Raw genomic sequence first — 55,972 nt, forward strand, 5'->3', positions numbered from 1 at the left:
CGGATCAAGGAGAACATCGAGGTCTTCGACTTCAGCCTGGACGACGAGGACCTCGCGGCGATCAGCGCGCTCAACGAGGACCGGCGCATCGGCCCCGACCCGGCCACCTTCGACTACGTGGGCTGAGCCGCTCTGCCCCGGACCGACGCCGGGTTCCGGGTCGCCGGCCACTGGCACCTCGCACATCACGGCCGCCCGTCCCGCCGCCCGGCGGGGCGGGCGGCCGTGCGCGGTCCGCGAGTGCCGGGCCCCTCCCACCGGCGGTCGTACCCCGTCCTCGGGCACGTGCGGCCCGTCGTTCAGCCGGCCCGCGCGCCCGTTCAGTCGGTCCGCACGTCCGCGTGGACGATCTCGAACTCCTCCAGGGCGACGACGTCGACGTGCGCCTTGATCACGCTCTCGTGCCGGATGAGTGCCTGGCCCGCCCGGGACCCGTCCAGTGCGGCCCGGTCGGCGAAGAGCACCCCGACCACGCCGCGGCCGCGCATGCGGTCCAGGAAGAGGGCGGCGCCGGCGAATCCGGGCAGCACCTCCAGGCGGGGCAGCACCCCGGAGTGGAAGGTGTCGAAGGCCAGGTCCGCGTCCGCCGGCGCGAACTCCAGCCGCGTCAGCCGCATGCCGCCGCCGGTGAGCGGCCGGTGCCCGACCGGGAAGACCGTGGCCTCGTAGTTCTCGACCGCGACGGTCCCGGCGAAGGGGTGCAGCAGTGCCGGGCGCCGCTCGCGCATGACCTGGTCGCTGTGGTCGCGCGCCTCGGCCGACTCCCACCAGCTGACCGCGAACAGGGTGCCGAGCCCCCGGTCGACGAACACGCCGGCACCCCGGAAACCCGGGCGTTCCTCGAGCAGATCGTGCCCCTGCGTGTTCAGGGTCCGGATGGCCGTGCCCAGCTGCGCCGGATTGCCGGTCGCGTACACCGTGCGGACGAACAACATGCGTCCCACCTCCCGGAGCCGTGACCATGCGGGGCCGACGGCGGCAGACATACGCGTATTAAACGGTCTTTTCAGTCTTACGGGGCGGGCAAATCACCGCAATACGCTCAGGTTTCGGGAGTTCGCAACTGGAGGGTTGACGGGGACATGTAGACGGGGCCACGGTGTACGGCACCCGGTAAGGAAACTTTCCTAACAGAAGGGTCCCCCACAGTGCGCTTTCGAACACTGACCCTCGCCGCGGCCTCCGGTGCCGCCCTGCTCGCCGCGGGCGTGCTCCCCGCACACGCGTCCGCCGTCCCGTCGGCGAGGTCCGCCCCGACGTCCGCCCAGGAGGGCTCGGTCAGCGCGGCCGACCTGCTCGCCAAGGTGAAGTCCTGTTCGCAGATATCGAACGGCAAGTACAAGACCGACGAGGAGACCGCGGCCACGGTCCCCGTGTGCGGCAAGAACGGCGCGGTGTTCTGGAAGGCCGACATGGACATCGACTGCGACGGCCAGACCACCACCAACTGCAACAAGAACCGCGACCCCTGGTACCAGGACGACACCGCCTTCCACCAGTCCGACGGCAAGCCCCTGAAGGCGGAGGCGCTGCCCTACATCGTGGTGCCCAGCTCCAGCAGCATCTGGAACTACTCCAGCGCCGGCATCAAGGGCGGCGGCGTGGTCGCAGTCGTCTACAACAACAAGGTGGAGTACGCCGTCGTCGGCGACACCGGCCCCACGAAGATCATCGGCGAGGCCTCGTACGCCACCGCCAAGGCACTCGGCATCGACCCCGACCCGAAGACCGGCGGGGCCGACTCCGGGGTGACCTACATCCTGTTCAAGAACTCCAAGGTCTCCCCCATCGAGAGCCACAGCGCGGCGGTCTCGCTCGGGGACCAGCTGGCCAAGCAGTTCCTCGCCAGCAACTGACCCTCCTGGGGCTCGACTTTGCAGCCTCAGGCTTCTCGCTGCACATACGCCTTCACCTGGGTTTTTGTGTCGGGACGGCATGCATGTGTGGGCACGTGTCGGCATGCGTGGGCGTGATTCCTTCCCGTTCGTTTCCCAGTGGCAGACTGTGCGCGAGGCGCCGTGCGCGAGGAGATGACGACCTCGGCGTGAGCTACCGGCGCCCGATGTTCGTCAGATAGAGCAAGGGCAGTAGCCAGCCCCGGTGCATCACGCCGGGGCTGGATCAGCGCCAGAGCATGGGCTGATGTTGCGACGAGCTTACGACCCGCCACTGACAATGCCGGCTCCGTCGTCGGGCCAGACAGCCAACGCCGCCCCCTCCTCCTTGTCCACAAGCACGATGTGCGCACCCACCGGGCTGCCGTACTCGTCGGCCCACGACCGGAACTTGCGGCGCGACGTCACTTCGTCGTCCCACCAACTGTGCATGCGCGGCTCGCCGTCGACGGTCAGAATCAGATGGAAGCGGCCGGGGTCAGCGACCGGGATGGGATACATGGAAGTGCTCCGAGGTCGCCCGCTCGACTCGAAGCCGAAGCTCTCCGTGCCTCCAGGATGGCAGACACTCGCGCCTCATCGGGCCACGCAGCCAGCTGCTCGCCGGTGTCCTCGTCGGTGAGGGTGATCCGGGCGCCGGGCACGCCGTACAGGCCGACACAGTCGCGGAACTTCCCGCGGGCGACGCGCTCGTCCCGCCACCAGCCGTGCTGTGCTGGCCGCCCGCCGATGGTGTGCAGGAGGTGGTAGCGGCCAGGATCAGGTACGTCGCTCATCCCGCCAGCCCTCTTCGTCCGTCCACGTTCGCACCCGTGCCGACGCGCCCGTCTCGCCCGCCAGCTCTGCGGCCACCTCACGCAGGTCGGCGAGGATCCCCTCCACTGTCGATGGGCCGCGCCACGGTTCCATGGTGGCGATCGCGTGCTCTCGGCACAGGTCCGCCCAGCGCGGACCCTCCTCAGGAAAGGTGACCACCTGCGCAGTGCGGTAGCCGTCGCCGCACACCGTGCAGGGACGCACGATCGGCTCGCGCAGCCGCGCACCGACCTGCCGGCGGGTCACCTCGGGTGGCGCCAGCTCCAGGTGGGACGGGTCCACGGCGTGGCGGCCGAGCAGCTCGTCGACGCTCATGCGGTCCACGATGCCTCCTCCCTGCCTGTCGCGACGCGTGCGCCACCCTAGCCCAGAATCGAACATGTGAACGACCCTGCGCCACCGTCCCGCCTCGACCTCCTCCGCTTCCTCGAACGCGTCCAGCCAGCCGACCTCGAACGCACCCGCCGCTGGATCGCCGACGAGGAACGTCGCGAGGCCGAGCGGCAGCAGGGCGAGCAGGCCCGGCCGGAGCCCCCGGATTGGTTGATCGAGTACGGGCTCAATCGGGACCCACTGCCGACGGCAGTCCACACCGGGGAGTGCACGATGGCGGGCAAGAGGTCGAAGGCCACAGACTCGGACACGATCCGGCGTGCCATCGCGGCCGGCGTGAAAGCCTGCACGTTCTGCCGGCCGGATTCGGAGTTGGGGATCCTCGACTGAATGCGAGTGGCTCCCCGCGTGGGGCGGAGCGACCACGATGACTATGCAAGCGGCGCGTCAATATCCGATTTGCGGGACTTCGCATTAATGTCTCGTACGCGAAAGAAGTCGATCTCTACCGGAGATCGCGCCCATTCACTTTCACGGAGAGCACATGCACAAGCTTCGCAACGCTGCCGTCCTCGTCGCTACCCTCGGCAGCGTCGGACTCATGACCGCCGGCACCGCCCACGCCGGCGGCGAGGGCGGCCACGGCGACGGATTCAACATCCAGCAGAGCTCCACATGCAGGTCGCACGACCTGAACCTCGACGTCCTCGGCGAGGTCGGAATCCTCAACGGATTGTTGGGCAACGCCCTCAACGGCGAGGGCAACCCGGGCGCACAGCAGAGCCACCTCGGCTCGACCATGGGCTGCAACAACAGCGCCCTCTAAAGGCAGGCGCGCCTCTCACGCGGAGCGGGAGGCGCGCCGGGCTTCACATCCGAGTGCCGCAAGCTTGAGATGCTGAACGCACGACCGCCCCGCCTCAACCGTGGAGGGCGGGGCGGAAGGCGTTGCGTCCGGCATCCTCAGCCCACGACCGAGGTGGAGATCGTGGAGACGAAGCCCGGCGCACTCCCCGAACCTCGGGGCTGACAGAGCAGGGGCCGCCAAGACGGGGGATGCGAGAAGCAGCCGCGCAGCCTCCCGTGGGGAGCCGGGAGGAGCGGCGGGCCCTGCCGCATAGTCGTAGCAGCAGGGCCCGGAGGGGGATCCCACCCGGGGGAAGGGGGATCCGGTGCGCCAACGATGCACCAAAACCAGCCACAGCGAAAGAGATCGGCCACGAAAATCTGCCGGGCACGACAGCACCCCGCCACGACGGGGGATGCGTGACGGGGTGCCGTGGCCAGTGTGGCACGGGGCGGGGCTGGGCGGCTTCTACGGATGCCGCGTCAACCCGCAGGGATGGTTCGCGTGCGTCGGTCAGATGACCGGGCATGGCGTCCAGCCAGTCCTGCGCGAACGCCACGATGACGGGCAGCACATCCGCTGGGAAGTATTCGTCGCCGCGTGTTCGCTTCCACCCGCCTTCGTTCAGGTGGGCAAGCAATGCGACTTCCAGGGTTCGCGCTACGCCCTTCGGCAGGCCTGTCCACACGCGGTGCCGCTGAGAGAGACCAACGCTCGCGTGCTGCTCCAGACGCTTGTGCCCGGTACCTGAGCTGATGCCCAGCTTCACCGTCGGAACACCCGTGTCGGTGCCGCTGACAACATAGAAGACGTCGTGAGGCGGAGCAGTCTGCCCTGTCCTGCACACCCGGCACATGACCTCGGCGTCGTACCCCTGGTTGATGTGGAACCCGGCCGAGGTCGCGTCCGCGCATGCGGTAGGAGTCGCCCTTGAGTGAGATGACCTCTGCGTGGTGGACGAGGCGGTCGATCATGGCCGCGGCGACCGTGTCGTCGCCGAAGACCTCTCCCCAACGTGCTGGCGTCGCACGACAACAAGTGGGTCTTCCCGGCTATCGCGGGCGGCTGCCTCGCCTCAGCGGCGTTCTCGGTCGACTACTGGCCCCACATCTCCAAGGGGGCCGATGAGCGCAAGAGGACTCCGGGGAGCAGGAATCCTCGGCCGGCGATCCCTGCCGTACCCGACTACGTCGGCAAGCGCATCTACCGGATCCGTCACGGGCACAAGGCGTGGCTGGACGAGGACGGGCACAGCAGGTTCGCCGTTGAGCGGCGGATGGGTCACGAGGTGCCTGGTGTCGAGGGGACGTACAGCAGCGTGACCGTGGCGATGGAGCGTGCCATCATGAAGGCGTTGCAGGACCGCTGGGAAACGTTCCAGGCGGGTCCGGGCCTCTCCGAGTAGCCCCGGTTTCCCACTCGTTTCCCACCCGCAGGTAGTGGCTGAGCTCCGCCGCAGGCCAGAGTCCCTTCCAGTCCCCCGCAGGGCTGCTTCTCACTTGTTCCTCGCCAACGACTGACCGGAAGACCATGGGTTCGCCGGGCAGCCACAGGGTGGCCCGGCGACGGCCGGTGTCGGCGGGCTGTGACGGGGACGGTCAGGCGGTCGCGGGAGTGAGGGTCACGTCACGCGCGGGGCGCGCCATGCCACTGTGCGTCCGCACTGTGTGCCTAGGGTGGCCTCACCGGAGGTGAGGAATGCGGGTAGGGCTGCACGCGCTCGGCATCGGTAACGGTGCCCGCCCCGAAGTGATCGCGGCCGTCGCCACCGCAGCGGAGGCGCATGGCTTCGCCAGACTGTGGTGCGGTGAGCATGTGGTACTCGTGGACGCGCCGGCGTCCCGCTACCCCTACTCCGCGGACGGCCGGATTGCCGTGCCCGCGGACGCGGACTGGCTGGACCCGCTGCTCGCGCTGAGCTTCGCCGCGGCAGTCACCAGCCGGATCGAGCTCGCCACCGGAGTGCTCCTGCTGCCCGAGCACAACCCGGTGGTGGTCGCCAAGCGGGCCGCCACCCTCGATGTGCTCTCCGCCGGACGGTTCACCCTCGGCATCGGAGCGGGCTGGTCAGCCGAGGAGTTCGCCGCACTCGGCGTCCCCTTCACCGGACGCGGACGCCGCACCGACGAGTACCTCGCCGCGATGCGCACCCTCTGGGCCAAGGACCCTGCCTCCTACACCGGGGAGTTCACCCGCTTCGACGCGATCCGGGTCAACCCCAAGCCGCTGCGCGGCGCCCGACTCCCGGTCGTGGTCGGCGGCAACAGCAACACCGCCCTGCGCCGCGCGGCCACACTCGCCGACGGCTGGTACGGCTTCAACATGCCGGTCACCGACGTTCCCGAACGCATCGCCTTCCTCACCGACGAGTGCGCCCGACACGGCCGCACCCGCGGTGAACTCACCGTCGCTGTCGCACTGAGTGACGGCCGCCCGGAGCATCTTCCGGAGCTCGCCACAGCCGGCGTCACCGAGGTTGTCGTCGTCGGCGCGCCCCCGCCGACCCCCGACGAGGCGGTGACCTGGGTCACGGAACTCGCCCGGACCTGGATCCCACCGGACGAATGACCAGGGCCCCATGCCAGGGCCAGCCACGTTGTTTTCACGCCGCACGGCGTCCCCGCCCGGGGCCGAGACGACTGACCTGTGCAATACGTCAGTTGGGCTGCCCCAGCGGGCGTACGACCACGGTGTTGACGTCGACCCCGGCCGGCTGCCGGATCGCCCAGACGACCGAGTCGGCGATCTGGTCGGCGGTCAGCAGGTTCCCCGGGGGCAGGCTGCCGAGGCCGTCCCAGAACGGGGTCTCCACCCGGCCGGGGGCGACCAGCGTCACCCCGACCCCGAACTCCGTGACCTGGCGCCGGGTGTTCTCGGCGAGCCCGGTGACCGCCCACTTGGTGGCGCCGTAGAGGTTGCCGGGGGTGTTCACGAACCCGGCGACACTGCCGATGAGGACGATCCGGCCACGGGTCTCCTTCAACGCCTCGCCGGAGGCACGGATGAGCAGGGCCGGGCCGAGGACGTTGGTGAGGACCATCTCGGTCCAGCCGGCCGGGTCGCCGTCGGCCACGGAGTCGTGGGTGGCGAAACCGGCGTTGGCGACGACGGTATCCAGTCGACCGTATGCCTTGAGCGTACGGTCGACAGCATTCTGTATATCGTCGAACGTCGACGCATCACCGGCGACTGTCCGCAGTTCCTCGGGGCGGCCGAGCTCGTCCGCGAAGTCCCGCAGCCGGGACTCCGTACGGCCGGTGACGGTGACGCGATGCCCGGCGGCCAGCAGTTGCCGGGCGACGGCGGCGCCGATGCCGGTGGCCCCGCCGGTGATGAGTGCGACCGGAGAGTCGTTCACGGGTTCCCCCTGTATGTCGGTGACGCCAGGGAGTCCATCACGTGGAGCGCGCTCGAAGTCAACTGCCTGCGCCCGAACAGCAATCACCCTCCTTCCGCCACACCCCCGCGCCTACGCCGGCCGTACCGCCCGGTGCACCGTGTGGGCCGCGAGGACGAACACGTCGGGGCGGCGGTGGACGCTGCCGGGGTCGGCGGGGTCGAGGAGCCGGTCGAGGGTTGCGCGGTCCCCGGCGTCCAGGGCCTCGGCATGGAGGTCCCGGGCGCGGGTCAGCATGGAGACCACGAACGCGCGAGCCGTCTCGGGGAGGGGGGCGGGCAGGTCGAGCAGGAAGGTGCGGGTGCCGGTGTGCTTCAGACCGGCGGCCGTCAGCAGGGCGGGCCAGTCCTCGGCCTCGGCGACCGCGCCGGGCAGCTCGGCGCGCATCTCGGCGAAGCGGTCCTCCTGGAGGGCGTCGAGGCGGGTCTGGAGTCCGGGGCGGCCGAAGCCGACGTCGCGGGGCAGATAGCGCGGAGCCAGACCGCCCTCCAAAATGGCCAGCGTGCCGCCGGGGGCGAGCCGGGCGCCGAACGCGGCGAGTGCGGCCTTCTGGTCGCCGAGGTGATGCAGGCTGCGGCTGGCCCACAGCAGGTCCGCCGGATACTCCAACTCACCGAGTGCGTCCGGGAGTTCACCGGCCAGGGTGTCGAAGCGGTCGGCGACCCCCGCGCGGGCCGCGCGGGCGCGGGCGTGCTCCAGCAACGGTGCCGAGCCGTCGGCGGCGACCACCCGTGCGCCGGGGAACTGGCGCGCGAAAAGGCAGGCGATCACCCCGGGGCCACTGCCCGCGTCCACGATCAGACCGGGCTCGGTCACCTCCGTGCCCAGCCAGGCCAGGGCGCTCTCGTACGCCGGGGCGGTCACCTCGGCCTCCGTCTCCAGGTGGGCCGCCATCGCGGCCCAGTCGATGTCGCCGCCGTGGGCGTGGCCCGCGTGGCCCCCATGGGCGTGCTGCTGATGCCCGCCGTGGTCGTGGTGCGCCTGCTGCTGCCCGTGGTGCTCGTGTGCCATGGTGTTCCGCCTCTCCTTCGGATGCGGCCAGCGTGCGACGCCGCTGCGCGAGGAGGCCAGTCCTGTTGCCGGTGCCGCAAAAAGTTTGCCGATGCGGCACAGCGGAGCCGAATGCGGCCCGGGCCGGTGGGCGCGAACGGCGCTCGCCTCGAAGCCGTATCTCGAAGCCGTATGACGAGGCCGGGGCCGTCCTGGAGCTCGGTCCCCTGCTGGAGCGGGCGGACGGGACGTACGCGCCGCCGGAGACGGCGATCCGCCGAGGCGCCGGCCGTGGTTGGTGACGGAGTACGCCACCGTGCACGCGGGTGTGACTCCCCGGGCGGACACCGCCGGGACGACTGCGCTCACGATGAGCGCCGTCGCGCCGACGGTGTCTCAAAGTACTGAACGCGGGGACGCATGAGCGACTCCTTGCATGAGGCGCGCCGTGACGGGCACGTCGACCGGCAGGAACCGCTCCCGCCGGTGCGACGGCAGGTAGCGCCGAGTGCCTTGTCGCCCAGGGGAGTTGCCGAGGTTCGCCGCACCGCCCGGCCGTCACGTCATGTCATGCCCCGGTTCCCTCCCCCGCCGACGCCGCCGGTTTGCGGTACGCCCGCACGGCGAACACCGGGTCCGGGCGGGGACGGTCCTGGTCCGGGAGGCGGGCGAGGCGCGCGGCGAACCGCTCGCTGCGCGGCTCGCCCGGCGGCAGCTGGGTGAACCAGCCGCGGCGCAGGTCGGCGATGGTGGTGCGCGGGCTGCGGCCCTGGCCGGCGCCGCGGAACACGCCCGCGCCGGCCGGTTCCAGCCCGTGCCGGACGGCGTGCGCGGTGACGGTGGCGGCGGCGTCCTGGGCGGCGCGGCGCGGGCGGTCGGCGAGGGCGGTGTCGATGTCGCTGCCGACGTCGTGCGCGTCGGCCTTGTCGACGGTGGTGACGTAGACCCCGCCGGGCCGCAGCACACGGGCGCACTCGGCGACGATCGCGCGGACGTCCCCGGCGTCGTCCAGCAGGTGCAGCAGCCAGACGCTGGTCACCGCGTCGAACGTGCCCGTGGGGAACGGCAGGCGGCGGCTGTCGGCACGGACGACCGCGCCCGGGAGTCTCGCCCCGGCCCTGCGGACCATCGCGGTGGTGAGGTCGGCGCCGGTCACCCGCAGCGCGGGGCGGTCGGCGGCCAGCCGGCGGGTGAGGATGCCGGTGCCGCAGGCCACGTCGAGGAGCCGGCCCGGCCCCTCGGGGATCAGATCGAGCACCGCTTCGGCGGCGGCGTGGGCACGGGCCTCGCCGCCGCGGGACGCGTCGTAGGCGTCGGCTTCCTTGTCGTAGTCGAGCACGTTCCTCAGTGTGCGCCGTGACCTGGGGCGATGTCCTCCACCCTGCGGGCGAGGGCGAAGTCCTTCTCGGTGACCGCGCCGCCCGCGCTGTGCGTGTGCACGGTGAGGGAGACGGTGTGGTAGCCGAGGGTGAGGTCGGAGTGGTGGTCCAGCTCGTCCTGGACGGCGGCGATGTGCATGACCAGCGCCGCCGCCGCGACGTGCGAGCCGAGCCGGTAGGAGCGGGCGAGCCTGTCCCCGTCCAGCGACCAGCCGGGCAGCTCCGCGAGCCGGTCCTCGATCTCCTTCTGCGACAGCGGTTCCACGGCCATGGCGTTCGGCTCCCTTCGCGTCAGCGGTTCTTGTTCAGCCTGCCACGTCAGGCCCGCGCGCACTCCGCCGCGAGGTCGTCGGCGAGGGCCGCGATCCGGTAACGGCCCTCCACGCGGGCCACCCAGTCGTGCGGCAGACCGGTGTCGCCGTGCAGCGCGCCGAGGAGGTTGCCGCAGATCGAGCCGGTGGAGTCGCTGTCGCCCGAGTGGTTGACGGCCAGCAGCAGGGCCCGCTCGACGTCGGGCTCGGCGAGCGCGCAGTACACGCCGATGGCGAGTGCCTCCTCGGCGACCCAGCCCGCGCCGAGGGACTCGGTCTTCTCGGCGGTCGGTGCCCCGTCGTCGGCGAGGTCGAGGGCGGCGCGCAGGGCGGCCGTGGTCTCCGTGTGGCCGCGGTGCCGTTCCAGCAGGCGCAGGGTGCGCAGTACCGCGCCGTCCAGGGAGTCCCCGGCGACCAGGTGCGCGACGATCGCGGCGAGCGCGCCGGCCGCGTAGTAGCCGGTGGGGTGGCCGTGGGTGATCTGGGCGCCGCGTGCCGCCATGGCGAAGGCCGCGTCGGCGGGGGCCGCGAGGCCGAAGGGGGCCGAGCGCATGACCGTGCCGCAGCCCTTGGAGTCGGGGTTGACCTCGCCCGGTGTGCCGTCGAGCGGGAGTGCGGGGTCGGGCGCGTACATCTGGGCGACGCCGGACAGGCAGGCGTTTCCGGGCGCGCGGCGGGAGTACAGCCAGGCCTCGGTCACCAGGCCGGCCGGAGTCGGTGTGCCGGGCTGCGGCGGCACGGGCTGTTCGGGGCCGGGCTTGGACTGGGTCTCCAGCCAGCGCTCGTACGCCTGGCGCAGCAGCTGCGGCCAGGCGCCGTCGATGCCCTTCTCGCGTTGCCGTGCGTGCGCCTGGATCAGGGCCTCGACGGTGAACAGGGTCATCTGGGTGTCGTCGCTGATCAGTCCGACCGCTCCGTGCGCGCCGGGTACGAGGCCGGTGACGCCGTGCGCACCGTGCGCGGCGCGGATGCGGTCCAGCGAGGCGAACTCCACGGGATAGCCGAGGGCGTCACCGAGCGCGCCGCCGAGGAGGCAGCCGCGGACCCGGGCCCGGTGGACTGCCGCGGCCTGGAGGGACGGGGACCGGGGCGGCGTGTGCCACGGCTCGTTCATGCGCAAGGGAGCAACTCCTCGACTACGGTCGGACGTATGACCATTGTCGCTTCCGGTCCTTCCGCGTCCGCCACCGCCCCCGCCCCCGCCCCCGCCGCCGTCGCCGTCGCCGACAAGGGCGTCGGCCCGCTGCTGCGCGCATGGCGGGAGCGGCGCCGGGTCTCGCAGCTGGAGCTGGCGCTGCGCGCCGACTCCTCGGCGCGGCACATCAGTTTCATCGAGACGGGCCGGTCGCGGCCGAGCGAGGAGATGGTGCTGCGGCTCGCCGAGCACCTGGACGTGCCGGTGCGCGAGCGCAACTCCCTGCTGCTGGCGGCCGGTTACGCCCCGCACTATCCGGAGACCCCGCTGGACGACCCGGCGCTGGACGCGCTGCGGGCCGGGCTGGAACACCTCATCCAGTGCTACGAGCCGTACCCCGCGCTGGTGGTCGACGCCTGCTACACGGTCGTGGCCGCGAACCGGGGTATCGCGATGCTGCTGGACGGGGTGCCGGAGACGCTGCTGGCGCCGGCGCCGAACGCGATGCGGCTGACCCTGCACCCACAGGGACTGGCGTCGCGCATCCGCAACCTGCGGGCCTGGCGCGGGCATCTGCTGGAGCAGATGGAACGGCAGATCGCCCTGCAGCGCTCGGAGCGGCTGCACGCCCTGTACGAGGAGGTGGCCGCCTACCCGGTGCCCGAGAACACGCGTGACGACATGGAGGACGGCGGCGACAGCGGTGAACCGGAGGGCCCCGTCGCGTACTTCGCGCTGCCCATGCGTATCGAGCACGACGGCCGGATCCTGTCGTTCGTGTCGTCGATCTCCACCTTCAACACGCCGATGGACGTGACGGTCGCCGAACTCGCCATCGAGACGTTCCTGCCCGCGGATCCGGCCACCGCCAAGTACCTGCACACGGTGGCGGGTTGACCGCACCTGCCACGTCCCTGCCGCTTCCTTGCCACGTCCCTGTCTCGCTTGCCTGCCTATACCACGCTTCTCCCCCGCTGCCGCGGCGTCCGTCGGCCAATCCGATCCCCTCGGACCCGTGTGCGAGAGGCGATCACGTGGCAGACTGCCCGGGTACTTCGGCGCGTAGGGGAGGCGTGGCGTGAGTGAGCGGCGGGCTGCGCCCACCGTGGGCCAGGTGGTGCTCGGCAAACGGCTGCAGGAGCTGCGCGAGGCGGCGGGCCTCACCCGGGACGAGGCCGCCCGCGTCCTGCGGGTGGCGTCGGCGACCGTACGGCGCATGGAGATGGCCGACGTCGCCCTGAAGATCCCCTACGTGCAGGTGCTGCTGGAGACCTACGGGGTGCCCGAGGAGGAGGCGGCCGCGTTCGTGCGGCTGGCCGAGGAGGCGAACCAGCCGGGCTGGTGGCAGCGGTTCCACGACGTGCTGCCGGACTGGTTCAGCATGTACGTCAGCCTGGAGGGCGCCGCCCGGATCATCCGCTCCTACGAGCCGCACTTCGTGCCCGGTCTGCTCCAGACCGAGGAGTACGCGCGCGCGGTGATGGAGGCCGGCACGATCGGGCAGACCTCGCCGCACACCGTGGAACGGCATGTGTCGCTGCGCCTGGAGCGGCAGCGGCTGCTGGAGCGGAACGACCCGCCCCACCTGTGGGTGATCATGGACGAGACGGTGCTGCGGCGCCCGGTGAGCATCCACGGCGAGGTGATGCGCGACCAGCTCGACAAGCTGCTGGAGTTCGCCGGGCGGGACCGGGTCACGCTGCAGATCGCCGAGTTCTCGGCGGGCCCGCATCCGGGGACGTACGCGCCGTTCACGCTGTTCCGGTTCGCCGAGCCGGAGCTGCCGGACATGGTGTTCACCGAGTATCTGACCGGCGCGCTGTACCTGGACTCCCGTCGCGAGGTGGCCGCGCATCTGGAGGTGCTGGACCACATGACGGCCCGGGCCGCGTCGGCGCAGCGCACGCAGAGCCTGCTGCGGGAGTTCCGCGAGGCCCTGTGACCCGCGTCCACGGCCGTCCCGCGTCCACGGCCCGCGTCCTGCATCCACGCCCGAGGGGTCAGGCCGCGCCGCCCTTGGTGTCCCGGTCCTCGTCCACGATCTCCGCGTCCACCACGCCTTCCTCGTCGGCGGGGGTTTCCTGTTCCGTGGCGGGGCCCGGTTCGCCGGCGGAGGCAGAGGCGTTGGCGTACATGGCCTGGCCCATCTTCTGGCTGACGGTGGCGAGTTTCTCGACGCCGGTGCGGAGTTCGCCGGTCTCCGCGTTCCGCTCCAGGAGCGCTTTGAGTTCCGTGGCCGCCTCCTGGACCTCCGACCTGGTGTCGGCGGGGATGCGGTCCTCGTTGTCGCGCAGGAACTTCTCGGTCTGGTAGACGAGTTGCTCGGCCTGGTTGCGGGTCTCCGCCGCCTCGCGGCGCCGGCGGTCCTCCTCGGCGTACTGCTCCGCCTCGCGCATCATGCGGTCGATGTCGTCCTTGGGCAGGGCGGAGCCGCCGGTGACGGTCATCTTCTGCTCGCGGCCCGTCGCGAGGTCCTTGGCGGAGACGTGCATGATCCCGTTGGCGTCGATGTCGAAGGCCACCTCGATCTGCGGGACGCCGCGCGGGGCGGGCGGCAGTCCGGTGAGGTCGAAGACGCCGAGCTTCTTGTTGTAGGCGGCGATCTCGCGTTCGCCCTGGTAGACCTGGATACCGACCGAGGGCTGGTTGTCGGTGGCGGTGGTGAAGATCTCCGAACGGCGCGTCGGGATCGTGGTGTTGCGCTCGATCAGCCTGGTCATGATGCCGCCCTTGGTCTCGATGCCGAGGGACAGCGGGGTGACGTCGAGGAGGAGGACGTCCTTGACGTCGCCGCGCAGCACGCCCGCCTGGAGGGCGGCGCCGACGGCGACGACCTCGTCGGGGTTGACGCCCTTGTGCGGGTCCTTGCCGGTGAGTTCGCGCACCAGGTCGGTGACGGCCGGCATCCGGGTGGAGCCGCCGACGAGGATGACGTGGTCGATGGCGGACAGCTCGATCCCCGCGTCCTGCACGGCCTGGTGGAAGGGCTGCTTGCAGCGGTCGAGCAGGTCGGCGGTCAGCTCCTGGAACTGGGCGCGCGTCAGTTTCTCCTCCAGGTGCAGCGGGCCCGCGGCGGAGGCGGTGATGTAGGGCAGGTTGATCGTGGTCTCGGAGGACGACGACAGTTCGATCTTGGCCTTCTCGGCGGCTTCCCGCAGCCGCTGCACGGCCATCTTGTCGGCGCCCAGGTCGATGCCGTGCCCGGCCTTGAAGCGCTTCGCCAGATGCTCGACGATCCGCTGGTCCCAGTCGTCGCCGCCGAGGTGGGTGTCGCCGTTGGTGGCCTTCACCTCGATGACGCCGTCGCCGATCTCCAGCAGGGACACGTCGAAGGTGCCGCCGCCGAGGTCGAAGACCAGGACCGTCTGCTCCTCGCCCCGGTCCAGGCCGTAGGCGAGGGCGGCCGCGGTCGGCTCGTTGATGATCCTGAGCACCTTCAGGCCGGCGATCTCCCCGGCCTCCTTGGTGGCCTGGCGCTGGGCGTCGTCGAAGTACGCCGGTACGGTGATCACCGCGTCCGAGACGTCCTCGCCGAGGTAGGCCTCCGCGTCCCGCTTCAGCTTCTGCAGCACCCGCGCCGACAGCTCCTGCGCGCGCAGCCGGGAGCCGTCGACCGTACCGCTGTCCGGGAAGCGCCAGGCGGCATCGCCCATGTGCCGTTTCACCGAACGGGCCGTGCGCTCCACGTTCGTCACGGCCTGCCGTTTGGCGACCTCGCCGACCAGCACCTCTCCGTTCTTCGCGAACGCCACCACCGACGGCGTGGTCCGCGCGCCCTCCGCGTTGGTGACGACGGTGGGCTCGCCGCCCTCCAGGAGGGCCACCACCGAGTTGGTCGTCCCGAGATCGATCCCGACCGCACGTGCCATGATCCGTCCCCTTCCGCTTGCGCCAGGGCGTCCTTCGGCACTCCCAGCACATGACGTGCTTACGACGGTGTCAATGGCCGGATGGGCCGGATGCGGGATCCCGGATACAGGATCCTGCATGCGAGATCTTGGATGCAGGATCCTGGATGCGGGATCCCGGACGCTCACGGTCCCGGGGAACGGCGGTGCCGCGCCCCCGGGACGGGACGCGGCACCGGATGTCGTACGGGCGTCAGGCCAGCTCGGCCGAAAGCGTGATGGTCGTACCGGCCAGGGCCTGGCTGACCGGGCAGTTCTTCTTGGCGTCCTCGGCGGCCGAGGCGAAGCCCTCCTCGTCGAGGCCGGGGACCTCGCCGCGCACCCAGAGGTGGATGCCGGTGATGCCCGTGCCGGGCTGGAAGGTCACGTCGGCCTTGGTCTCCAGGCGGGTGGGCGGGGTGCCGGCGCCGGTCAGACCGTGCGAGAGGGCCATGGAGAAGCAGCTGGAGTGGGCGGCGGCGATCAGCTCCTCGGGGCTGGTCCTGCCGTTCGCCTGCTCGGCGCGCGACGGCCACGACACCGGCTGCGAGCCGATGCCGGAGGAGTCGAAGGTGACGGTGCCGCTGCCCGTGAGCAGCTCGCCCTCCCAGACGGTGTGCGCGGTACGCGTGGTGGCCACGGTGGTTCCTTTCGCGGGTGGTCGGCCCCGTTTCCGGGGTGCCGTTTCCGGGTTCCGTGTCCCCATCCGATCACATCCGGGCCCGCCGCATGCCGAGGACCGGCCCACACGCGGTGAACGGAAGGTGACGGTGCGTTCCGCCGGGCTTCCCGGGGTGTTCAGGCCGCCTGTTCCTCCTCGGTGGCGGCGGTGAGCGGGACCTCCGGGCCGTTCAGCTCGCGCAGCCAGCGGCGCAGTGCGTGGTGCACCTGTTCGGCGCCGGCCAGTTCCCCGTGGTCCGCGGCGGGAGCGGACAGGTCCAGCGGAGAGAGCAGGAACGGGCGGGACTGGGCGCCGCCGAGGCCGCCGTGGGAACCGATCTGCTCCTCGAAGGCGAGCACCTCGCCGCCGGCCGGATCGTACGCGGAGTTCACCATGATGTCGGCGGTGTGCGGAAAGGAGTGGGTGCGCCGGACGGCGTCGGCGGCGCCGGGCCCGAAGCACGCCAGCGGCCCGGACGCGTCGTCCAGGTCGGCCAGCGGGACCTCCACACCGTTCGCCCCCAGCACCACACCGCCGTGCTCCGCGCTGCGCACCAGCAGGAAGCCGATGCCGGGGTGATGGGCGAGGGTGGTGAGCAGGGCGGGGTGGCGGGCGTCGATCTCCTCGCGGGTCATGCGGTGGTGCACGTCCGGGAAGGAGACCAAGCCGAGGTTGCCGGAGGCCAGCACGATCGGCTCGGAGCGGGAGGGGGGTCCGTCGGCGCTGCGGGTGCGGGCGGGCCGGTGCTGCTCACCCGCCTCCTCCTCCACTGGCCGGCGCAGCGCGGCCCGGACGGCGGCCCGGGCCTCGGCGCCGCTGCGGGTTCGTCCCGCGCTGCGGGGCACGGGCAGTCCGCAGCCGGCGCGGACGAGGTCGCCGAGGGTGAGGCCGTAGCGGCCGTGGAAGGTCTCGCCGGGGCTCTGGCCGTGGTCGGAGAGGACGACGAGGCGGTAGGGGCGGGGGGCGTGTTCGGCGACGCGCTGGAGCAGGGCGAGGGCACGGTCGAGGCGTTGCAGCACCTTCTCGGCGTCCCGGCTGTGCGGGCCGGAGTGGTGGGCGACCTCGTCGTAGGCGACCAGGTCGGCGTAGACGGCGGTGCGCCCGGCGAGCATGTCACCCATCACCGCGGCGACGACGACGTCCCGCTCGACGACGGTGGCGAAGGCCCGCACGAGGGGGTAGAGGCCGCCGCGGCCGACCCGGGGGCGCTGTCCGCGCAGCCGGGCACGGACGGACTGGCCGACCTCTCGGACCACTTCGGCGCCGAAGGACAGGGCGGTGCGTACGGCGTTGGCGGGGTCGGAGAAATAGGCGAAGTAGCCTGCGCGGGAACGGTTCTCCTTGCCCCGTCGGCGAGTGGTGATGGACAGGACGAGGGCCTGCTCGCCGGCGCCGCCGCTGAAGAGGTTGCCGCGGCTGGCACCGTCGATGGTGAGCAGTCCGCCGTCGCCGGTGTGCACGGCGGCGCGGCGCTGCAGCTCGGCGGCGCTCGTCGGCCGGTTGCACACCATCACCTCGCCGCGGTCCTTCTCGTACCAGCGGAACGCGGGAACGTCGAAGGTGCTGCCGTGGAGAATGCCGAGCTGGCTGGCACCGGTCTGGCTGGACCAGTCGGTGCGCCAGGGGGTGAGGCGGTGGGTGGCTGCGGGTGCAGGTGCGGGTGTATGCGCGGATGCGGGTGCGGGTGCAGCGGATGCGGGTGCGGGTGTATGCGATCGCCCGTCGACTGTCGGCCGTCGGCCGTCGGCCGTCTCCTGTCCGCCGTCGGCGGGGCGTCGGTCGACCGTCCCCAGCCACCCGGCCACCGTCGGCATCAGCCCCTTGCGGACCGCCGCCGTCAGGACGTCGTGGCCGACGCCGTCGAGTTGGACGCAGACCAGGCCGGGGGTGGTGGGGCAGGGCGGGTCGGATCTGCGGCGGCGGGCGGCGAGGCGGTGCAGGCGGCGGCGGTAGGCCTCGTCGTCGCGTACGGCGAGGGCGGCGCCGGTGGCCGAGGCGACGGCGGACATCACGGCGGCGACGATGACCGCGGTCTCCGGGGCTGCCGCGCCCCGGCCGGAGGGGTTGATGCGCAGGGCGAGCAGCAGCAGGGAGCCGTTGAGGGCGAAGACGAGCAGGCCGAGGAAGAGGGCGGGGACGAGGAGCAGGAGCCGGACCAGGAGCGGCCAGGCGACGGCCGACAGGACGCCGAAGGCGCCGGCGCCGCAGGCGGCGGTGACGGCGATCCGGGTGGCGCTGTCGCCGTCGGCGGACTGGAGCTGGAAGTCGGGCAGGAGGGCGGCGAGGACCAGCATGGTGAGGGTGGAGGCCGCCCATACGGTGGTGCTCCGTCCGATCTGGCTGGCGACCCGCCGCCACGGAACGCCTCGTACTCTCCGAACGCCTCGTACGCCCCGTATGCCTTGTACGCCTCGCACGCCTTGTCCACCTCGCGTCCCGGGCCGCTCGACGCCCGGGCCCCGTTCCACCTTGTCATACCGGGCCGGGGGCGCCGGCCTGCGGCTGTGCGGCTGGCGACGGCTCAGCGGCCGTCGTAGCCGGCGGTCGGCATGGACAGCCGGCGGTGGACGCGGGCCTTCATCTGGGCGTCGTAGGCCGGTTCGGCGCGGTCGGCCGTTTCCACTCGCACGCCGCGCCGGGCGCATTCGGCGGTGAAGGCGTCGACGGAGGACAGGGCGCGGCGCAGGACGCGGAGGCTGGGGGCGACGAACACGTCGATGCCGGGGCGGACGCCGTCCCACAGGGCGCAGTGGTCGAAGCGCAGGCCGCCGACGAGGAGTTCGCGGGCGACGACGTATCCGTGCTCGGCGGCCCAGCGGGCGCACATGGCGTGCTGGCTGCGGGCGTCGACGAGGAAGGGGTCGGCTTCCAGTTCCTCCAGCGGGGTCAGGCTGGCGATGGCGGTGACCCGTACGGGCGCGGGCATGCCGGAGGCGGCCTGCGGTTGTCCCATGGCGTCCCCCTCACCTCCGGGTTTCGCCGCCGACCCTACTCCTGCCCGTAGGCTTCGGGGAGTCGCGTGAAGGAGGCGGAAGAAGGTGCCGGTGGAGATCACCTGGTGGGGTCACGCGACGTGCACGATCGAGGATGCGGGGATCCGGGTGCTGACCGATCCTCTGTTCGCGCGCCGGCTCGCGCATCTGCGGCGGCGCCGGGGGGACGTACCGCCGGCGGCGGCCCGGCGCGCGGACGTGGTGCTCGTGTCGCATCTGCACGCCGATCATCTGCATGTGCCGTCGCTGGCGTCGCTCGCGCCGGGTACGCGGCTGCTCGTGCCCCGGGGTGCGCCGCGGGCGGTGCCGGCGCTGCGCCGGCTGCGGCGGTTGCGGGTTTCGGAGGTGGTGCCGGGGGATGTGGTGGGTGTGGGTGAGGTGCGGATCCGGGTGGTGCCGGCGGCGCACGACGGGCGGCGGTTGCCGGTGGGGCCGCACCGGTCGCCCGCGCTGGGGTATGTCGTGGAGGGGGCGGCGCGGACGTACTTCGCGGGGGACACGGGGTTGTTCGACGCGATGGCGGAGCGGGTCGGGCCGGTGGACGTGGCGTTGTTGCCGGTGGGCGGTTGGGGGCCGTTCCTGGGTGAGGGGCATCTGGACGCGGGGCGGGCGGCGCGGGCGCTGGTCCGGCTGGCGCCGCGGCTGGCGGTTCCGGTGCACTACGGGACGTACTGGCCGATCGGGATGGATGCGGTGCGGCCGCACGAGTTCTCTGCGCCGGGGGACGAGTTCGTGCGGCTGGCGGGGGTGGTGGCGCCGCAGGTGGTGGTGCGCAGGCTGGGGCACGGGGAGAGTGTGCGGCTGGAGGTCGCGCGGTGAGTGTGCGGGTGGCGGCGGTGGTGCTGGCTGCTGCGTCGGGGCCTGCGGGGCCGGTGGTGCCGGCGGAGTCGACGCAGCAGGCGATCGGTTATCCGTCGTTGTTCCTGCTGGTGTTGATCGGGGCGTTGGTGCCGGTGGTGCCGACGGGGGCGCTGGTGAGTTCGGCGGCGGTGGTGGCGTTCCATCAGACGGCGCCGTTCTCGTGGGCGTTGGTGTTCGTGACGGCGGCGTCGGCGGCGTTCCTGGGGGACGGGGCGTTGTACTGGCTGGGGCGGCGTGGGATGCGGTCGCGGGGCGGGTCGCGGTGGCTGGAGGCGATACGGTCGCGGGCGCCGGATGCCGCGCTGGCTTCGGCGCGGGGCAGGTTGGCGGAGCACGGGGTCGCGGTGCTGGTGTTGTCGCGGTTGGTGCCGGCGGGTCGTATTCCGGTGATGCTGGCTTGTCCGATGGCTGATTGGCCGTTGCGGCGGTTCGGCCGGGGGAATGTGGCGGCGTGTCTGGCGTGGGCGGCGACGTATCAGGTCATCGGGATCCTGGGGGGTTCGTTGTTCAGCGAGCCCTGGGAGGGGGTCGTGGTGGCGGTGGCGCTGACGGTGGTGGTCAGTGCGGTGCCGGGTGTGGTGCGGCGGTTTCGGTAGCGCCGTCGGGGTGGGTGTTCGTTTCGGGGTGCGGGTTCGTGGTGGTTGACCGCGCTGTTCCCCGCGCCTCTTGCGGGGCGCTGTGGCCGAGCGCTCCGGAAGCGCCGATCGGGAGATCCCACAGGTCTTTCCGCTCCAGCCCTGCCTTCTCCCAGGCCGCGCGGACGCGTGTGAGCGGTTCGAGGACCGGTTCGGCGGAGAGGACGAAGGTGCCCCAGTGCATGGGGGCCATGCGGGGGGCGCCGAGGTCGAGGGTGGCCCGGACGGCTTCCTCGGGGTCGCAGTGGACGTCGCTGAGCCACCAGCGGGGGTCGTAGGCGCCGATGGGCATGAGGGCGAGGTCGATGCCGGGGTAGCGGCGGCCGATGCGGGAGAACCAGTGGCCGTAGCCGGTGTCGCCGGCGAAGTAGAGGCGCCGGCCGTCGGTGCCGGTGAGGATCCAGCCGCCCCACAGGCTGCGGCAGGTGTCGGTGAGGGTGCGCTTGGACCAGTGGTGGGCGGGGACGAAGTCGAAGCGGACTCCGGAGAGTTCGGCGCCTTCCCACCAGTCGAGTTCGGTGACGTGGGTGAAGCGGCGGCGCCGGAACCACTGGGCGAGTCCGGCGGGGACGAACAGCGGTGTGGTGCGCGGGAGTCGGCGCAGGGTGGGGGCGTCGAGGTGGTCGTAGTGGTTGTGGCTGATGACGACGGCGTCGATGCGGGGCAGGTTCTCCCAGGGGACGCCGACGGGGGTGATGCGGGCGGGGGTGCCGAGGATGCGACGGGACCAGACGGGGTCGGTGAGGACGGTCAGGCCACCTATGCGGACGATCCAGCTGGCGTGTCCGGCCCAGGTGACGGCGAGGGCGTGGGGGTCGGGTCGGGGCAGCGGGCCGGGTTCGACGGGGAGCAGGGGGAGGTCGGCGAGGCCTTCGGCGCCGGGGCGTACGGAGCCTTCGCGGGCGAAGCGGGCCATGGCCTTGAGGCCGGGCAGCGGGGCGGTGAGCCGGTCGTGGAACGTCCGTGGCCACACTCGGTGTTCGCGCAGGGGGCGGGGTTCGGCGAGGGGCGGGACGGAGGGGGCGAGGGGTGTCGGGGCGGTCATGGTGACGACGGTCGTGGCCGCAGGTGTCACGGGAGACATGGGTGCCGTGGGGGCTGTGGGTGGCGTGGGAGACGTGGCTGTCGGTGAGGTCGTCGGCGAGGTCGTGGTGGGCGATCCGGGCTCGTGCGTCTGCTGCGTCTGCTGCGTCATCGAGGAGGCTCCCGTCGCTGGGCTTCGTCGCGGAGATCGTCGAGGAGCGATGTCAAGGAGGTCAACGCGCGGTGCACGTGCGGCAGTTCCAACGGTGTGGGTGACGTGAGGCATTCCGTGCGTTCGTCGTCGGTGGTGCCGAGCAGGGGGCCGGTGGCGAGGCGTACGCGCAGGGCGCCGAGGTCGTCGCCGAAGCGGTGGCCGCCGGGTGCGGGCATGCCGAGGCGGGCGGTGAGGAAGTCCTCCAACTCCTGTGCGTCGCCGACTCCTTGGGCGGCGAGGAATGCGCGCAGCGGGCCGAGGTCGGCGTAGAGGTGGCGGCCGGCCTGTGGGGGGCGGACGAGGGCACCGGCGGCGACGAGCGTGGTGTGCGCGGCGGCGGCCACGCGCGCGTGGAGTCGTACGGCGTGCTCGCGGCGCTCGGTGACGGGCGGGGGCTCGTCGAGGGCGTAGCCGGCCGCGGCGGCGACGGGAGCGGCGACGCGGGCGCCGAGTGCGGTGAGGATGTCGAGCACGCGCGCGTGGAGGTGCAGTCCGGGTCCGGTCGCGGGGAAGCGGGCGACGGCGGCGGGCCAGCCGGGGGGCAGCAGGGAGCCGGCGAGGTCGGTGACGACGGTGACGCGGTCGGGGCGCATCTCGGCGGGGCTGAGCAGGACGGTGTCGTGGGGGTCGTGCAGGGTGTCGCGCCAGGTCTCGTCGCTGACCAGGTGCAGGCCTTCGGAGGTGGCGGCTTCGACGGTCTCGTGGAGGAGTTCGGGGGCGGCGACGGTGGCGGTGGGGTCGTCGGCGACGGACAGGACGAGCAGTTGGGGTTCGCCGCCCTCGGCGCGGACCCGGCGGACGGTCTCCAGCAGGGCGTAGGGGTCGGGGACGCCGCCGCTCTCGGCGGGGGTCGGCACGTGGTAGACGGGCCGGCCGAGGATCCGGGCGTAGGGCGCCCACCAGGCGGCGCAGGGGCGGGGGACGAGGACGTCGGCGCCGTCCGGGGCGAGCGCGGCGGTGAGGGCGAGGAGCAGGGCGGGGGCGCCGGGGCCGGCGGCGACCTGGTCGGGGACGGTGGGCAGGCCGCGCCGGGTCCAGTAGCCGCAGGCCGCTTCGAGGAGGGCGGGGGCGCCGCCGACGGGCTGGGCGTCGGTGCGGCGGGCGGCGGCGGCGAGTACGGCGGTGAGTTCGGGGAGCACGGGCAGGCCGTCGCCGGGCAGCGGCGGGCCGTAGCGGACGGGGCCGTGGCCCTCGGGGTCCGTGCGCCGCATGTCCGCCTCCGCGCAGTCCGTGATGGGTCGTCGTGGGCTCGTCGTGGGCTGGTGGTGGGCTCGTGGTGGGCCGGCGTGCGGTGCGCTGTCCGGTGTCGTGGGGTACGGCGGCCGGCGCGGGTGGGGGCGGACGGCCTCGGGTGGGTGTACCCGGCGGGCGGGTGCCCATGAGCGGTGCGGGGCGTCGTCCCGGTCACACACCGGTGGGGCGGCGGACCGCCGTGGCGTGCCGGTCGCCGTACAGCCGGTGGCCGGCTCCGGCGCAGGCGGCGGCGATGAGGACGCCGCCGGCGACGAGGGCGGGGAGGGAGCCGGTGAAGCTGCCGCCCTGTCCGGCCTCGACACCGTGCTGCACGCCGACCGGGGCGCAGTCGTCGTCTTGGCGGGACGGGGTGCCGTGCGACTTGCCGTCGTGCGAGGGGTCGTTCTGCGGGGTGCCGGGCTCGGTGCAGGTGTGGATGTTCGTGTGGGTGTGGGTGTTCGTGTCGGAGCAGGCGCCGCTTCCGCTTACGCCTGCGTTTCCGGATCCGTTCCCGTTCCCGGCTCCGCCGCCGCTTGTCCGGCAGTTGAGTCCGCCGCTCTGGCACGGCGCGGTGTCGCGGCACGGGGTGCGGTCGGCGCAGGACTCGCCGTCCCGGCAGCCGGTGCTGTCCCGGCAGGAGGCGTCTGCGGGCGGGCACTGGGTGCCGCTGCTGTCGGCGCAGGGTTTGGCGTCGGGCAAGACCTGGGCCGGGGCCTCGGCGACGCCGGGCAACGGGCCGGTGGCTGTGCCGGGCAACGGGTCACTGGCTGCGTCGGGCATCGGGCCGGTGGCGGGACCCGGCAACGAGTTGGTGACGCCGCCGGTCAGAGGGTCAGTGGGGGCGCCAGGCAAAGGGCCGGTACCGCCACCGGACAACGGACCGGCCGCAGCACCGGACAACGGGCCCGTCGCGCCCCCGGTCAAAGGGCCGGCGGGGGCGCCGGACAAAAGGCCGGTACCGGCACCGGACAACGGACCGGCCGCAGCACCGGACAACGGGCCCGTCGCGCCCCCGGTCAAAGGGCCGGCGGGGGCGCCGGACAAAAGGCCGGTACCGCCACCGGACAACGGACCGGTCACAGCACCGGACAACGGGCCCGTCTCAGCGCCGGTCATGGAGCCGGTCCCGCGGCCGGTCATGGAGCCGGTCCCTCCGCCGGTCATGGAGCCGGTCCCTCCGCCGGACACGGAGCCGGTCCCTCCGCCGGACATGGAGCCGGTCCCTCCGCCGGTCATGGGTCCAGTCGCAGCGCCCGGCGAGGGGCCGATGGCGCCGCCGGACGGAGGGCCGGTGGCGCCGCCGGTCGGGGGGCCGGTCGTGGTGTCGCAGTGCGCGGAGACGACGGAGGGGGCGGGGCCGGCCGGGGCGGCGAAGGCAGCAGGGCCGGGCAGGAAGAGGGCGGCACCGGCGGCGAGGGCGACGGACAGGGCTCGGGCGGTGCGGCGCATGGGACGGGCTCCTCGACGGGCTGCTGCGGATCGGCCGGCCCGCGTGTACGTCGGGCGCTGCCGGGCGGCGCCACGGGTACCGGGCACGGGGCCGGGGGCACGGGGTGTGTGCCCTCGCTGCCATCACAGCCCGTGCCGCGCCGGACCGCGCGCCGCCGGACCCATTCGCGGGACGCGGACGCCCAGCCGGGTGACAGGGGTGCATGACGCCGGTACGGCACGGTACGGGGGCGGCCGCGCCGTGGCACGCCGTGGCACGGCGCGGCCGGCACGCGCGGACACCGGCGCCACGGCCGGGGCCGGGAGCCGGCGAGGAGGCCGGGCCACCGGGCGCCGGGCGCCGGGCGCAGACGACCAGGCGCCCGAGCGGTCGCCGGTGCACGGCGCCGCGACCGCGTGGAACAAGGACCGACACACCGCCGTACGACGCGGCCGACAACACCACCGCCGGGCCGGGAGCCGGCAAGGAGGCCGGGCCACCGGCCTCCGGTTGCCCGGCACGGGCGGTCAGGCCGGCGAGGGGATGCAGCGGTGCCGTTCCGGTGTGGGCGGTTGCCGGTGGAGGGCGGGCAGGGCCCCTGGGGGTGTGTCCGGGGTGGTGGTCAGGCGCTGGTGGTGCGCGGGGTCGTCGTCTCGCCGCAGCAGCGGTCGCGGGCGCCCTCGCGGGTGCGGCCGGAGCTGACGAGGCGGCGCGGGTTGCGGCGCAGGTACTCGCCCTCCAGCTGCGCCATGCGCTCGTTGTGGGCCCGCAGTGCGTCGTTGGAGCCGTACAGCAGGGTGTCGTGGCGCGTGCGGTGGATCGTCTCCAGCTCTTTCATGAGCTGCTGGTCGTCCAGTCGGCTGGGCTCGACTCCGGTCATGGTGGTGCCCCGCTCGTCGTGTCCGTGGTCCCGGCCCCGAGCGTGCTGCCGGGAGGATCCCGGGAGGCCGGGGTTCCTGCCATCCACCATACGAAGATCCCGCGCCCTGAGCCTGCGAAGGCCCGAGGGCGCGGGAAAGCAGGGGCGTGCGGGTCAGCGGGCGCGTTCGACGCGGCGTTCGTCCCAGACGGGTTCCGGGGTCTCGCGGACGCGGCCGTCGGTGCCGAAGACGAGGTAGCGGTCGAAGGAGCGGGCGAACCAGCGGTCGTGGGTGACGGCGAGGACCGTGCCGTCAAAGGCCTCCATGCCCTCCTGGAGTGCCTCGGCCGACTCCAGGTCGAGGTTGTCGGTGGGCTCGTCCAGCAGCAGCGCGGTGGCGCCCGCGAGCTCCAGCAGGAGGATCTGGAAGCGGGCCTGCTGGCCGCCGGAGAGCCGGTCGAAGGCTTGCTCGGCCTGCTGGGTGAGCTCGTAGCGGCGCAGCCGGGACATGGCCGGGCCCCGGTCCTGGGCGTGTTCCTTCCACAGGATGTCGAGGAGGGTGCGGCCGTGGAGTTCGGGGTGGGCGTGGGTCTGGGCGAAGTGGCCGGGGACGACGCGTGCGCCGAGTTTCCACTCCCCCGTGTGTGTCACGTCGTCGCCGGCGAGCAGGCGCAGGAAGTGGGACTTGCCGGAGCCGTTGGAGCCGAGGACGGCGACCCGTTCGCCGTAGAAGACCTCCAGGTCGAAGGGCTTCATCAGGCCGGTCAGTTCAAGTCCCTTGCAGGTGAGGGCTCTTACGCCGGTGCGGCCGCCCTTGAGGCGCATGGTGATGTCCTGTTCGCGGGGCGGCTCCGGGGGCGGGCCGGCTTCCTCGAACTTGCGCAGGCGGGTCTGTGCGGCGGCGTACCGGGAGGCCAGTTCGTGGGAGACGGTGGCCGCTTGACGGAGGTTCAGTACGAGCTTCTTGAGCTGGGCGTGTTTCTCGTCCCAGCGGCGGCGCAGTTCCTCGAAGCGGGCGAAGCGTTCGCGGCGGGCCTCGTGGTAGGTGGCGAATCCGGCGCCGTGCACCCAGGCGTCGGCGCCGGCCGGGCCCGGTTCGACGGAGATGATCTTCTCGGCGGCGCGGGCGAGGAGTTCGCGGTCGTGGGAGACGAACAGGACCGTCTTGCGGGTCTGCCTGAGCTGCTCCTCGAGCCAGCGTTTGCCGGGTACGTCGAGGTAGTTGTCGGGCTCGTCCAGCAGGAGCACCTCGTCGGTGCCGCGCAGCAGGGCTTCGAGGACGAGGCGTTTTTGTTCGCCGCCGGAGAGGGTGCGCACCTGCCGCCACTGGGCGGTGTCGTAGGGCATGCCGAGCGCGGCGGTGGTGCACACGTCCCACAGGGTCTCGGCTTCGTAGCCGCGGGCCTCGGCCCAGTCGGCGAGGGCCTGGGCGTAGGCGAGCTGGGCGGCTTCGTCGTCGACGGTCATGATCGTGTGCTCGGCGTCGTCGACGGCCTTGGCGGCCTCGCGGATGCGGGGCGGGGCGACGGAGACGAGCAGGTCTCGTACGGTCGTCTCGTCGCGCACGGAGCCCACGAACTGGCGCATGACGCCGAGGCCGCCGGTGACGGTGACGGTGCCGCCGTGAGGCTTCAGCTCGCCGGAGATCAGGCGCAGCAGGGTGGTCTTGCCGGCGCCGTTGGGGCCGACCAGGGCGACGGCGGAGCCTTCGCCGACGCGGAAGGACACGTCCCCGAGGAGGGTCCTCCCGTCGGGGAGGTGGTACTCGAGGTGCGCGGCTTCCAGATGTCCCATGACCTGGCATTCTGCGGGGTGGGCGGCGAAGAGGGCAAACGCTTATCGGGCGGCTTGCGGTGCCGGCCCGGTCATCGGGCGGTGTCGATCGGTGCTCCGGTCGGGCCGGGGTGTCCGGCCGGTTCCACGGCGGCGCCTTCCCAGGAGATCATCTTCCAGCCGTCGGCCGGGGTTCCTTCGAGGGCGACCACGCCGGTGTTCCGGAGGGGGCGGGCGGCGGCGAAGGCGACGTCGACGTTGTGGGCGCGGGCGGCGGTCCACAGGCGGATCGCGGCGCCGTGGCTGATCATGACGACGGTGCCTGCGCCGCCGGCCGCGGCCTCGGCGACGACGGCGTCGTACCGGGCGAGGGCCGCCTCGCCGTTCTCTCCGCCGGGGATGCGCCGGGTGGTGTCGCCGGCCGCCCAGGCGAAGATCGTGTGCATGTACTCCCGGCCCTCGGCGGACTCGCCGGGCAGCATCTCCAGGTCGCCGGCGGACACCTCGCGGATGCCGTCGCGGACGACCGCTTCGAGGCCTCGGGCGGCGGCCAGCGGGGCCGCGGTCAGCCGGGTGCGCAGCAGCGTGGAGACGTAGAGGGCGTCGATGTGCTCGCCGGCGAGGGCTTCGGGCAGGGCGGCGGCCTGCGCCTCGCCGAGCGGGGTGAGCCCCGGTCCGGGCACGGCGGTGTCCAGGAGGTGGTCCACGTTGGAGGGGGTCTCGCCGTGGCGGACGAGGAGCAGACGCATGCGGGGCTCTCCCTTCGCGCCGGTCATGCGCCCGGCGCACGCGCACACAGGCAACGGGCACCTCAGGGTATCGGCACGTGGGTGAGGGCCGGTGTGCCGGGCCCACGCCGGGCAGCTTCCGGGAACTGATGTTTATGACGAACCGTCAGTCCATTATGCAAAACGCCGGTCTCATTATTCGGCCTGCGCGCGTACGGTGATCCGTACCACCGTCGGACCACCGTCGGACCAGAGGTGAGGGGAACCGCCATGCCGGGAGCACGGGAGACGGCCGTCTACACGCACGGGCACCACGCGTCGGTGCTGCGCTCGCACACCTGGCGGACCGCCGCCAACTCCGCGGCGTACCTGCTCGGTTCGCTGAAGCCGCACATGAGGATCCTGGACATCGGCTGCGGCCCCGGCACCATCACCGCGGACCTGGCGGAACTGGTCCCCGACGGTCATGTCACCGGCGTCGACCACGCGCCCGGCATCCTGGAGCAGGCCCGGGCCACCGCACAGGCGCGCGGGCTGACGAACGTGGACTTCGCGGTCGCCGACGTCCATGCCCTGGACCACCCGGACGACACGTTCTGCGTGGTCCACGCCCACCAGGTGCTCCAGCACGTCGGCGACCCGGTGCAGGCGCTGCGCGAGATGCACCGGGTGACGAAGCCGGGCGGGTTCATCGCGGTACGCGACGCGGACTACGCGGCGATGACCTGGTACCCGGCGGTGCCCGGCCTGGACGACTGGCTGGATCTGTACGAGCGGGTGGCGCGGGCCAACGGCGGCGAGCCGGACGCCGGGCGCCGGCTGACGGCGTGGGCGCGGGCCGCCGGGCTGCGGGACGTCACGGCGACGTCCGCCACCTGGACGTTCGCCACGCCCGAGGAGCGGGCCTGGTGGAGCGGGCTGTGGGCGGACCGCACCCTGGCCTCCTCCTATGCGGAGCGGGCCGTACAGGGCGGGCACGCGACCGAGGAGCGGCTGCGGGCGGTGTCCGAGGCGTGGCGGGACTGGGGCCGGCGGGAGGACGGCTGGTTCGGCGTGCTGCACGGGGAGATCCTGTGCCGCAAGGAGGCCTGAGCAGGACCGAGCAGGACCGAGCAGGACTGAGGAGGTCCGGGGAGGTCCGAGGGTCAGCGGGGGTCCTCGCCCGTGAAGGAGTACCGGGTCTCCTCCCCCGTGAAGGAGTAAGCGGCCCAGGGGCCGGTGAGTTCCACCCGGACTCCCGGTTCCTCGGCCCGCGTGCGGTCGATCAGTTCCACGAACTCCTCGCAGTGCGCCCGGGGCACCAGATAGGCCGCGTCGAGCACGTTGCGGGGCGCGTGGTCCGACGGGGTGCAGGCCGGGACGCGCACCCGGCAGGCCTCCGCCCGCCCGGCGAGGCGTTCGTGCAGCATGCGGACGAAGGCCTCCCCCGGCGCCTCCCCCTGCGCCTGCTCCGGCGCCTGCTCCGGCTCGGCGGCGGAAGCGGGCTCGCGGGCGGGCCGGGGGGCGGCCGCCGGCTCCGTGTACACCTTCACGCCCCACTCCACCCGGCCCTCCAGCCGGTCCAGGACCCGCTCGAAGGAGTCCTCGTGGGTCTCCAGCAGGGTGCGCACCACACTGTCGTCCTCGCAGACGGTCCCGAGGCGCAGCGGCAGCGGGGTGGTGACCGTGGCCAGCGCGGCGATCACACCGCGGTGCGCACGGACGGTCGCCGCCAGCCACACCGGGTCCTCCAGGTGGGCCTGGAAGGCCTCCTCGCCGAAGTCGGTCCCGGGCACCGTACTGACGACCGCGACCAGCCCGCGGTGGCGCAGCAGGCCCGGCGGGGCGCCGGCGACGCCCGTCAGCTGGGACTGAAGGGGCGTGTCGAAGGGGCGGCAGACGGCATAGACGTAGCGCAGTCCGGCCATGGTCCCTCCTTTGCTCCAGCTCCAGACTGACCCTGCGGCCGCGCCCGCGCCACAGAGGACGGCTCGGTCCGCCACACCCGCGCCGCACGGGCCGGTGCGGTCCGCGGCGGGCGCCGGCCGGCCGTGAGCGGCGCTCTCAGCCCGCGGCCTTCTCCTCCACCAACAGTTTCACGGCGTTCACGATGCCCACGGCGTCGATGCCGGCCGCGTGCAGCTGCTCGTCGGGCGCGGCCGAGCCCGGCATGGTGCGCACCGCGAGCCGGACCAGCCGGGGCACGGGGCGGCCGTCGGCGAAGGCCTCCGCGACGGCGTCGCCGAGGCCGCCCTCGGGGTGGTGGTCCTCGACGGTGAGCAGGCAGCCGGTCTCGTCGGCGGCCCGGCGCAGGGTCTCGGTGTCGACGGGTTTGACGGAGTAAAGGTCGATGACGCGGATCCGGATGCCGTCCTCGGCGAGGCGGTCGGCGGCGGCCAGCGCCTCGGGCACGGTGACCCCGGCCGCGATCACGCTCACCCGGTCCTCGTCGCTGGTGCGCAGCGTCCTGCTGCCGCCGACCGGGAACTCCTCGCCGGGCCCGTAGATCACCGGTGTCGCGCCGCGTGAGGTGCGCAGGTAGCGGATGCCGTCGAGGCCGGCCATGGCCGCGACCAGGCGGGCGGTCTGGTTGGCGTCGCACGGGTACAGCACGGTCGAGCCGTACGCGCCGCGGAACATCGCCAGGTCCTCCAGGCCCATCTGGGAGGGCCCGTCCTGCCCGATGGCGACACCGGCGTGCGAGCCGACCAGGTTGATCCCGGCGCCGCTGACGGACGCCATGCGCACGAAGTCGTGGGCGCGGGTGAGGAACGCGGCGAACGTGGAGGCGTACGGCAGCCAGCCGCGGGCGGCCATGCCGACGGAGCAGGCGACGAGCTGCTGTTCGGCGATGTAGCACTCGAAGAACCGCTCGGGGTGGGCCTTGGCGAAGGCCTCGGTGCGGGTGGAGTCGCCGACCTCTCCGTCCAGGGCGACCACGTCACCGCGGGCGGTGCCGAGCGCGGCGAGGGCCGCGCCGAAGGCGTCCCGGGTGGCGACCTCGTCGCCCTCGTCGTAGTGCGGGAGCAGGACCGCCTCGGTGGTGTGGTCGCGCAGCGCGGCGGCGGCCGGCGGCTCGCCGACGCGGACGTGGACGTCGCGCGGTCCGCCGAGTTCGGCGACGGCCTCCTCGGGGTGGGGCAGCGGCTTGCCGTGCAGGCCCTCGTGGTCCTCGGCGGCGGCGACGCCCCGGCCCTTGAGGGTGCGGGCGAGGACGACGACGGGCTGCCCGGTCGTGGCCAGCGCCTCACGGTAGGCCTGGTCGATGCTCTCGATGTCGTGGCCGTCGGTCTCGACGGCGTGCCAGCCGAAGGCCCGGAAGCGGCGGGCGTAGGCGTCCAGGTCGTGGCCGTGCCGGGTGGGGCCGCGCTGTCCGAGCCGGTTGACGTCCACGATCGTGATCAGGTTGTCCAGCTGCTCGTACCCGGCGTGTTCGGCGGCCTCCCACACCGAGCCCTCCGCCAGCTCGCTGTCCCCGCACAGCACCCACACGTGGTAGCCGGTGCGCTCCAGGCGTTTGCCGGACAGGGCGATGCCGACGCCGACGGGCAGGCCCTGGCCGAGGGAGCCGGTGGCCGTCTCCACCCAGGGCAGCCGCCGGGGCGTGGGGTGCCCCTCCAGCCGGCTGCCGAGTTTGCGGAAGGTGAGGAGTTCGCCGTCCTCGACCGCGCCGGCCGCCTTGTAGGCGGCGTACAGCAAGGGGGAGGCGTGGCCCTTGGACAGGACGAAGCGGTCGTTGGCGGGGTGCTCGGGGCGTTCGAAGTCGTAGCGCAGGTGCCGGCCCAGCAGGACGGCCATCAGGTCGGCGGCGGACATCGAGGAGGTGGGGTGCCCGGAGCCCGCGGCAGCGGAGGCGCGTACGCTGTCGACGCGCAACTGCGCGGCAAGTTCGGCGAGTTCGTCGTTCTCGGCGGTGTTCATGGCTCTCCACGGATCGTTGTGCGGGTCGGCTCACGGGAGGTTTTCCGTGTATCCGCGGGCGCGGCACCCAAACGTCCGCCGGGTCACCCGAACGGCATGGCGGTGTGCGGCCGGCTCCGGCGGCGCCACCATCGGCGGGCAGGTCCAACTAGGCTCGTCCGCATGGAGATTCTCGGCGCCACACTGCGCATCTGTGTCGACGACCTCGAAGCCGCGGTCCCGTTCTACGAGCGGCTGGCGGGCGGCAGAGCCCAGCGGTTCGGGCGCGGTGGGGTGCAGGTCGCCGCGATCGGCTCCTTTTTGCTGATGAGCGGGCCGGAGGCGGAGCTGGAGATTCTCCGGAAGGTGACGGCGACCATCGCGGTGCAGGACGTGGCGGAGGCACACCAGGTGCTGACCGGCCTCGGCGCACGGATCCTCGCCGGTCCGCTGCCGAGCCCGGCCGGGCGCAGTCTGCTGGTGATGCATCCGGACGGGACCGTCTTCGAGTACGTGGACCAGCAGCGGGCCTGAGCCGCCTCGGCAGGGCCTAGGGCTGGTCCGGGCGCATCCGGAAGTCGAGGCGGGCGGGCAGCGGCTCGTCGGTGAGCCGGGACCACAGTCGGCCGATCGTCTCCTCGCCCTCGCGCAGGTCGGCGACCTCGACGTCCTCCTCGAGGACGGCACGCGCCGCCTCCGGCCGGCCCTCGGCGAGCAGCAGCTCGGCCTCGAAGAGGCGGAAGCGGCCGCGCTCGCGCACGGCGGGCGGCAGCCGGTCCCGTACGGCGCGGGCGTCGGCGGTGCGCCGCACGCGCAGCAGGGCCCGGAGGGTCTCGCGGCCGAGCGCGGCCTGGACGGCGGTCCAGGCCGCGCCGTCACCACCGTAGCCGTCACCACCGAAGCCGCCACCGCCGTGGCCGTCACCGTCGCCGAGGTCGGGGGCGGGGGCGTCTGCCGCGTCTTCCGGGCCGTGAGGGAGCCGGCCGAGTGCGCGGCACAGGTCGTCGAAGGCGTCCAGGTAGCGTTCGGCGGCCCGCTCGTGGTGGCCGGACGTCCGGTCGGCCACGGCCAGGCAGCGCAGCAGCGGCCAGCGGGCGGGCGCCCGCCGCAGGGCGCGTTCCCAGCTGCGGACGGCCTGGGCGCGGTCGCCCGCGTGCCACTGGGCGATGCCGAGGTGGTACTCGGTGTGCGGGGTGGCGGGCGCGGTCTCCAGCATGTCCCGCCAGTGCGGTGCGACGAGGCTCTCGCCGGGCGGTCGTACCCGGCTCGGCTCGGGCAGCGAGCCGGTGCGCAGCAGTTCCCGCCAGGGTGTCTGGGCCTCGCCCAGGGTGGACTCGGGGAACGGGGTGCCGGGCAGCTTCCCGTCGGAGTGCAGCACCTCCAGGGCGCCCCAGCCGGAACCGGCGGCCAGGATGGTGACCGGTTCGGTGTCGGCGTACGGCAGCCAGTCGGCGTACGCCTGCTCGACGCGGGCGCGGGGCAGGGCCGTCTCCAGCCGGTCCTCGGCGCCCCGGACCGCCTGGGGCCACTCCCCCGTACTCGGTGCGTCGAGCGGGCCGTACGCCTCCAGCCAGGACACCTCGCTCCGCGCCTCCAACCGGACGTGTTCGAGCTGGGTGCGGGCGAGACCGGCCTGGATCTCGCAGTAGCCGCCGGTGCCGGGTTCGGTCAGCCACTGCTGCCAGCGCCGGCCGCCGGGCCGGTGGCCCCACACGAAGAGCTTGCGGCCGCGCAGGGTGTCGGTGGAGGTCTGCACCAGCCCGTGCCCGTCGGCGCCGAGGGCGGCGATCCAGCGGCGCCTGGCGTCCGGCACGTCGTAGAAGTAGTCGGCGGCGTAGGGGCTGTCGAGGGGGCGGGTGCGGTCGATGCCGTCGTGGGAGGGGACCGGGATGCGGCGCAGGCGGCGTTCGTAGCCGAACTGCCAGGCCTCGTCGGCGGGTGCGAGGACGCGGACGTCCTCCGGTACCGCGGTGTTGGACCACCAGTAGGTGGGCACCGGGCGCTCGTGCGGGTTGCGGATCCGGACGCCGGCGTAGAGGAAGTCGGAGCCGTCGGGCAGCCACAGGTCGACCTGGAAGGGCAGGTCGCGCAGCCGCTCCCACTCCCACAGGCGCAGCATCTCGCCGCCGTCGGGGGCGGGGATGCGGGCGGCGTGCAGCGGGGCGCAGGACAGGGTGGTGTGGCCGGTGGCGCCGATGTTCCACTCGATGCCGCCGGAGTACCAGGCGCCGTTGAGGGCGAAGTCGGCGGGCTGGAACACCGGGTTGCGGTACAGGAGTTCGCGTCCGGTGGGCAGGTGGAGGAGGGAGGCGACGCGGCCGCCGAGGCCGGGCAGGACGGTGGCGCGCAGCCGGTCGTTCTCGATCACCAGGGCGTCGAGGGTGCGCGGTGTGCGGGTCCTGCCGTAGCCGTCGCGGACGCGGACCGGGAGCAGGCTGGTGAGCGGCTCGTGGCCGAGCTGGCGCACCATGTCCCGGGGCATGCCGGCCCGGTCGCGGTCGTCGATGCGGTGGACCTCGTCGAGGGGGTGCAGCGGGGGCAGGGGGTTGTCCGGGCCCAACTCGGCGGCGGGCAGGGTCAGTACCTCACGTCGGATCCTCGTCACGATCACCATGGAACCCGGAGCGCCGGTCACTGCCCAGGGGAGCTGCCGGTCAGGATTGCGCAAAGGCGGCCACGGCCACGTCGGCGAGGAGCGCGCCGGCCGTGCCGTCGGGGTCGGGGTCGGGGTCGGGGTCGTAGATGGTGACGTTGAGACCGGTGGTGTGTCCTGAGGCGAGCAACGGGCGGAGCAGACGGGTCAGTTCGGCGGGGGTGAGGCCGTCGGGGTCGGGGCTGTCGACGGCGGGCATGACGGACGGGTCGAGGACGTCGGCGTCCAGGTGGACCCAGAAGCCGTCGAGTGCGGGCGCCTCCAGGGTCTGTACGGTGGCGCGGGCGACGGCGTCGGCGCCGCTCGCGCGGATGTCGCCGACGGTGGCCACGGGGATCTTCAGCGCCGCGAGTTCGGCCCGGTCCTCCTCGGAGCAGTCGCGGATGCCGACGAACCGTATGTCCTCGTCCCGCAGACAGGGCCCGAGCCCCTCCAGGTCGGTCAGGTCAGGTCGCGCCGGCCGCGCCCGGCGCCGAGGGCGACCTCCTCGCCGCCCGCCGCCCCGATCTGCTCGGAGCTGTCGGGGTGGCGGAGGTCCGGGGAGGCTCCCCCGCTGCCTTGGGGGCGTGGGAGGTACCCCCAAGGGCGGCGAGCCCGTCACGGCCGAGGCGGCGCAGGGCGAGGGAGGCGCCGAGCCGGATGGAGCAGTCACCGCCGAGGACGACAGGGAAGTCCCCGGCGCGGACGTGGTGTTCGAGGCGGTCGGCCGGTGTGACGGTGCGGGCGGCGAGCGCGGCGGCGTTGAACACGCCGTCGCCCTCCTGCCAGTCGCCGAGGTCGTGGCGCGGGGGTACGACGACCTCGCTCTCGCGCGCGTCCAGCCGCTGGACGAGGCGCTGTTCGCGCAGCGCGCCGGCCGGCTGGTGACAGCCGGGGACGGTGCCGGGGGCCGGCGGGCGCAGGCCGGGGTTGGAGGGGGCGTCGAGCACGACCGGAGTACGCGGGGAAGGCCTCCTCATCGCGCCGAGGCGCCCGCGGCGCCGGTCCGCATCTCGACGGTCAGCGCCCAGCGTTCGTGGTCGCGCCAGGCCCCGTCGATGTGGATCATGGCGGGCGAGAAGCCCTCCAGGCGGAAGCCGCCGCCGCGCGCCAGCGCGACGGACGCGGTGTTCTCGGGCTGCACGTTGATCTCCAGCCGGTGCAGGCCGAGCGGGCCGAAGGCGTGGTCGACGACCAGGCCGAGAGCCTCGCGCATCAGGCCGCGCCCGGCGGCGTGCGCGAAGGCGCCGTAGCCGAGCGCGCCGCACTGGAAGCCGCCCCGCACGATGTTGTTGATGTTGATGAAGCCCGCGACGGCACCGCTGCCCCCGCTGTCCCCGCCGTCCTTCTCGCACACCAGGAAGCCGGCCTTCGTCGGGTCCTCGATCAGCCGGCTCGCGTAGGCGGCGTAGGACTCGTCGTCGTCCGGCGGGAACAGCCAGGGCCGGTGCAGGTCCTTGCTCTCGCGGGTGCGGGCCGTGAACTCGGGTCCGTCCTGGAGGGTGAAGTGACGGACGGCCACGCGAGGGCCCTCGGCGAGGTAGTGGGGCGCGGTGTGCGGCATCCGGCCAGCGTACGACGCCGGTGGCGGTGCCGCATCCGGGAATCGGGCCCGTGCGCGGTCGGCGCGGGGCCGGCTCGTCGAGGCTCAGCGCGGCGGTGTCCGCGTCGAGTTCGGCCGCGGCACCGAAGGGGGTCGTCAGCGCGGGAGTCCGGGGGCGGCCGCGGTCCGGGCGGTACGCCTGCCCGCCGACGTCCTCCAGGCACAGCGGCCCGCCGGCCGCGACGACGGCGACGCGGGCACCGGGGGGCGGCCGGGTCGGTTTCGTCATGGCGTTCACGGGTGCAGTTCCAGTCCGGGGACACCGGGCGCGTCCAGCCCGAACACCTGGGCGTACAGCGACATTTCCGCCTCCAGCGCGCGCACCATCGTCTCGGCCCGCCGGAATCCGTGGCCCTCCCCCGCGAAGGTCAGATAGGCGTGCGGCACGCCCCGGCCCCGGATCCGGGCGAGCAGGCGTTCGCACTGGGCGGGCGGGCAGATCACGTCGTCCAGGCCCTGGAGCAGCAGGAACGGCACGGTGAGCCGGTCGGCGTGGGTGAGGGGCGAGCGTTCGGCGTACCGGGCCGGCACCTCGGTGGACGGTCCGATCAGCGACTCCAGGTAGCGGGACTCGAAGTCGTGGGTCTCGCCGGGGCCCCAGGTGGTGAGGTCGAGGACGGGGTAGGCGATGGTGCCGCAGGCGTAGACGTCGGTGGTGGCCAGGGAGGCGGCGGCGGTCCAGCCGCCGGCGCTGCCACCGCGGATGGCGAGCCGGGCGGGGTCGGCGGTGCCCTCCGCGGCGAGGGCGCGGGCGACGGCGGCGCAGTCCTCGACGTCGACCACGCCCCACTGCTCGCGCAGCCGCTCCCGGTAGGCGCGGCCGTATCCGGTGGAGCCGCCGTAGTTCACCTCGGCGACGCCGATGCCGCGCGAGGTGAAGTAGGCGACGGAGAGGTCCAGTACGAGGGGTGCCCTGCTGGTGGGGCCGCCGTGCGCCCAGATGACGTAGGGCGGGGCCTCGCCGTCGGGTGCGGTGCGGGCGGGGTGGTGGGGCGGGTGGATGTGGGCGTGCACCTCGCGGCCGCCGGGGCCGGTGAAGGTGCGGGTCCGGGGCGTCGGGTAGTAGGCGGGGTCGACGGCGTCCCGGTGCCGGGCGCCGACGGGGCGGGCCCGGCCGGTGACGGTGTCCAGTTCGACCACCTCGTGGGCGGTGCGCGGGCCGGCGCCGACCGCGACGATCCGGCCGCCGTGGGTGGCGAGGGTGGGCGCGAACTCGGTCCAGGGTCCGGCGGCGTCGACGACCTCACCGGATTCTGTATCCAGTATGCCGAGTACGGTCGGCCCTCTACCGTGTACGACCGCGATCAGCCCGTTGTCCAGCGGTGCGAACCAGCGCAGGCCCGGCTTCCACAGCGGGCCGGCGAACTCCTCCTCGCGGGGGCAGAGCGGGGTGCCGTCCCGGTAGAGGTTCCACCAGCCGCTGCGGTCGCTCGTATACAGAAGACTGCCGTCTGTTGACCATTCCGCCTGGGCGATCGCCTCGCCCGGCCCGCCGGCGGCCGTGTGGACGGTATGCAGTGTTCCGTCGACACCGGTCTCGCCGACGCGTAGTTCCGTCCCCTCCCACGGCATCCGCGGATGGTCCCAGGCGAGCCATGCGACCCGGCGGCCGTCGGGCGAGACGCGCGGGCCGGTGACGAACCGGTGCCGGCCGTCGGTGAGTTCGCGCACCGCGGAGCGGTCCTCGGCGGCGGACCCGTCGAGCGGTACGGCGGCCAGGAGGCGGCGGACGTCGCCGGGGGCGTTCCCGGTGAACTCCTCCAGCACGCACCACACTTCTCCGCGGGCGGGGTCCAGGTGCGGGTCCGCCCAGCGCAGGCCCGCGCCGACCGGCGAGAGCGGGGTCAGCGGGCGCGGTTCGCCGCCGGGCTCGTACCGGTACAGCCGCTGGTCGGCGAAGTGCGTGAAGACGATCAGCGGCCGGCCGTCGTCCGTCGTTCCGGTCCAGGGGCGGCCGCCGTACTCGACGACCCGGTTGCGCACGTTCCACGGCGCGGGCAGCACGGTCTCCTGCGTGCCATGGGCGGTGCGGCGCAACAGGGCCCGGCGGCCGCCCTCGGCGGGGCGGGGCTCGGTCCACCACACCTCGTCCCCGACGAACTCGACCCACTCCGGCTGTCCGTCGTGCGCGGCGGCCAGCGCCGCGTCGACGGGTGACGGCCAGGTTCCGTACGGCGCGGTCAGCACCTGTGTGCCCTCCTTCGTCGGGACTGTTCCATGCCGTGGGCATCCAGCCGTGCGCGTCCACGCGTCTACGCCATGCGCAGGAAGCGGTCGAGCACGCGGACGCCGAAGTGCAGCGCCTCGACGGGGACGCGTTCGTCCACGCCGTGGAAGAGGGCCTGGTAGTCGAGGCCCTCGGGCAGCTCCAGCGGGGTGAAGCCGTAGCCGGTGATGCCGAGCCGGGAGAACTGCTTGGCGTCCGTGCCGCCCGACATGCAGTACGGCACGACGTGTCCGTCCGGTACGAACTCCTCGACGGCGGCCCGCATCCGCGCGAAGGTCGGCGAGTCCACCGGCGCCTGCAGGGCCACCTCGCGGTGTGCGAACTCCCACTGCACGTCGGGGCCGGTCAGTTCGTCGAGGGTGGCGGTGAACTCCTCCTCGCCGCCCGGCAGACAACGCCCGTCGACGTAGGCGACGGCCTCGCCGGGGATGACGTTGACCTTGTAACCCGCCTGCAGCATGGTCGGGTTGGCGCTGTTGCGGACGGTCGCCTCCACCAGGGCCGCGGCCGGGCCGAGCTTGTGCAGCAGCCGGTCCACGTCCCGGAAGTCCGGCTCGATGCCGTACAGGGCGGCGAGTTCGGTGAGCGCGGCTCGCACGGTCGGGGTGAGCCGGTGCGGCCACTCGTGCTCGCCGATGCGGGTGACGGCGGCGGTGAGCCGGGTGACCGCGTTCTCCTGGTTCACCTTGGAGCCGTGGCCGGCCCGGCCGCGCGCGGTGAGCTTCAGCCAGCCGGTGCCCCGCTCCCCGGCCGCGATCGGGTAGATACGGTGGCCGGCGCCGTCGTGGAAGGTGAAGGCGCCGGACTCGCTGACCCCCTCGGTGCAGCCCTCGAAGAGTTCGGGGTGGCGGTCGGCGAGGAAGCCGGAGCCGTCCTCGGCGCTGGCCTCCTCGTCGGCGGTGAACGCGATGACGAGGTCGCGGCGGGGCCGTACGCCGCGGCGGGCCCAGGAGCGGACTACCGCGAGGATCATCGCGTCCATGTTCTTCATGTCGACGGCGCCGCGCCCCCACACCACCCCGTCGCGGATCTCCCCGGAGAAGGGGGGCACGCTCCAGTCGGCGGCCTCGGCGGGCACCACGTCGAGATGGCCGTGGACGAGCAGCGCGTCGGCGCCGGGGTCGGTGCCCTCGATCCGGGCGACGACGTTGGTGCGGCCGGGTGTGCGCTCCAGCAGCAGCGGCTGAAGGCCCGCGCCGGCCAGCCGTTCGGCGGCGTACTCGGCGGCGGGCCGCTCCCGGCAGTCCCCGCCGCCCCGGTTGGTGGTGTCGATACGGATCAGGCCGGAGGTGAACTCCACGACCTCGGCCAGGGCCTGCTCGTCGACCTGGCCGTCGATCCGCCCGTCGACCGGCTGCGGCGTCCGCTGGTCAGCCATACTGCTCCTCCACGGCGGCGGACACGATCGTGGTGACCGCCTTGAACGTCCGGATCCCCTCGTACATCGTCGCGCTGGTGTACGCCACCTTGCGCTCCCCGATCCGCGCGACCCCCGGGACGACGGTGGCGGCCATCGCCAGGTGCTCGGCGTCGAACTCGACCGCTACGGTGAACGGCCCGCCCTGCACCGGTTCCTGACGGACCGCCAGACGTGCCGCCTCCTTGGCGGCCGCGCGGATGTCGGCGGCGGTGCGGGCCGGGGTCCGGCACACGGCCGCGTAGCGCGACACATGGTCCTTGACGGCGACCTTCAGCGCCTCGGGGGCGTAGCCGAGCGCGTCCTCGCAGGCGAGGTCGTCGCCGGTGACGAGGACGACGGGCACGCCGTACTCGGCGACGACGTGCGCGTTGAGCAGACCCTCGCTGGCGCGGACGTCGTTCAGCCACACGCCGGTGATCTGGTTGGCGAGGTAGGTGTGGGCGAGGACGCCCTCCATGCCGGCGCCCGCGTGGTAGCCGACGAGGGCGATGCCGTCGACGTCGCCGTGCTGCACACCCTCCACCATGGACAGGGTCTTGTGCCGTCCGGTGATCATCTCGACCCGCTCGTCCAGCCGCTCCAGCAGCAGGTTGCGCATGGTCCAGTGGGCCTCGTTGACGAGCACCTGGTCGGCGCCGCCGTCGAAGAAGCCCTGCGCGGCGGCGTTCACGTCCGAGGTGAACATCGACCGGCACCGCTCCCACTGCGGTGTCCCCGGCAGTACGTCGCCGGGCCACGTGACGCCCGTGGCCCCTTCCATGTCGGCACTGATGAGGATCTTCATGGTGCTTCACGTTACGCGTCGGCGGGACGACTTCCTATGAGGAGGGGCAGAGGTTGATCCCCCTGCCGGAGAGCTGTCCCGAGACGATCGGCAGCAGGATCAGGACGCTGGAGGACTTCTGGCGGGTCGCCGGCGAAGGCATTGGCTGCGACGGTTGCTTCGGGGGGCATCCCGATGCCTTCGCCGACTTCCTCCGGGGCGGCTTCGGCAGACCGGAGGCCGGTGACTTCGAGATCGAGTGGCGTGATCACGAAGTGTCCCGCCAGTACCTCGGAGGCCCGCGCGGGACGTGGCCCGACCGCCTTCGACCGGCTGGCCGAGATCATCGAAGAAGAACTTCCCGGGGGCCTGAGGCTTCGGCAGGAAGCACCTACGGACTTCCGGCCCCTGAGACCGTCCCGCGCCGCCGTCATGGGTCGGCGCTGCGCCGCTGGTCACGCGCCTTGTCGTCCCGCGAAGGCACCACTTCCCCGTGGGCTCCTGGCCTCCTGCCGCCGGGCCCCGCCAGGATTCCGTCTGGTCGACCGCACCTCGTCCGGCCCGGGCTGACGCACGGGGGTCTGCCCGGGCTCGGAACAGACAAGTGAAGGGTGCCGCCGACCGGCAACGACGGGACATGCCGAGAGGCCAATCGGTGCCTCGGAATGTCCGGGAAACAAGATCCATGCACCGGGGAGAGGTCTCCAATGACGAAGAGCATCAAGCGGATACTCGTTTCGGCATCCGTGCTTCTGCTGGGAATCGCGGCTCAGACGGCGTCCGCGTCGGCCGTGACCGTCCGTCCGATGACGTTCGACGAATGCGGTCACAACGGCGATTCCGGCGTCGACAACTGCATGTACATCAATGGCGCCGGTCTCTACGCCTCCGAGGTGCGCGGGTGGTCCACGCATGTGGGATTCGGGTACCCGGTGCACGAGGAGGTCACCGGGCCGAACGGTGTGGTCTGCAACTCGGCGACCGTCACCACCGGCGACGGGTCCGCGGTCGTCGGCTGCCAGATATACCCGAACAAGAACATCGCGGCGGGTACCTACTGCTCCATCCTCTGGGAGTACCAGGGTGGTGAGTACTACAACGACGCCGAGAACTGCGGCACCGTCAGCGGCTGAGCCGGCACCGCGTCTCACGGGGCGGGCGCGGAATAGCACTGCCGGGTACGTCGCGGCACAGTCGTCAGGCAGGCCGTCAGCGGTGAGTGCCGGGCAGGCAGCGCGATCAGCGTCGTGTAGACGAAGGCGTCCAGCAGGCGGGGATCGTCTACGGTGACGCTCTGCTGCGGCTCGCCGCGCGCGCTCAGGGTGAGGCGGTCTCCGAGCCGGGTGTTCCAGACCCTGGCCCATGCCGCCCGGCACAGCGGATTGGACCGGATCTCCAGTCCGGCCCCGGCCGGGGTGACCACGTTCAGCAGCGTCTGCGGCTCGACCCCGCACAGCGTCACACCGGGGTCGCGGCCGTTGCAGGCGGCACCGTTGCAGGAGACGTGGAAGCCCCCGCCGCCGCCCGTGCCGGCTGTGGCCACGGCAGCCACCGCCGCGCACGTCGCGAGCACCCCGCCGGCCAGCACGACGAGCCAGGCCCGGCGCCGCCCGGGCCGGCGGGCGGTCGGCGGGGGTACCGCCTGCGCATCGGCCGGCGGATCGTCCTGATCCGCCGTCCGGGCCGGGCGGATCGAGGCGCGGCGGCTCCACTCGGCTTCGGCCAGTTCCCACAGCGCGCGCATCCGCGGCTCCGGTTCGCCCGCGAGGCGGCACAGCCCGCGCACGGCGAGCCAGGGCGGCAGCGCCTTGCCACTGAGGTAGCGCTGCCAGGATGATCTGCTGTACGTGGTTTCCTCGGCCAGCGTGGCGAGGGTCAGCCGGGAGCGGTCCCGCAGCAGGCGCAGTTCGGCCGCCAGCCGCGCGCACTCGGGTGGTGTCGGGTTCATCGGCGCAACGCCGCCCAGGTGCGCGGGCCCACCTGTCCGTCGACGTCCAGGCCGAACTTCTTCTGCGCGCGGATCACCGCCGCCTCGGTGAGCGGCCCGAAGGAACCGTCGATGCCGCCCGGCGTGATGCCCGCGCGTTGCAGCAGGCACTGCAGCTCGGCGACGTCGGAGCCGGTCATGTCGACGACGAGCTGCTGTGTGCGGGTGGTGCTGTTGCCCGCGTACCACAGCCCGTCCCGGCGGCTGAACTCGCAGGCGTAGACGACGCGTTGAGTGACGGCCGCCGCGGGACGGGCGCCGGCGCCCGGCGCCGTCAGCAGGGCCGTGGTGACCGCGCCGACGACGGCCCCGGCACCCGCGGCGAGCAGCGTCCGCCAGACCGAAGAGCGGCGCGGTTCCGCGCCGCCGTCCGTCCCGGCAGCGGCGGGCGGCCCGTTCTCGGTCTCCTCGAACCGGGGCGGCACGTCCGCCGCGGCGGAGCTCGGCCGCTTGCGCCATGCTTCGTCCGCCACCTCGTGCACGGCCAGCAGCCGGACGACGTCCGCGCCCACCAGCCGTGCCAGCGCTTCCACCGCTTCGCGTGGCGGCAGCGCCCGGCCGCCGAAGTAGCGCTCCCAGGAGGAGGTGCTGTACCCCGTCTCCTTGGCGAGTTCGGGCATCGTCCGCCCGCTGGCGTCCTTCAGCTGCCGCAACCGCGACACAAGCTTGGCGACCGCCGGATCGAGCCCCGTCGGCAACGCACGCCACCGCGCCATGAACCGCCCCCTCAGGCAGGTGCGGAGGCCTCCTCCACGCACCGTCAGGCGGTGATCCTAGCCGCCCGGCCCACCGGCGAGGCGGAGCGGTTCGGGTCGCAGGGGAGGGCGAGCCCGCCCGGACACGGAACCGTCCGGGCGGGTGCCCGGCCTCAGGCGGCCTGCGGCAGCTTCAGCAGCGACGCCACCAGCCGGTCCACCTCCTCCCGCGTGTTGTAGAGCGCCAGCGACGCGCGGGCCGCCGCGTCGAGGCCGTAGTGGGCCAGGGCCGGCTGGGCGCAGTGGTGGCCGGCCCGGACGGCGATGCCGTCGCCGTCGAGCCGGTCGGCGATCTCGGCCGGGGTGCGGCCGGGCAGGGTGAAGGTCAGGACGCCGATCCGCCCGGCCGCCGGGCCGAGCAGTTCGAGGCCCGGGACCTGGGCCAGGGCCTGCTGCGCGTACGCCGTCAGCGACGTCTCGTAGTCCGCCACCGCCGCCCGGCCGAAGGCCGTCAGCCAGTTCAGGGCCGCCAGCAGCCCGGCCACGCCGGATATGTGGCCGGTGCCGGCCTCGAAACGGTGCGGGACGGGGGCGTACGTCGTACGGTCGAAGCTCACCGACTCGATCATGTTGCCGCCCGACTGCCACGGCGCCATGGCCTGGAGGATCTCCGGCCTGGCGTACAGCGCGCCGATGCCCGTGGGGGCGTAGACCTTGTGGCCGGAGAAGGTGTAGAAGTCGGCGTCCAGGCCGGTCACGTCGACGGGGAAGTGCGCCACCGCCTGTGCTCCGTCCACCAGCACCTTCGCCCGGTAGCGGTGCGCCAGCGCCGTCATCTCCCGTACCTGTGGCACGGTGCCGAGGACGTTCGAGGCGTGGCTGACGACCACGAGCCGGGTGCGCGCGGAGAGCAGATCGGCGTAGGCGTCCTGGTCGACGGAGCCGTCCGGCCGCAGGGGTACGGGCACGACGCGTGCGCGGGTCTCCTTGGCGATCCGCTGCCAGGGCACGATGTTGGCGTGGTGCTCCAGCACGGGTACGAGGACGTCGTCCCCGGGGCCGAGGTTGGCACGTCCCCAGCTCTGCGCGACCAGGTTGATCGCCTCGGTCGTGCCGCGGGTGAAGACGATGCTCTCGGCCGAGGGCGCGCCCAGGAACTCCGCGACCGCGGCCCGGCCCGCCTCGTACATCTGCGTGGCCTCGCGTGCCATGGTGTGCGCGCCGCGGTGGATGTTGGAGTTGGCGGCGGCGTAGAACGCCGTGAGTGCCTCGATGACCTGCCGGGGCTTTTGTGTGGTGGCGCCGTTGTCCAGCCAGACCAGCGGGTGGCCGTTGACCGTCCGGTGCAGGACCGGTATGTCCCGGCGGGCTGCTTCGGGTGTGAATCCCCGGGCGGTGCCGGGTGGTTGGGGCTGCCCGGCCACAACGTCAGGAGTAGTCATGGTATGTGGACACCTCGACGTTCTGGAGCACGGCGAGCGCGTCCTCCACCAGGACCGCCGCGTTGAAGTACGCCGTCATCAGGTACGACGTGATGCCCTTCTGGTCCACGCCCATGTTCTTCATCGCGAGGCCCGGTTCGACCTCGTCGGCGACCTTCGACGGCCGCAGGCCCACCACGCCCTGTTCGGCCTCGCCGAGACGCATCAGCAGGATCTCGGTCGTGCCGACGCCCGCGCCGCCGGAGAAGCGCACCTTGTCCGAGGGCAGCAGGGGCACGCCGCGCCAGGTCAGCAGGGGGCTGCCGAAGCGGCTCTCGATCACCGGGGGTACGCCCCGGCGGGTACATTCACGGCCGAACGCGGCGATCGCCTTCGGGTGGGCGAGGAAGTATGCGGGCTGCTTCCACACCCGTGTCAGCAGCTCGTCGAGGTCGTCGGGGGTCGGGGCGCCGGTGCGGGTCTGGACGCGCTGTCCGGGGGCGACGTTGTGGAAGAGCCCGGACTCCGGGTGGTACAGCATCGAGGCCTCCTGCCGCTCGCGCAGTGCGTGCACGGTCAGGTTGGCCTGGGCCCGTGTCTGGTCGATCGGCCCGTTGTAGAGGTCGGCGACGCGGGTGTGGACGCGCAGCACGGTCTGCGCGAGGGTCATGTGGTACTCGCGGGGGGTGTCCTCGTAGTCGACGAACGTCCCCGGCAGGTCGGGTTCGCCGTCGTGTCCCGCGGTGAGGTCGACGGGGACCTCGGCACCGGCCATGACATGGGCGCCGGCGGCGTACGCGTCCAGCGCGGCGCGTAAGGTCGCGTCGCGTTCGGCGAGCCGGGCGAGTTCCGCGCGCTCCAGGCAGAGGGCGGTGCCCGCGGTCAGCGCCTGCACCCGGTAGGGCAGGGCCTCGGCGCCGGTCCAGGCGGCGAGGTCGAAGAACTGGCCGTCGCCGATGACGTCGAGGAGCGCGTCCGCGCCGTACTGCCCGGTCGCGCGCTTCTCCGCGCGGCCGTGCGCGATCACCCACAGCCGGTCGGCGGGGGCGCCCTCCTGGGCCAGGATCTCGCCGGGCTCGAAGGACACCTGTGTGAAGGCGCCCGCGAGTTCCGCCAGCAGGGCCTCGTCCGCCTCGCGCAGGTACGGAAGTTCGCGCAGGTCGCCCGCGATGACGCGCGGCGTGTCGTCGTCGGTCGTGCTGATGCGGTCGTCACCGAGGACGTAGGTGCGGCGCCGGTTGACCCGGTAGACGCCGGAGTCGACGTCCACCCAGGGCAGCGCGCGCAGCAGATAGCGGGGTGTGATGCCGCGCATCTGCGGTGTCGTCTTGGTCGTGTCGGCGAGTTGCCGTGCGGCGTCCGGGCCGAGGGTCAACCGCTCGCTCATGTGAACTCCTCGCAGGTAGGGCATGGGAACGAGGAGCGATCGTCTTCCCGACGAACGGTTCATCACAAGAGAGCATTTATCTGCTGATGGCAGGAATTGTCAGCCGTATGTCACGCCGAGAATCGTATGGGTGCCCGAACGAGCTTCGTCGCCGCTGGTCGCGGCGTGCGGGGTGACGGGGATTTTCTATCGGCACGGGGACGGCCGGACCACCGAATCGTCCATAGAGGGCCGAATTTCCCCTCATATGCATGCTTGGTGAAACCCAAAGAGGTGTTTATCACTGCCGCCCGGGCAGAGCCGGGCGGCAATGGACGACGACGGACGGCAACGGGCGGGTTCTAGCGCCCGGCGAGCACGAACCAGCGGGCCGGCAGGTCGATGCGGGTGCCGTCGGTGAGGTACTCGGTCTGCGGCAGGCTGGTCACACCCTCGGCGAGGACCGTCAGGCCCGCCGCGTCGAGCAGGCGCGGGATCTCCTCGTCGTCGGCGTCGGCGGGCTTGAGCCCGTGGTGGAAGACGCGCTGGAGCTTGGGCCCCGGGCCGGCCGGCTGGGTCGCCGCGCGCCTCAGGACGTCCCGGGAGCCGGAGGTCAGTTCGACGACGAACGCGCGTCCCTCGATGCCGACGATCTCGGCGACGGCGGCGGCGACCGCGGGCCGTGCCTCCGGTTCGCTCTGATGGATGACGGCGCGCATGTAGACGTGGGCGTCGCCGAGCCGCTCGTGCAGGGCGCGGACGGCGTCGGTCTCGGTCAGGTCGAGCTGCTGGAACTCCACCGTGTCGTCGTTCTTGGCGCGCCGGGCGTGCTCGACGGCGGCGTGCGAGAGGTCGACGCCGACGGCGCGGGCGAAGCGGGTGGCGAGGTAGCGGGTCGTGGTGCCGTTGCCGCAGCCCAGGTCGACGATGGTCCGCTCCGCGTCGGCGTGGGGCAGCAGCAGAGCGCTGTGCGGTTCGGCGGAGAGGGCGGGATCACAGTCCCAGATCGCCTCGCCCGCCTCGTCGGAGGTCTCTCTCCAGTAACTTTCCCAGGCGTTGCGGTAGTTGTCCGACACGTTCATTGCGATCTCCCCACGGTTCGGTTCGTGATCGGGATATCGCGGAGGCCGGGAGTGGGGCAAGTGCCGGGTGGGCACCTTCACGAGATGCCCGGGCGCCCCGGGTGTGCCGGGGGCGCACAAAGCCGGGACGCACGCCCCTCCCCCGGCTCGCCCCTTCCCTCCCCCGTGGCCGCCCTTCGCTCACGTCCCTGCCGTGACCGCCTGTTCGAACCACACCGTCTTGCGGTGCCCGCTCGCCGTGGCGCCCCATTCGCGGGCCAGCCGGCTGACCACACGCAGCCCGCGCCCGGCCTCGTCGTACGGGCCGGCGCCGAGCATGGCGGGCAGGGCCGGTTCGTCGTCGGTGACCTCGAAGAGGAGGGCGTCGGCGAGGATCACCCGCAGCCCGACCGGCTCGCTCACGGCGTGCCGTACGGCGTTGGTGACGACCTCGCTGACCAGCAGCTCGGCCGTGTCCACCGCCTGCGGCAGCCCCCAGTCGAGCAGTTGGGCGCGCACCAGGCGGCGGGCGCGGGCCACCTCGCTCGGGCCGGGGTCGAGCCGCCATTCGGCGACATGGTCGGCGTGGATGCCGTTGAGGCGGGCCATGAGCAGGGCGACGTCGTCCTTGCGGCCGCCGCGGGTGTTGAGGGCGCGGATGATGGTGTCGCAGGCGTCGTCCATGGAGGCGGCCGGGTGCGCGGCGGACTCGCACAGCGCGGCGAGGCCCTCGCCGATGTCGCAGCCGCGGACCTCGACGAGGCCGTCGGTGCACAGCACCAGCCGGTCGCCGGGTCGGACCGCGATACGCAGGGACTCGAAGGCGACGCCGCCGACGCCGATCGGGGCGCCGGTGGGCAGGTCGAGGAGTTCGCTGCTGCCGTCCTCGGCGCGCACCAGGACGGGCGGGATGTGACCGGCGTTGGCGAGGTGCAGTTCTCCGCGGATCGGGTCGTAGACGGCGTAGAGGCAGGTGGCGAGGTAGTTGTCGCCGAGCCGGCGGGCGAGGTCGTCGAGGTTGCGCAGGAGCCGGGCGGGCGGGGTCTCCATCGTGGCCATGGTCTGCACGGCGGTGCGCAACTGCCCCATCATCGCGGCCGAGTTGAGGCCGTGGCCCATGACGTCGCCGACCACGAGGGCGGTGCGCGAGCCGGGCAGCTTGATGGTGTCGAACCAGTCGCCGCCGATCCGGCCGAGCCGGGTGCCGGGCAGATAGCGGGTGGCCACGTCGCACCCGGCCATCCGCGGGTTCACCTGCGGCAGCATGCTGTCCTGGAGGGTGTCGGCGACGTTCTCCTGGTACGTGTACATGCGGGCGTTGTCGAGCACGAGGCCCGCGCGGGCGGCGAGTTCGGCGCCGGTGGTGCGGTCCATGTCGTCGAAGGCCGGCCGGTCGGGGCGGCGCATCAGCACCATGAAGCCGAGGACGACGTTGCGGGCCTTGAGCGGCACGATCAGCAGCGAACGCCCGCCGATGAGCGGCCGCAGGTCGCGCTTCTCGAACTCGCCCGAGATCCGCTCGGACAGCTCCTCGGTGACCCGCGGGATCAGCACCGGCTCGCCGGTGACCATGCACTTGTAGAACGGGGTGTGTTCGGGGAAGGCGAAGGCCTCACCGACGGGCACGGTGTCGTCCCAGCGGCCGGGTTCGTCGTTGTGCTCGACCCAGACGCGGAACATCACGGTGCTGGCGTCCGGCGGGCCGTCCGGGAAGCCCTCGCCCGCGAGGACGGCAGCGCGCAGATGGGTGCCGGCGAAGTCCGCGAAGCGGGGCACGGCGGCGCTGGTGACCTCGCGGATGGTCTCACCGAGGTCGAGGGAGGAGCCGATGCCGGAGCTGACCTCGTTGAGGAACTCCAGCCGCTCGCGCACCGCGGCGTACTCCAGGTCCGCCTCGGCGCCGGCCGGGACGAGGGGCGGCGCGGAGCGCTGCTGGGGTACGACGGCCTCGGTGCGCACCCGGCCGGGGCGGCGGGGCACGCCCCAGTACGGGGTGACGGGCACCCGGTCGGACTGGCTGAACTCCAGGACGGGATAGCCGAGTTCGAGGACCTGGGAGACGATGCGGGAGCTGAGCCCCGGGCCCATGTTGGGCAGGATCTCGGGCAGCCGCCGCGCCAGTTCGTCGGAGGCGGGCAGTTCGGTGTGGCGGGCGAAGCCGGGCGAGATGCGCTCGGCGGTCTCGTCGTCGTAGCCGCGTTCGTCGCGCAGCCGGGTGGCGTCGGCGGCGAGCACGAGCAGCCGGGACGGGCCGGGGCCGACCAGCGGGTAGGCCCACCACAGCACGTCGAGCCGCTCGCCGTCCGGTGCCCCGCCGGGTGTGCTCTGGCGGGCGCGGCCCGCGGTGGCGTAGCCGGTGTGCCCGTCGAGCGAGGCCTCCAGGTCGGGTCCGGGGTCGTCGTACGGCGTGTACGCGTGCCGGGTGTCCGCGCCGTGCGCGTCGTCGGCCAGGGCGCCGGAGACCGGCAGCAGGTCGGCGGCGGGCCGCCCGACGGCGTCCTCGCGGTCGACGCCGAACAGCCGCCGGGCGCCGCTGCTCCAGTGGGACACGAGGCCGGCGCGGTCGACGACGACCACGCCCAGTGGAATGCGGCCCGCGGCGGCGTCCCCCTCGCCGTGGCCGGGAGGTGTGTCCCGCGTGCTGCCACGGTCGTCGCCGAAATCCATGGCCCAGGCCCTTTCTCCCCTACGGCTGTTCGCAAACGATCTGTGAAGCCTGCCACTACCGTACGGCCCGGTACGGTCGCGATGTGTGGCAATCCTGGAATTGGTTTCACCGGATCGCACCGGCGCGCGGCTCGGTGCCGCGCGGGCGCCCCCCGTCGGCTCCGGCTCCGGCCGACGGTCAGTCCTCGTGGCCCAGTTGCAGGTCGCGCTCGGTGCGGCCGCCGCCCGCGACCTGGAGGACGGTGGCGACCGGCGGGTAGCCGGCCGCGATGACGGTGTACTCGCCGGAGGAGAGGTCGACGAAGCGGAACGTGCCGTCCGCTCCGGTGGTGAGGGTGTCGACGACGTTGCCCGCGGCGTCGAGGAGCGTGACGCGCGCGTCCTCCACGGGCCGTCCGCCGCTCGCCCGGACGGTGCCCCGCAGCACGGCGCCGCCCGCGAGTTCGACGTCCTGCCGGGTCTCCCGGGAGGCCTGCACGCTGATCGGGAGGGCGGCGGGGCGGTAGGCGGGGGCGCTGGCGGCCAACGTGTACTCGCCGGCGACGAGTTCGGTGATGACGTAGCCGCCCTCGCGGCCGCTGCGGGTGGCGGCGACGACCTCGCCGTGCACGTTGGTGAGCGTGACGGTGGCGTCGCGCACGGGGTTGCCGTCGGCGGTGAGGACGCTGCCCGCGAGGCGTCCGGCGCCGCCGAGGACGACGTCGAGTTCGACGGGGCGTTCGCCGACGGTGACGGAGACGGCCTGCGGCTGGTGGCCGCCCGCGGCGGCGATGAGGACGTACGAGCCGGAGCCGGGAGTGCTGAGCGCGTACCGACCGTCGTCGCCGCTCGCGCCCCGGCCGATCTGCTGTCCGGAGACGTCGATGAGGGTGAGGGCCGCGCGGGGCACCACGGTGCCGTCGGGGTGCTGCACCGTGCCGCAGACGGGGATGCCGGCGGCGTACGCCGAGCGGGCCTGCGGGATCGGGGGGTTCGCGGGCACGGTCACGGTCACGTGCACGGCCTCGGGCTCGTGATCGGGTTCGGCGGTGGGGTGGGACACCAGGGGTTTCTCCTTGAGGAAGAAGGCGATGAGCAGGCCGGCGACGAGCACCGGGACGAGGTAGAGGAAGATCCGGGGCATCGCGTCGGCGTAGGCGCGGGTGTAGGCGTCGCGCAGGGCCGGCGGCAGTGCGTGGACGAGCTGCGGGGTGATGGAGTCGGCGTCGGGCAGCCGGGCGCCCGCGCGCGGGGGCAGTTCCCTGCGCAGCGCTGAGGTGAGGCGGTCGGCGAAGAGGGTGCCGAAGACCGCGGCGCCGACGCTGCCGCCGATCTGCCGGAAGTAGTTGTTGGCGCTGGTGGCGGTGCCGAGGTCGGCGGGGCGTACGGAGTTCTGCACGGCGAGGACGAGGACGGGCATCACGAGGCCGATGCCGGCGCCGAGGACGGCCATCCAGATGCTGTAGTGCAGCCGGGGTGTGTCGACTTCGAGGCGGGAGAGCAGCCACATGCCGACGGCGGAGACGGCGCTGCCGAGCACGGGGAAGATCTTGTAGCGGCCGGTGCGGCTGATGAGCTGGCCGCCGATGATCGAGGCGCCGACGATGCCGGCCATCATCGGCAGCATGAGCAGGCCGGACTCGGTGGCGCTGGCGCCGTCGACCATCTGCAGGAAGGTGGGCAGATAGCTGGCGGCGCCGAACAGGGCGACGCCGATGACGAGGCCCACCAGGCCGCTGACGTCGAAGACGGAGTCGCGGAACAGCCGGAGCGGGATGAGGGGTTCGGCGGCGTAGCGTTCGGCGACGAGGAAGAGCACGGACGCGGCGAGGGCGCCCGCGCCGAGGCCGAGGATCTGCCGCGAGCCCCAGGCGTATTCGGTGCCGCCCCAGCTGGTCAGCAGCACCAGGCAGGTGGAGGCGGCGGCGAGGAGCAGCGAGCCGAGGACGTCGAAGCGCCCGCGGGCGGCGGGTTTGGGCAGTTTCAGTACGACGGTGACGACGGCGAGGGTGACCAGTCCGAAGGGGACGTTGACGTAGAAGCACCAGCGCCAGGAGAGGTGGTCGGTGAAGTAGCCGCCGAGCAGCGGGCCCGCGACGGAGGCGAGGCCGAAGGCGGCGCCGATCAGGCCCATGTAGCGGCCGCGTTCGCGGGGCGGCACGATGTCGGCGATGATCGCCTGCACACCGATCATGAGACCGCCCGCGCCGACGCCCTGGAGTGCGCGGAAGGCGATCAGCTGGTCCATGGACTGGGCCCGGCCGGCGAGCGCGGAGCCGAGCACGAAGACCGCGATGGCGAACTGGAAGACGCCCTTGCGGCCGACCAGGTCGCCGAGTTTGCCGTACAGGGGCAGGCCGACGGTGGAGGTGAGCAGGTAGGCGGTGATCGCCCAGCTCATCCGGTCCAGGCCGTGCAGTTCGCCGACGATCTTCGGCAGTGCGGTGGCGACGATCATCTGGTCGAGCGCCGCGAGGAGCAGGGCGAGCATCAGCCCGAGGAACACCCACCGCACGCGGCGGGCGCCCAGTCGGGGCGCGGGCGCGGGGGCCTGCGGTGCGGCGGGGCTCTCCTGCCCGACCGGCGCCACGGCCCGCTCCTGCTCCACCAGTGTCGTGCCGCCCACGTGCCGCTCCTCTCGTCACACCTGCTCACATTTCCCGCGTAAGGCGTCAACTGTGAACAACTGCGGTGAGTTACGGAATCGTTCCGGGCAGGGCGGAGATGCACTCGAACCGGTGAAGGGGCCCAACGCCCCTTCGCCGGCGGAGCGTTGGAGCTACTTCTCGACCTCGGCGGCGAGGTTGGCGAGCAGGGCGTCGTAGATCCGGCCGAGCCCCTTGGGGGCGAAGGTCTTCTCGAAGAAGCCGCCGATGCCGCCGGCGCCCTGCCAGGTGGTGGTGACGACGGCCCGGGACCTGCCCTCGCCGGCGGGGGTGACGCGCCACGTGGTGACCATGGAGGAGTTGCGGTCCTTCTCGACCAGTTCGCCGTCGGTGGGCTCGCTGACCTCCAGCAGGCAGTCGCGCACCCGCTTGCTGGTGGCCTGGAGCCTCCAGTGGACGAGGGTGCCCTCGCCGTCGCCGCCCTCGCGGACCTCGTACTCGCTGAACTGCTCCGGCAGCAGCTTCTGCCGCGTGCCGCTGTAGTCGGCGAGGGCGTCGAACACCTTCTCCGCGTCCGCCGCGACGACCCGCTCCGTAGTGGCCTCGACCTGCGCCATTGCGTTCCTCCAGGACCTGCGTTTCTCGGGGTTGGGGCAAGCCAACCACCCCGGTGCCCGGCCCCCCAAATCGGGGGGCGCCAACGCGGACGCACGATCATGGGAACAGATGTTCTATTGTGTGCGGCAGTGCTACCGAGGAGGCGTCATGCGCTGGGAGAACCTCACCGTCCGGCCTGCGGCAACCGTCGAGCCGCAGGAGCCGGCCGCGCACGGCCGGGCCGCCGAGCCCGCGCTGTTCGGCGCGGACGCCGTGGTCACCCGCACGTTCGACACGCCCGAGTTCCGCGGGATCACCTTCCACGAGGTCCGGGCGCGCTCGGTGCTGAACCGGGTGCCGGGCGCCTTGCGCATGCCGTTCGAGTGGACCGTCAATCCCTACCGCGGGTGCAGCCACGCGTGCTGGTACTTCACTGCATGACCCTATTGAGCCCGGGAGGGCCGATGCTCAGCACTCCGAACGCGGACAAGGCCTGGAAAGACATGACGAGGTCATTCCCGACCCCGGAGGCGCCCGGCCAGTATGCCGCCCCGGGCAAGGCGGAGAGGACGGCTTACGCCGTGCTGCTGCATGGACCGGCTGCGCGTTCAGGCGGCGCCGACGCGAGTCAGTGGCTGCTGCTGCGCGACCGCACAGCGAAGCGCCTGTAACCGACGCACCAGCAGCAGCCGCACACTTCAGGAACGCGCCAGTCGCCCAGGACACCGTCGAGGCAGTCCTGCACCGGCCCGTACAGGCCGCACGGAACCAGCCTGCGGACCATCGCCCTGCGAGACCCGGACGACCCCTGTGACTTCCCTGACGCTCACCGAGGGCATTTCCGTGTGTGCGCTCAGGTCAGCGCAGGCCGTCTGTGTCGTCGTGCTCTTCGCCGACTGGGAGTGGCCGACGGTCGTCCCACGGCCCCTCGCTGTAGATGACCGCGGAGACCGCGCCGTCGTAGGCGCCGTTGAGGCCCAGCGACGACATGTGGGGCAACTGGTTCCAGCGTGCCATCCGCCTGCCCACCAAACAACTCGAAGTCCAGCTCGCCTTCCCCGCCGACCTCGAGCCCGTCGTGTGGGCCACCGAAACCTCCATGACCGCCGAAGCCTCCCCCTGCGCATCCCACCCGTCCGCAGCGACGACGCCGGACAACGGCACTTCACATGGATCACGACCACACCCGCCCTACACGCTCGGAACCGTCTGGAATGGCGGAGGCAGCCGAAGCCGGTGGTGTTGCCGCAACGGATGTGGTCCGCGACCCGGGCGTGAGCGCGGTGGCGGACCTCCAGGTATTGGATCGAGCTGCCGAACACGTCGGCCTGGTCGCGCAGCACGGCCAGGTCCCGGATCGCCTCGCCTCCGTCGGCGAGCATCACCGTCAGGTCCACCGCGACGCGGCCGGGATCGTGCCCGGTCCCACGCGGCCGCAGCCGGTGCAGAGCGTCACTGAAGGCGCTGGTCAGCGAGGTGGCATCGGCCAGATCCGCCAGCAGACGTGAGCCGGCGTGGCTGACCACCCCGTACCCGTCGGCACTGACGACGAGCTTGGGGCGTGACCGGGTAGCGTGCACGCAGAAAGTGCCTTTCTGCTGGTACGACTGGGACCTTTAGACAAGCCTCATCGTTGTAGCTCAGAAGACACTTTCGCTTTTCCGATCATGATCCGGACGCGACCCCGGATGAGACGCGCAGGCTAACACTCTCCCGTCCTGTCACTGGCAGAACCGACCAGCATTTTCGCAACAGCCGTGCGCCGAGACACCGATCAACTCACCTATTCCGGCGCCCAGTTACTGCTGCCGTGAGTACCTCCTGACGATCGCCCCCCGAAGGGCCGCCATCTGGCGGTCGCCGACGGCTCGGACACACAGACGATTCCTGCCCCTGCTTTCGAGGTTCACTCCCGGCCAAAAGACAGAAGACCGATCGGTTTCGGCCCCATATCTGGAGACATTGAGGTGGCGAGGAATCTACGCAATCTGCAGCTCGATGACGCCGTGAAGCGGCCCCTCCGAGCTGGTCGTCGCAGATCACAGGCGGGGCATTTTGGAGTATCGTTCAATACGAAAACAACTGGGGGAGCAGTTCCAGCCGCCATGGGGGCCGGATAAGAACGTCGCCCGTCGGCCTGCGGCCAGGTGATGGGCGAGAAGCCGCAGGGTCGCGCCGCATAGGTCGATCAACGAGGGGGTAGGCAGCAGCACGAAGATCCTGGTGCACGCGGAGAATGACGCAAGGGCAGAAAGGTACGGACGGCAAGAGCGACGCGTGCGCAGCCTGCGTCGGCGAAATGCGCCACCTTCTTTGTGGGCCCATTTGTCAGCGGCCCCCTGTCGAGGTGCGCGAGGCCTTGTCCCTTGGATATCAAGGTTTTGATCCCGGCATCGCGGCGAGGGGAAACGACCCTTTTGCAAGGGTTGGTTTCGTGTCCATCGAGAGAATCCGGAGGGAAGTCTCGTGACTTTTAAGAACATCTTCGACAGTGGCGGAAGTGAAGCCAAGTCCGCCGAAGAGTCCGCTCGGAAGCTCCATGAAAATATTCCCGGGGCTCGGCCCGAAAGGGAAGGGGTCGATCCCGAGCTCTACGACGGCATTCCTGACGCTGTGCGTGACCCGAAGATCGTGCGCGACACGTCGCCCGAGGCGCTCAGTATCATGGAAAATTTCATCACCCCTCTGTTCAAGAACACCCAGACGGCAGCGGCGGAGCAGAAAGAAGCCAGCGAGAACCCCGAGTCCACATCCGGTATGGCGTCTTCGGCCAAGGATGAGGCATTCAAGAAAGTGAAAGTGGAGATCAAGGAAGAAGACCAGCCGAAGATCAGGGAGGAAGACCGTCCAAAGATCAGCGACGAGCAGCTGGAAGAATCGAGGAAGGACAACCGCCAATCAGCCAAAGACATTAAAAGGAGCGACGACGGGTCAGTCAAGGGGTGAGGTTGAGTTCGGGGCCGACTCGAGGGGTGCGAGGGCTGGTCGAAGACCTCAGCTTTATGAGTCCGCCGCCCTTGAGCAGCAGCAACGGCCCCGCTCGGCAGCCTGACGACTCCTCACTGGGGCGTGCAGGGCCGTCAGCAGCTCACGAGTAGTCCCCGACAAATCGTTCAGTTCTGGAAGGCAAGGAGGCTGAAGACCATGGGCGGTCCCACCAAGAACAATGTGAGTACGACTCATCTCGGCGAACGATTTGTGCGCCACCCGCTGACAAAGCGAAACCTGGAGGAACTCGGCATCGCCGGAAAGGCCGCCGCCATCCTGGAGCGGGACAAGGAAAAGCTGAAGCGGAAGGCCGAGAAGAAGGCGAAGGACGGGAGCGACCGGTATGTCTCCCCTACCGGATTTTCTTTGAACAAGGGGCGATTCGACTTTCCCGAGGAGGGCACTGCGCACGATCTCGGGTGGATCGCCTACATGACGGTGGGGGTGCCGCTCGTCGAAGAGCGAGGCGACATTGCGCAGCCTCCTCCCGACGTGATTGCCAAGCAGACGTACGTCAATCGGACCGACCCCGTCCCCACCGACTGGTCGCACACGGTCGAATTCTCGATCTCGAACACGATCAGCTGGTCGCTCCAGGGACAGGTGCAGCTCACGTTCGGAGCAAAAGTCACTGCGTCACTGCAGCAGCAGCTGCAGAAGAGCATGGCTTTGAATCAATCTC

At 72.4% G+C, this 55,972-nt stretch carries 50 protein-coding genes and 4 pseudogenes (2 of these 54 cut by a window edge); 17 read left to right on the forward strand and 37 right to left on the reverse strand.

Annotation, left to right across the window (positions count from 1 at the left end; genetic code table 11):
* Window positions 1–126: the 3' end of an aldo/keto reductase gene (locus BIV25_RS14410; RefSeq protein WP_071372692.1), read on the forward strand. The gene continues 714 nt to the left of window position 1, outside the view; 126 of the gene's 840 nt are visible here — the last part of the coding sequence; the start codon falls outside the window, past its left edge; the stop codon is at window positions 124–126.
* A gap of 194 nt (window positions 127–320) precedes the next feature.
* Here BIV25_RS14410 and BIV25_RS14415 read toward each other — a convergent pair whose 3' ends face one another.
* On the reverse strand, window positions 321–935 hold the full coding sequence (locus BIV25_RS14415; RefSeq protein ID WP_256255808.1) for a hypothetical protein: 615 nt from the start codon (window positions 933–935) through the stop codon (window positions 321–323).
* 213 nt (window positions 936–1,148) lie between these two features.
* Between BIV25_RS14415 and BIV25_RS14420 the strand changes: the two genes are divergently transcribed.
* Window positions 1,149–1,856, forward strand: coding sequence for a glycoside hydrolase family 75 protein (locus BIV25_RS14420; RefSeq protein ID WP_071372693.1), 708 nt, complete (start codon window positions 1,149–1,151; stop codon window positions 1,854–1,856).
* A 300-nt stretch (window positions 1,857–2,156) separates the two neighbouring features.
* On the opposite strand, the gene BIV25_RS14425 is transcribed toward BIV25_RS14420, so the two are convergent.
* Window positions 2,157–2,396, reverse strand: a complete 240-nt coding sequence (locus tag BIV25_RS14425; protein WP_071372694.1) for a hypothetical protein — start codon at window positions 2,394–2,396, stop codon at window positions 2,157–2,159.
* Between the two features lie 258 nt (window positions 2,397–2,654).
* Window positions 2,655–3,026 carry a hypothetical protein gene (locus BIV25_RS14430; RefSeq protein ID WP_177235277.1) on the reverse strand — a complete coding sequence of 124 codons (372 nt, stop codon included), beginning with the start codon at window positions 3,024–3,026 and terminating at the stop codon, window positions 2,655–2,657.
* 66 nt (window positions 3,027–3,092) lie between these two features.
* Between BIV25_RS14430 and BIV25_RS14435 the strand changes: the two genes are divergently transcribed.
* A complete protein-coding gene (locus tag BIV25_RS14435; RefSeq protein WP_071372696.1) occupies window positions 3,093–3,434 on the forward strand; it encodes a DUF6233 domain-containing protein in 342 nt (113 codons plus the stop codon).
* 154 nt (window positions 3,435–3,588) lie between these two features.
* Window positions 3,589–3,870, forward strand: a complete 282-nt coding sequence (locus BIV25_RS14440) for a hypothetical protein (protein ID WP_071372697.1) — start codon at window positions 3,589–3,591, stop codon at window positions 3,868–3,870.
* Window positions 3,871–4,775: 905 nt separating this feature from the next.
* Here BIV25_RS14440 and BIV25_RS46900 read toward each other — a convergent pair.
* Window positions 4,776–4,907 (reverse strand): annotated as a pseudogene (locus BIV25_RS46900) (ATP-binding protein); the annotation flags it as partial.
* Between BIV25_RS46900 and BIV25_RS14450 the strand changes: the two are divergent.
* Both BIV25_RS14450 and BIV25_RS14455 read left to right on the forward strand, forming a co-directional pair.
* Complete coding sequence (locus BIV25_RS14450) at window positions 4,907–5,296, forward strand: hypothetical protein (RefSeq protein ID WP_071372699.1); 390 nt, start codon at window positions 4,907–4,909, stop codon at window positions 5,294–5,296. The pseudogene BIV25_RS46900 and the gene BIV25_RS14450 overlap by 1 nt on opposite strands.
* Window positions 5,297–5,589: 293 nt before the next feature.
* A complete protein-coding gene (locus BIV25_RS14455; RefSeq protein ID WP_071372700.1) occupies window positions 5,590–6,459 on the forward strand; it encodes an LLM class F420-dependent oxidoreductase in 870 nt (289 codons plus the stop codon).
* Window positions 6,460–6,547: 88 nt separating this feature from the next.
* Here the strand turns inward: BIV25_RS14455 and BIV25_RS14460 are convergent, their stop codons facing one another.
* From BIV25_RS14460 to BIV25_RS14480, 5 genes are all read right to left on the reverse strand, one after another.
* A complete protein-coding gene (locus BIV25_RS14460) occupies window positions 6,548–7,249 on the reverse strand; it encodes an SDR family oxidoreductase (protein ID WP_071372701.1) in 702 nt (233 codons plus the stop codon).
* A gap of 111 nt (window positions 7,250–7,360) precedes the next feature.
* The gene (locus BIV25_RS14465; RefSeq protein WP_071372702.1) at window positions 7,361–8,299 is read right to left on the reverse strand and encodes a class I SAM-dependent methyltransferase; all 939 of its coding nucleotides are present in this window, start codon (window positions 8,297–8,299) and stop codon (window positions 7,361–7,363) included.
* A 547-nt stretch (window positions 8,300–8,846) separates the two neighbouring features.
* Window positions 8,847–9,617: a class I SAM-dependent methyltransferase gene (locus BIV25_RS14470; RefSeq protein ID WP_071372703.1), complete on the reverse strand. Its 771-nt coding sequence runs from the start codon at window positions 9,615–9,617 to the stop codon at window positions 8,847–8,849.
* A gap of 5 nt (window positions 9,618–9,622) precedes the next feature.
* Complete coding sequence (locus BIV25_RS14475; protein WP_071372704.1) at window positions 9,623–9,928, reverse strand: 4a-hydroxytetrahydrobiopterin dehydratase; 306 nt, start codon at window positions 9,926–9,928, stop codon at window positions 9,623–9,625.
* Window positions 9,929–9,975: 47 nt separating this feature from the next.
* Window positions 9,976–11,082, reverse strand: coding sequence for an ADP-ribosylglycohydrolase family protein (locus tag BIV25_RS14480; protein ID WP_071372705.1), 1,107 nt, complete (start codon window positions 11,080–11,082; stop codon window positions 9,976–9,978).
* A gap of 36 nt (window positions 11,083–11,118) precedes the next feature.
* Between BIV25_RS14480 and BIV25_RS14485 the strand changes: the two genes are divergently transcribed.
* Together BIV25_RS14485 and BIV25_RS14490 are read left to right on the forward strand one after the other, a co-directional pair.
* Entirely contained in the window at window positions 11,119–12,000 is an 882-nt protein-coding gene (locus BIV25_RS14485; RefSeq protein WP_071372706.1) for a helix-turn-helix domain-containing protein, read from the forward strand.
* 181 nt (window positions 12,001–12,181) lie between these two features.
* Entirely contained in the window at window positions 12,182–13,045 is an 864-nt protein-coding gene (locus BIV25_RS14490; RefSeq protein ID WP_107486122.1) for a helix-turn-helix transcriptional regulator, read from the forward strand.
* Between the two features lie 58 nt (window positions 13,046–13,103).
* Here the strand turns inward: BIV25_RS14490 and dnaK are convergent, their stop codons facing one another.
* The 4 genes from dnaK to BIV25_RS14510 form a co-directional block, all read right to left on the reverse strand.
* Window positions 13,104–14,972: a molecular chaperone DnaK gene (gene dnaK / locus BIV25_RS14495; protein WP_071372708.1), complete on the reverse strand. Its 1,869-nt coding sequence runs from the start codon at window positions 14,970–14,972 to the stop codon at window positions 13,104–13,106.
* A gap of 232 nt (window positions 14,973–15,204) precedes the next feature.
* On the reverse strand, window positions 15,205–15,630 hold the full coding sequence (locus BIV25_RS14500) for an OsmC family protein (RefSeq protein ID WP_071372709.1): 426 nt from the start codon (window positions 15,628–15,630) through the stop codon (window positions 15,205–15,207).
* A 158-nt stretch (window positions 15,631–15,788) separates the two neighbouring features.
* A complete protein-coding gene (locus BIV25_RS14505; RefSeq protein ID WP_371273020.1) occupies window positions 15,789–17,945 on the reverse strand; it encodes an alkaline phosphatase family protein in 2,157 nt (718 codons plus the stop codon).
* A gap of 227 nt (window positions 17,946–18,172) precedes the next feature.
* The gene (locus tag BIV25_RS14510) at window positions 18,173–18,604 is read right to left on the reverse strand and encodes a hypothetical protein (RefSeq protein ID WP_071372710.1); all 432 of its coding nucleotides are present in this window, start codon (window positions 18,602–18,604) and stop codon (window positions 18,173–18,175) included.
* A gap of 85 nt (window positions 18,605–18,689) precedes the next feature.
* Here BIV25_RS14510 and BIV25_RS14515 point away from each other — a divergent pair, with 85 nt between their 5' ends.
* Window positions 18,690–19,463: an MBL fold metallo-hydrolase gene (locus BIV25_RS14515; protein WP_071372711.1), complete on the forward strand. Its 774-nt coding sequence runs from the start codon at window positions 18,690–18,692 to the stop codon at window positions 19,461–19,463.
* Between the two features lie 23 nt (window positions 19,464–19,486).
* The gene (locus BIV25_RS14520; RefSeq protein ID WP_071372890.1) at window positions 19,487–20,101 is read left to right on the forward strand and encodes a DedA family protein; all 615 of its coding nucleotides are present in this window, start codon (window positions 19,487–19,489) and stop codon (window positions 20,099–20,101) included.
* Here BIV25_RS14520 and BIV25_RS14525 read toward each other — a convergent pair.
* From BIV25_RS14525 to BIV25_RS14550, 6 genes are all read right to left on the reverse strand, one after another.
* Window positions 20,064–21,224 (reverse strand): MBL fold metallo-hydrolase, encoded by a 1,161-nt coding sequence (locus BIV25_RS14525; protein ID WP_371273021.1) that lies wholly within the window; start codon window positions 21,222–21,224, stop codon window positions 20,064–20,066. The genes BIV25_RS14520 and BIV25_RS14525 overlap by 38 nt on opposite strands.
* A 107-nt stretch (window positions 21,225–21,331) precedes the next feature.
* Entirely contained in the window at window positions 21,332–22,588 is a 1,257-nt protein-coding gene (locus BIV25_RS14530) for an aminotransferase class I/II-fold pyridoxal phosphate-dependent enzyme (protein ID WP_071372712.1), read from the reverse strand.
* Window positions 22,589–22,781: 193 nt separating this feature from the next.
* A complete protein-coding gene (locus BIV25_RS50335) occupies window positions 22,782–23,366 on the reverse strand; it encodes a hypothetical protein (RefSeq protein ID WP_143076634.1) in 585 nt (194 codons plus the stop codon).
* Window positions 23,367–24,661: 1,295 nt separating this feature from the next.
* Window positions 24,662–24,919: a DUF6158 family protein gene (locus tag BIV25_RS14540; protein ID WP_071372714.1), complete on the reverse strand. Its 258-nt coding sequence runs from the start codon at window positions 24,917–24,919 to the stop codon at window positions 24,662–24,664.
* Window positions 24,920–25,072: 153 nt separating this feature from the next.
* Entirely contained in the window at window positions 25,073–26,692 is a 1,620-nt protein-coding gene (locus BIV25_RS14545) for an ATP-binding cassette domain-containing protein (protein ID WP_071372715.1), read from the reverse strand.
* A 71-nt stretch (window positions 26,693–26,763) separates the two neighbouring features.
* Complete coding sequence (locus BIV25_RS14550) at window positions 26,764–27,420, reverse strand: histidine phosphatase family protein (protein ID WP_071372716.1); 657 nt, start codon at window positions 27,418–27,420, stop codon at window positions 26,764–26,766.
* Window positions 27,421–27,669: 249 nt separating this feature from the next.
* Between BIV25_RS14550 and BIV25_RS14555 the strand changes: the two genes are divergently transcribed.
* A complete protein-coding gene (locus tag BIV25_RS14555; RefSeq protein WP_071372717.1) occupies window positions 27,670–28,491 on the forward strand; it encodes a class I SAM-dependent methyltransferase in 822 nt (273 codons plus the stop codon).
* A gap of 53 nt (window positions 28,492–28,544) precedes the next feature.
* Here BIV25_RS14555 and BIV25_RS14560 read toward each other — a convergent pair whose 3' ends face one another.
* On the reverse strand, window positions 28,545–29,306 hold the full coding sequence (locus BIV25_RS14560) for a GvpL/GvpF family gas vesicle protein (RefSeq protein WP_071372718.1): 762 nt from the start codon (window positions 29,304–29,306) through the stop codon (window positions 28,545–28,547).
* 136 nt (window positions 29,307–29,442) lie between these two features.
* Window positions 29,443–31,299 carry a transketolase gene (locus BIV25_RS14565; protein ID WP_071372719.1) on the reverse strand — a complete coding sequence of 619 codons (1,857 nt, stop codon included), beginning with the start codon at window positions 31,297–31,299 and terminating at the stop codon, window positions 29,443–29,445.
* Between the two features lie 162 nt (window positions 31,300–31,461).
* Here BIV25_RS14565 and BIV25_RS14570 point away from each other — a divergent pair, with 162 nt between their 5' ends.
* Window positions 31,462–31,812 carry a VOC family protein gene (locus tag BIV25_RS14570; protein WP_071372720.1) on the forward strand — a complete coding sequence of 117 codons (351 nt, stop codon included), beginning with the start codon at window positions 31,462–31,464 and terminating at the stop codon, window positions 31,810–31,812.
* Between the two features lie 16 nt (window positions 31,813–31,828).
* On the opposite strand, the gene BIV25_RS14575 is transcribed toward BIV25_RS14570, so the two are convergent.
* The 6 genes and pseudogenes from BIV25_RS14575 to BIV25_RS14600 form a co-directional block, all read right to left on the reverse strand.
* Window positions 31,829–33,892: a DUF5107 domain-containing protein gene (locus tag BIV25_RS14575; protein WP_071372721.1), complete on the reverse strand. Its 2,064-nt coding sequence runs from the start codon at window positions 33,890–33,892 to the stop codon at window positions 31,829–31,831.
* Window positions 33,893–33,932: 40 nt separating this feature from the next.
* Window positions 33,933–34,890: pseudogene (locus tag BIV25_RS14580) on the reverse strand (arginase family protein).
* Complete coding sequence (locus BIV25_RS14585) at window positions 34,887–35,474, reverse strand: GNAT family N-acetyltransferase (protein ID WP_071372722.1); 588 nt, start codon at window positions 35,472–35,474, stop codon at window positions 34,887–34,889. Before BIV25_RS14585 ends, BIV25_RS14580 begins: the two are co-directional and overlap by 4 nt.
* Window positions 35,475–35,747: 273 nt before the next feature.
* Window positions 35,748–37,700 carry a prolyl oligopeptidase family serine peptidase gene (locus tag BIV25_RS14590; protein ID WP_071372723.1) on the reverse strand — a complete coding sequence of 651 codons (1,953 nt, stop codon included), beginning with the start codon at window positions 37,698–37,700 and terminating at the stop codon, window positions 35,748–35,750.
* A gap of 65 nt (window positions 37,701–37,765) precedes the next feature.
* Window positions 37,766–39,118: a M20/M25/M40 family metallo-hydrolase gene (locus BIV25_RS14595; protein WP_071372724.1), complete on the reverse strand. Its 1,353-nt coding sequence runs from the start codon at window positions 39,116–39,118 to the stop codon at window positions 37,766–37,768.
* Window positions 39,111–39,944, reverse strand: a complete 834-nt coding sequence (locus BIV25_RS14600; protein ID WP_071372725.1) for a M55 family metallopeptidase — start codon at window positions 39,942–39,944, stop codon at window positions 39,111–39,113. Before BIV25_RS14600 ends, BIV25_RS14595 begins: the two co-directional genes overlap by 8 nt.
* A 785-nt stretch (window positions 39,945–40,729) precedes the next feature.
* Between BIV25_RS14600 and BIV25_RS14605 the strand changes: the two genes are divergently transcribed.
* On the forward strand, window positions 40,730–41,056 hold the full coding sequence (locus tag BIV25_RS14605) for a hypothetical protein (protein ID WP_143076635.1): 327 nt from the start codon (window positions 40,730–40,732) through the stop codon (window positions 41,054–41,056).
* Window positions 41,057–41,070: 14 nt separating this feature from the next.
* Here BIV25_RS14605 and BIV25_RS14610 read toward each other — a convergent pair whose 3' ends face one another.
* The 8 genes from BIV25_RS14610 to BIV25_RS14645 all read right to left on the reverse strand — a co-directional run bounded on the left by BIV25_RS14610 (window position 41,071) and on the right by BIV25_RS14645 (window position 52,322).
* A complete protein-coding gene (locus tag BIV25_RS14610; RefSeq protein ID WP_071372727.1) occupies window positions 41,071–41,871 on the reverse strand; it encodes a DUF2690 domain-containing protein in 801 nt (266 codons plus the stop codon).
* The gene (locus BIV25_RS14615) at window positions 41,868–42,626 is read right to left on the reverse strand and encodes a peptidoglycan-binding protein (RefSeq protein ID WP_071372728.1); all 759 of its coding nucleotides are present in this window, start codon (window positions 42,624–42,626) and stop codon (window positions 41,868–41,870) included. Before BIV25_RS14615 ends, BIV25_RS14610 begins: the two co-directional genes overlap by 4 nt.
* A gap of 152 nt (window positions 42,627–42,778) precedes the next feature.
* Window positions 42,779–44,047, reverse strand: a complete 1,269-nt coding sequence (locus BIV25_RS14620) for a cysteine desulfurase (RefSeq protein WP_079176639.1) — start codon at window positions 44,045–44,047, stop codon at window positions 42,779–42,781.
* Window positions 44,034–45,413: a family 2B encapsulin nanocompartment shell protein gene (locus BIV25_RS14625; RefSeq protein ID WP_071372729.1), complete on the reverse strand. Its 1,380-nt coding sequence runs from the start codon at window positions 45,411–45,413 to the stop codon at window positions 44,034–44,036. Before BIV25_RS14625 ends, BIV25_RS14620 begins: the two co-directional genes overlap by 14 nt.
* Before the next feature lie 341 nt (window positions 45,414–45,754).
* Window positions 45,755–46,474 (reverse strand): bifunctional 2-polyprenyl-6-hydroxyphenol methylase/3-demethylubiquinol 3-O-methyltransferase UbiG, encoded by a 720-nt coding sequence (locus BIV25_RS14630; protein ID WP_071372730.1) that lies wholly within the window; start codon window positions 46,472–46,474, stop codon window positions 45,755–45,757.
* Between the two features lie 180 nt (window positions 46,475–46,654).
* A complete protein-coding gene (locus BIV25_RS14635; RefSeq protein ID WP_071372731.1) occupies window positions 46,655–49,120 on the reverse strand; it encodes a SpoIIE family protein phosphatase in 2,466 nt (821 codons plus the stop codon).
* Between the two features lie 178 nt (window positions 49,121–49,298).
* The gene (locus tag BIV25_RS14640; RefSeq protein ID WP_071372732.1) at window positions 49,299–51,725 is read right to left on the reverse strand and encodes an MFS transporter; all 2,427 of its coding nucleotides are present in this window, start codon (window positions 51,723–51,725) and stop codon (window positions 49,299–49,301) included.
* A gap of 153 nt (window positions 51,726–51,878) precedes the next feature.
* The gene (locus BIV25_RS14645; RefSeq protein WP_071372733.1) at window positions 51,879–52,322 is read right to left on the reverse strand and encodes an SRPBCC family protein; all 444 of its coding nucleotides are present in this window, start codon (window positions 52,320–52,322) and stop codon (window positions 51,879–51,881) included.
* Window positions 52,323–52,470: 148 nt separating this feature from the next.
* On the opposite strand from BIV25_RS14645, the pseudogene BIV25_RS49245 reads away from it, so the two are divergent.
* Together BIV25_RS49245 and BIV25_RS14655 are read left to right on the forward strand one after the other, a co-directional pair.
* A pseudogene (locus BIV25_RS49245) lies at window positions 52,471–52,731 on the forward strand (radical SAM protein); the annotation flags it as partial.
* A gap of 35 nt (window positions 52,732–52,766) precedes the next feature.
* Window positions 52,767–52,973 (forward strand): hypothetical protein, encoded by a 207-nt coding sequence (locus BIV25_RS14655; RefSeq protein ID WP_071372735.1) that lies wholly within the window; start codon window positions 52,767–52,769, stop codon window positions 52,971–52,973.
* A gap of 187 nt (window positions 52,974–53,160) precedes the next feature.
* On the opposite strand, the gene BIV25_RS51010 is transcribed toward BIV25_RS14655, so the two are convergent.
* Window positions 53,161–53,319 carry a hypothetical protein gene (locus BIV25_RS51010; protein ID WP_177235278.1) on the reverse strand — a complete coding sequence of 53 codons (159 nt, stop codon included), beginning with the start codon at window positions 53,317–53,319 and terminating at the stop codon, window positions 53,161–53,163.
* A 296-nt stretch (window positions 53,320–53,615) separates the two neighbouring features.
* Window positions 53,616–53,882 (reverse strand): annotated as a pseudogene (locus tag BIV25_RS46915) (IS1380 family transposase); the annotation flags it as partial.
* Window positions 53,883–54,768: 886 nt separating this feature from the next.
* On the opposite strand from BIV25_RS46915, the gene BIV25_RS14670 reads away from it, so the two are divergent.
* Together BIV25_RS14670 and BIV25_RS14675 are read left to right on the forward strand one after the other, a co-directional pair.
* The gene (locus tag BIV25_RS14670) at window positions 54,769–55,248 is read left to right on the forward strand and encodes a hypothetical protein (RefSeq protein WP_071372738.1); all 480 of its coding nucleotides are present in this window, start codon (window positions 54,769–54,771) and stop codon (window positions 55,246–55,248) included.
* A gap of 198 nt (window positions 55,249–55,446) precedes the next feature.
* A protein-coding gene (locus BIV25_RS14675) for a gluconolaconase (RefSeq protein ID WP_071372739.1) crosses the window boundary here: on the forward strand, window positions 55,447–55,972 show its 5' end (the start). The gene runs 1,406 nt beyond the window's last position; the window shows 526 of its 1,932 coding nt (coding positions 1–526); the start codon lies at window positions 55,447–55,449; its stop codon lies off the right edge, out of view.

It is taken from the genome of Streptomyces sp. MUSC 14 (genome assembly GCF_001866675.1).
GTDB lineage: Bacteria > Actinomycetota > Actinomycetes > Streptomycetales > Streptomycetaceae > Streptomyces.

Excerpts from the sequence above, each read along its gene's own strand:
- BIV25_RS14425 (WP_071372694.1), bottom strand. The coding sequence starts at position 2,396 with ATGTATCCCATCCCGGTCGCTGACCCCGGCCGCTTCCATCTGATTCTG.
- BIV25_RS14615 (WP_071372728.1), bottom strand. The coding sequence starts at position 42,626 with ATGGCGCGGTGGCGTGCGTTGCCGACGGGGCTCGATCCGGCGGTCGCC.
- BIV25_RS14530 (WP_071372712.1), bottom strand. The coding sequence starts at position 22,588 with ATGCGGCGCACGGACCCCGAGGGCCACGGCCCCGTCCGCTACGGCCCG.
- BIV25_RS14555 (WP_071372717.1), top strand. The coding sequence starts at position 27,670 with ATGCCGGGAGCACGGGAGACGGCCGTCTACACGCACGGGCACCACGCG.
- BIV25_RS14560 (WP_071372718.1), bottom strand. The coding sequence starts at position 29,306 with ATGGCCGGACTGCGCTACGTCTATGCCGTCTGCCGCCCCTTCGACACG.
- BIV25_RS14550 (WP_071372716.1), bottom strand. The coding sequence starts at position 27,420 with ATGCGTCTGCTCCTCGTCCGCCACGGCGAGACCCCCTCCAACGTGGAC.
- BIV25_RS14440 (WP_071372697.1), top strand. The coding sequence starts at position 3,589 with ATGCACAAGCTTCGCAACGCTGCCGTCCTCGTCGCTACCCTCGGCAGC.
- BIV25_RS14475 (WP_071372704.1), bottom strand. The coding sequence starts at position 9,928 with ATGGCCGTGGAACCGCTGTCGCAGAAGGAGATCGAGGACCGGCTCGCG.
- BIV25_RS14630 (WP_071372730.1), bottom strand. The coding sequence starts at position 46,474 with ATGAACGTGTCGGACAACTACCGCAACGCCTGGGAAAGTTACTGGAGA.
- BIV25_RS14595 (WP_071372724.1), bottom strand. The coding sequence starts at position 39,118 with ATGGCTGACCAGCGGACGCCGCAGCCGGTCGACGGGCGGATCGACGGC.
- BIV25_RS14605 (WP_143076635.1), top strand. The coding sequence starts at position 40,730 with ATGACGTTCGACGAATGCGGTCACAACGGCGATTCCGGCGTCGACAAC.
- BIV25_RS14455 (WP_071372700.1), top strand. The coding sequence starts at position 5,590 with ATGCGGGTAGGGCTGCACGCGCTCGGCATCGGTAACGGTGCCCGCCCC.
- BIV25_RS14575 (WP_071372721.1), bottom strand. The coding sequence starts at position 33,892 with ATGGTGATCGTGACGAGGATCCGACGTGAGGTACTGACCCTGCCCGCC.
- BIV25_RS14585 (WP_071372722.1), bottom strand. The coding sequence starts at position 35,474 with ATGCCGCACACCGCGCCCCACTACCTCGCCGAGGGCCCTCGCGTGGCC.
- BIV25_RS14540 (WP_071372714.1), bottom strand. The coding sequence starts at position 24,919 with ATGACCGGAGTCGAGCCCAGCCGACTGGACGACCAGCAGCTCATGAAA.
- BIV25_RS14505 (WP_371273020.1), bottom strand. The coding sequence starts at position 17,945 with ATGCTGGTCCTCGCCGCCCTCCTGCCCGACTTCCAGCTCCAGTCCGCC.
- BIV25_RS14600 (WP_071372725.1), bottom strand. The coding sequence starts at position 39,944 with ATGAAGATCCTCATCAGTGCCGACATGGAAGGGGCCACGGGCGTCACG.
- BIV25_RS14510 (WP_071372710.1), bottom strand. The coding sequence starts at position 18,604 with ATGGGACAACCGCAGGCCGCCTCCGGCATGCCCGCGCCCGTACGGGTC.
- BIV25_RS14620 (WP_079176639.1), bottom strand. The coding sequence starts at position 44,047 with ATGACTACTCCTGACGTTGTGGCCGGGCAGCCCCAACCACCCGGCACC.
- BIV25_RS14525 (WP_371273021.1), bottom strand. The coding sequence starts at position 21,224 with ATGTCTCCCGTGACACCTGCGGCCACGACCGTCGTCACCATGACCGCC.
- BIV25_RS51010 (WP_177235278.1), bottom strand. The coding sequence starts at position 53,319 with ATGGCACGCTGGAACCAGTTGCCCCACATGTCGTCGCTGGGCCTCAAC.
- BIV25_RS14625 (WP_071372729.1), bottom strand. The coding sequence starts at position 45,413 with ATGAGCGAGCGGTTGACCCTCGGCCCGGACGCCGCACGGCAACTCGCC.
- BIV25_RS14565 (WP_071372719.1), bottom strand. The coding sequence starts at position 31,299 with ATGAACACCGCCGAGAACGACGAACTCGCCGAACTTGCCGCGCAGTTG.
- BIV25_RS14480 (WP_071372705.1), bottom strand. The coding sequence starts at position 11,082 with ATGAACGAGCCGTGGCACACGCCGCCCCGGTCCCCGTCCCTCCAGGCC.
- BIV25_RS14465 (WP_071372702.1), bottom strand. The coding sequence starts at position 8,299 with ATGGCACACGAGCACCACGGGCAGCAGCAGGCGCACCACGACCACGGC.
- BIV25_RS14485 (WP_071372706.1), top strand. The coding sequence starts at position 11,119 with ATGACCATTGTCGCTTCCGGTCCTTCCGCGTCCGCCACCGCCCCCGCC.
- BIV25_RS14635 (WP_071372731.1), bottom strand. The coding sequence starts at position 49,120 with ATGGATTTCGGCGACGACCGTGGCAGCACGCGGGACACACCTCCCGGC.
- BIV25_RS14645 (WP_071372733.1), bottom strand. The coding sequence starts at position 52,322 with ATGGCGCAGGTCGAGGCCACTACGGAGCGGGTCGTCGCGGCGGACGCG.
- BIV25_RS14570 (WP_071372720.1), top strand. The coding sequence starts at position 31,462 with ATGGAGATTCTCGGCGCCACACTGCGCATCTGTGTCGACGACCTCGAA.
- dnaK (WP_071372708.1), bottom strand. The coding sequence starts at position 14,972 with ATGGCACGTGCGGTCGGGATCGATCTCGGGACGACCAACTCGGTGGTG.
- BIV25_RS14415 (WP_256255808.1), bottom strand. The coding sequence starts at position 935 with ATGTTGTTCGTCCGCACGGTGTACGCGACCGGCAATCCGGCGCAGCTG.
- BIV25_RS14655 (WP_071372735.1), top strand. The coding sequence starts at position 52,767 with ATGCTCAGCACTCCGAACGCGGACAAGGCCTGGAAAGACATGACGAGG.
- BIV25_RS14610 (WP_071372727.1), bottom strand. The coding sequence starts at position 41,871 with ATGAACCCGACACCACCCGAGTGCGCGCGGCTGGCGGCCGAACTGCGC.
- BIV25_RS14545 (WP_071372715.1), bottom strand. The coding sequence starts at position 26,692 with ATGGGACATCTGGAAGCCGCGCACCTCGAGTACCACCTCCCCGACGGG.
- BIV25_RS14430 (WP_177235277.1), bottom strand. The coding sequence starts at position 3,026 with ATGAGCGTCGACGAGCTGCTCGGCCGCCACGCCGTGGACCCGTCCCAC.